At 41.9% G+C, this 57,671-nt stretch carries 64 protein-coding genes and 1 other annotated feature (1 of these 65 running past the window's edge); of the genes, 9 read left to right on the top strand and 55 right to left on the bottom strand.

What is annotated here, in order from left to right; genetic code table 11:
• The 10 genes from H605_RS0113285 to gpr form a co-directional block, all read right to left on the bottom strand.
• Nucleotides 1-291: the start of a 16S rRNA (uracil(1498)-N(3))-methyltransferase gene (locus tag H605_RS0113285; RefSeq protein ID WP_029054677.1), read on the bottom strand. The gene continues 450 nt to the left of window position 1, outside the view; 291 of the gene's 741 nt are visible here — the first part of the coding sequence; its start codon is at nt 289-291; the stop codon falls past the left edge of the window.
• Nucleotides 292-293: 2 nt separating this feature from the next.
• Nucleotides 294-1,238, bottom strand: coding sequence for a 50S ribosomal protein L11 methyltransferase (prmA, locus tag H605_RS0113280; RefSeq protein ID WP_029054676.1), 945 nt, complete (start codon nt 1,236-1,238; stop codon nt 294-296).
• A 15-nt stretch (nt 1,239-1,253) separates the two neighbouring features.
• Entirely contained in the window at nt 1,254-2,375 is a 1,122-nt protein-coding gene (gene dnaJ / locus H605_RS0113275; protein ID WP_029054675.1) for a molecular chaperone DnaJ, read from the bottom strand.
• A 136-nt stretch (nt 2,376-2,511) separates the two neighbouring features.
• The gene (gene dnaK / locus H605_RS0113270; protein WP_029054674.1) at nt 2,512-4,347 is read right to left on the bottom strand and encodes a molecular chaperone DnaK; all 1,836 of its coding nucleotides are present in this window, start codon (nt 4,345-4,347) and stop codon (nt 2,512-2,514) included.
• Between the two features lie 38 nt (nt 4,348-4,385).
• A complete protein-coding gene (gene grpE / locus H605_RS0113265; RefSeq protein ID WP_029054673.1) occupies nt 4,386-4,964 on the bottom strand; it encodes a nucleotide exchange factor GrpE in 579 nt (192 codons plus the stop codon).
• Entirely contained in the window at nt 4,961-6,016 is a 1,056-nt protein-coding gene (hrcA, locus tag H605_RS17915) for a heat-inducible transcriptional repressor HrcA (protein ID WP_051210589.1), read from the bottom strand. The genes grpE and hrcA overlap by 4 nt, the downstream gene beginning before the upstream one ends.
• A gap of 90 nt (nt 6,017-6,106) precedes the next feature.
• Nucleotides 6,107-7,246, bottom strand: a complete 1,140-nt coding sequence (gene hemW / locus H605_RS0113255; RefSeq protein ID WP_029054672.1) for a radical SAM family heme chaperone HemW — start codon at nt 7,244-7,246, stop codon at nt 6,107-6,109.
• 72 nt (nt 7,247-7,318) lie between these two features.
• Nucleotides 7,319-9,145, bottom strand: coding sequence for a translation elongation factor 4 (lepA, locus tag H605_RS0113250; protein ID WP_029054671.1), 1,827 nt, complete (start codon nt 9,143-9,145; stop codon nt 7,319-7,321).
• An 80-nt stretch (nt 9,146-9,225) separates the two neighbouring features.
• On the bottom strand, nt 9,226-10,026 hold the full coding sequence (gene spoIIP, locus H605_RS17910) for a stage II sporulation protein P (protein ID WP_051210588.1): 801 nt from the start codon (nt 10,024-10,026) through the stop codon (nt 9,226-9,228).
• A 53-nt stretch (nt 10,027-10,079) separates the two neighbouring features.
• On the bottom strand, nt 10,080-11,117 hold the full coding sequence (gene gpr, locus H605_RS0113240) for a GPR endopeptidase (protein WP_029054670.1): 1,038 nt from the start codon (nt 11,115-11,117) through the stop codon (nt 10,080-10,082).
• A gap of 194 nt (nt 11,118-11,311) precedes the next feature.
• Between gpr and rpsT the strand changes: the two genes are divergently transcribed.
• Nucleotides 11,312-11,563, top strand: a complete 252-nt coding sequence (rpsT, locus tag H605_RS0113235; protein WP_029054669.1) for a 30S ribosomal protein S20 — start codon at nt 11,312-11,314, stop codon at nt 11,561-11,563.
• A gap of 49 nt (nt 11,564-11,612) precedes the next feature.
• Here the strand turns inward: rpsT and holA are convergent, their stop codons facing one another.
• Nucleotides 11,613-12,620, bottom strand: a complete 1,008-nt coding sequence (holA, locus tag H605_RS0113230; RefSeq protein WP_029054668.1) for a DNA polymerase III subunit delta — start codon at nt 12,618-12,620, stop codon at nt 11,613-11,615.
• Between the two features lie 103 nt (nt 12,621-12,723).
• On the opposite strand from holA, the gene H605_RS19005 reads away from it, so the two are divergent.
• On the top strand, nt 12,724-12,888 hold the full coding sequence (locus H605_RS19005; protein WP_155979536.1) for a hypothetical protein: 165 nt from the start codon (nt 12,724-12,726) through the stop codon (nt 12,886-12,888).
• 173 nt (nt 12,889-13,061) lie between these two features.
• Nucleotides 13,062-13,196, top strand: coding sequence for a YqzM family protein (locus H605_RS18720; protein WP_029054667.1), 135 nt, complete (start codon nt 13,062-13,064; stop codon nt 13,194-13,196).
• A gap of 59 nt (nt 13,197-13,255) precedes the next feature.
• On the opposite strand, the gene H605_RS0113215 is transcribed toward H605_RS18720, so the two are convergent.
• The 11 genes from H605_RS0113215 to H605_RS0113165 all read right to left on the bottom strand — a co-directional run bounded on the left by H605_RS0113215 (nt 13,256) and on the right by H605_RS0113165 (nt 21,825).
• Entirely contained in the window at nt 13,256-15,517 is a 2,262-nt protein-coding gene (locus H605_RS0113215; RefSeq protein ID WP_081657942.1) for a DNA internalization-related competence protein ComEC/Rec2, read from the bottom strand.
• 17 nt (nt 15,518-15,534) lie between these two features.
• A complete protein-coding gene (locus H605_RS0113210) occupies nt 15,535-16,098 on the bottom strand; it encodes a ComE operon protein 2 (protein WP_029054665.1) in 564 nt (187 codons plus the stop codon).
• Between the two features lie 13 nt (nt 16,099-16,111).
• A complete protein-coding gene (locus H605_RS0113205) occupies nt 16,112-16,738 on the bottom strand; it encodes a helix-hairpin-helix domain-containing protein (protein WP_037562083.1) in 627 nt (208 codons plus the stop codon).
• A 107-nt stretch (nt 16,739-16,845) separates the two neighbouring features.
• Nucleotides 16,846-17,586 carry a class I SAM-dependent DNA methyltransferase gene (locus H605_RS0113200; RefSeq protein ID WP_029054663.1) on the bottom strand — a complete coding sequence of 247 codons (741 nt, stop codon included), beginning with the start codon at nt 17,584-17,586 and terminating at the stop codon, nt 16,846-16,848.
• Nucleotides 17,583-17,927 (bottom strand): ribosome silencing factor, encoded by a 345-nt coding sequence (rsfS, locus tag H605_RS0113195; RefSeq protein ID WP_029054662.1) that lies wholly within the window; start codon nt 17,925-17,927, stop codon nt 17,583-17,585. The genes H605_RS0113200 and rsfS overlap by 4 nt, the downstream gene beginning before the upstream one ends.
• Nucleotides 17,928-17,930: 3 nt before the next feature.
• Complete coding sequence (yqeK, locus tag H605_RS0113190) at nt 17,931-18,503, bottom strand: bis(5'-nucleosyl)-tetraphosphatase (symmetrical) YqeK (protein ID WP_029054661.1); 573 nt, start codon at nt 18,501-18,503, stop codon at nt 17,931-17,933.
• A complete protein-coding gene (locus tag H605_RS0113185) occupies nt 18,484-19,062 on the bottom strand; it encodes a nicotinate-nucleotide adenylyltransferase (protein ID WP_029054660.1) in 579 nt (192 codons plus the stop codon). Before H605_RS0113185 ends, yqeK begins: the two co-directional genes overlap by 20 nt.
• A gap of 10 nt (nt 19,063-19,072) precedes the next feature.
• Complete coding sequence (yhbY, locus tag H605_RS0113180; protein ID WP_029054659.1) at nt 19,073-19,363, bottom strand: ribosome assembly RNA-binding protein YhbY; 291 nt, start codon at nt 19,361-19,363, stop codon at nt 19,073-19,075.
• 2 nt (nt 19,364-19,365) lie between these two features.
• The gene (aroE, locus tag H605_RS0113175; RefSeq protein ID WP_029054658.1) at nt 19,366-20,187 is read right to left on the bottom strand and encodes a shikimate dehydrogenase; all 822 of its coding nucleotides are present in this window, start codon (nt 20,185-20,187) and stop codon (nt 19,366-19,368) included.
• A 22-nt stretch (nt 20,188-20,209) separates the two neighbouring features.
• Nucleotides 20,210-21,310 (bottom strand): ribosome biogenesis GTPase YqeH, encoded by a 1,101-nt coding sequence (gene yqeH / locus H605_RS0113170; RefSeq protein WP_029054657.1) that lies wholly within the window; start codon nt 21,308-21,310, stop codon nt 20,210-20,212.
• Between the two features lie 2 nt (nt 21,311-21,312).
• Nucleotides 21,313-21,825, bottom strand: a complete 513-nt coding sequence (locus tag H605_RS0113165) for a YqeG family HAD IIIA-type phosphatase (RefSeq protein ID WP_099690572.1) — start codon at nt 21,823-21,825, stop codon at nt 21,313-21,315.
• A gap of 158 nt (nt 21,826-21,983) precedes the next feature.
• Between H605_RS0113165 and sigK the strand changes: the two genes are divergently transcribed.
• Nucleotides 21,984-22,682 carry an RNA polymerase sporulation sigma factor SigK gene (gene sigK / locus H605_RS0113160; RefSeq protein ID WP_029054655.1) on the top strand — a complete coding sequence of 233 codons (699 nt, stop codon included), beginning with the start codon at nt 21,984-21,986 and terminating at the stop codon, nt 22,680-22,682.
• 220 nt (nt 22,683-22,902) lie between these two features.
• Here sigK and mtnN read toward each other — a convergent pair whose 3' ends face one another.
• From mtnN to cymR, 15 genes are all read right to left on the bottom strand, one after another.
• Nucleotides 22,903-23,595 (bottom strand): 5'-methylthioadenosine/S-adenosylhomocysteine nucleosidase, encoded by a 693-nt coding sequence (gene mtnN, locus H605_RS0113150; RefSeq protein WP_029054654.1) that lies wholly within the window; start codon nt 23,593-23,595, stop codon nt 22,903-22,905.
• Nucleotides 23,596-23,667: 72 nt separating this feature from the next.
• A complete protein-coding gene (locus H605_RS18450) occupies nt 23,668-24,390 on the bottom strand; it encodes a DUF1510 family protein (protein WP_029054653.1) in 723 nt (240 codons plus the stop codon).
• Nucleotides 24,391-24,491: 101 nt separating this feature from the next.
• Nucleotides 24,492-24,968, bottom strand: coding sequence for a transcription elongation factor GreA (greA, locus tag H605_RS0113140; protein WP_029054652.1), 477 nt, complete (start codon nt 24,966-24,968; stop codon nt 24,492-24,494).
• A 219-nt stretch (nt 24,969-25,187) separates the two neighbouring features.
• Nucleotides 25,188-25,823, bottom strand: a complete 636-nt coding sequence (gene udk, locus H605_RS0113135) for a uridine kinase (RefSeq protein WP_029054651.1) — start codon at nt 25,821-25,823, stop codon at nt 25,188-25,190.
• A 26-nt stretch (nt 25,824-25,849) separates the two neighbouring features.
• A complete protein-coding gene (locus H605_RS0113130; RefSeq protein ID WP_029054650.1) occupies nt 25,850-26,488 on the bottom strand; it encodes an O-methyltransferase in 639 nt (212 codons plus the stop codon).
• A 23-nt stretch (nt 26,489-26,511) separates the two neighbouring features.
• On the bottom strand, nt 26,512-27,690 hold the full coding sequence (gene mltG, locus H605_RS0113125) for an endolytic transglycosylase MltG (RefSeq protein WP_051210591.1): 1,179 nt from the start codon (nt 27,688-27,690) through the stop codon (nt 26,512-26,514).
• Between the two features lie 52 nt (nt 27,691-27,742).
• Entirely contained in the window at nt 27,743-28,030 is a 288-nt protein-coding gene (locus tag H605_RS0113120; protein WP_029054648.1) for a DUF1292 domain-containing protein, read from the bottom strand.
• A gap of 13 nt (nt 28,031-28,043) precedes the next feature.
• On the bottom strand, nt 28,044-28,463 hold the full coding sequence (gene ruvX / locus H605_RS0113115; RefSeq protein ID WP_029054647.1) for a Holliday junction resolvase RuvX: 420 nt from the start codon (nt 28,461-28,463) through the stop codon (nt 28,044-28,046).
• Complete coding sequence (locus H605_RS0113110; RefSeq protein ID WP_029054646.1) at nt 28,460-28,732, bottom strand: IreB family regulatory phosphoprotein; 273 nt, start codon at nt 28,730-28,732, stop codon at nt 28,460-28,462. Before H605_RS0113110 ends, ruvX begins: the two co-directional genes overlap by 4 nt.
• A gap of 205 nt (nt 28,733-28,937) precedes the next feature.
• Nucleotides 28,938-31,571 (bottom strand): alanine--tRNA ligase, encoded by a 2,634-nt coding sequence (gene alaS, locus H605_RS0113105; protein WP_029054645.1) that lies wholly within the window; start codon nt 31,569-31,571, stop codon nt 28,938-28,940.
• Nucleotides 31,572-31,613: 42 nt separating this feature from the next.
• Nucleotides 31,614-31,820: a binding site (T-box leader), on the bottom strand.
• 39 nt (nt 31,821-31,859) lie between these two features.
• Nucleotides 31,860-34,286, bottom strand: a complete 2,427-nt coding sequence (gene recD2 / locus H605_RS0113100) for an SF1B family DNA helicase RecD2 (RefSeq protein WP_029054644.1) — start codon at nt 34,284-34,286, stop codon at nt 31,860-31,862.
• A 32-nt stretch (nt 34,287-34,318) separates the two neighbouring features.
• On the bottom strand, nt 34,319-34,984 hold the full coding sequence (locus H605_RS0113095) for a tetratricopeptide repeat protein (protein ID WP_029054643.1): 666 nt from the start codon (nt 34,982-34,984) through the stop codon (nt 34,319-34,321).
• Nucleotides 34,985-34,996: 12 nt separating this feature from the next.
• Nucleotides 34,997-36,115: a tRNA 2-thiouridine(34) synthase MnmA gene (gene mnmA / locus H605_RS0113090; protein ID WP_029054642.1), complete on the bottom strand. Its 1,119-nt coding sequence runs from the start codon at nt 36,113-36,115 to the stop codon at nt 34,997-34,999.
• A gap of 21 nt (nt 36,116-36,136) precedes the next feature.
• Nucleotides 36,137-37,285 carry a cysteine desulfurase family protein gene (locus H605_RS0113085; RefSeq protein WP_029054641.1) on the bottom strand — a complete coding sequence of 383 codons (1,149 nt, stop codon included), beginning with the start codon at nt 37,283-37,285 and terminating at the stop codon, nt 36,137-36,139.
• Between the two features lie 12 nt (nt 37,286-37,297).
• Nucleotides 37,298-37,717: a cysteine metabolism transcriptional regulator CymR gene (gene cymR / locus H605_RS0113080; protein ID WP_029054640.1), complete on the bottom strand. Its 420-nt coding sequence runs from the start codon at nt 37,715-37,717 to the stop codon at nt 37,298-37,300.
• 126 nt (nt 37,718-37,843) lie between these two features.
• Between cymR and H605_RS0113075 the strand changes: the two genes are divergently transcribed.
• On the top strand, nt 37,844-39,139 hold the full coding sequence (locus H605_RS0113075) for a replication-associated recombination protein A (protein ID WP_029054639.1): 1,296 nt from the start codon (nt 37,844-37,846) through the stop codon (nt 39,137-39,139).
• A gap of 66 nt (nt 39,140-39,205) precedes the next feature.
• On the opposite strand, the gene H605_RS0113070 is transcribed toward H605_RS0113075, so the two are convergent.
• The 7 genes from H605_RS0113070 to nadC form a co-directional block, all read right to left on the bottom strand.
• Nucleotides 39,206-40,006 carry a DUF6612 family protein gene (locus H605_RS0113070; protein ID WP_029054638.1) on the bottom strand — a complete coding sequence of 267 codons (801 nt, stop codon included), beginning with the start codon at nt 40,004-40,006 and terminating at the stop codon, nt 39,206-39,208.
• A 90-nt stretch (nt 40,007-40,096) separates the two neighbouring features.
• The gene (locus H605_RS0113065; protein WP_029054637.1) at nt 40,097-41,176 is read right to left on the bottom strand and encodes a branched-chain amino acid aminotransferase; all 1,080 of its coding nucleotides are present in this window, start codon (nt 41,174-41,176) and stop codon (nt 40,097-40,099) included.
• A gap of 19 nt (nt 41,177-41,195) precedes the next feature.
• A complete protein-coding gene (locus H605_RS0113060; RefSeq protein WP_029054636.1) occupies nt 41,196-42,440 on the bottom strand; it encodes a glutamate-5-semialdehyde dehydrogenase in 1,245 nt (414 codons plus the stop codon).
• A gap of 19 nt (nt 42,441-42,459) precedes the next feature.
• Nucleotides 42,460-43,551 carry a glutamate 5-kinase gene (gene proB, locus H605_RS0113055; RefSeq protein ID WP_029054635.1) on the bottom strand — a complete coding sequence of 364 codons (1,092 nt, stop codon included), beginning with the start codon at nt 43,549-43,551 and terminating at the stop codon, nt 42,460-42,462.
• Nucleotides 43,552-43,587: 36 nt separating this feature from the next.
• Entirely contained in the window at nt 43,588-43,839 is a 252-nt protein-coding gene (locus H605_RS0113050) for a hypothetical protein (RefSeq protein WP_143560733.1), read from the bottom strand.
• 46 nt (nt 43,840-43,885) lie between these two features.
• Entirely contained in the window at nt 43,886-44,995 is a 1,110-nt protein-coding gene (gene nadA, locus H605_RS0113045) for a quinolinate synthase NadA (RefSeq protein WP_029054633.1), read from the bottom strand.
• 5 nt (nt 44,996-45,000) lie between these two features.
• On the bottom strand, nt 45,001-45,849 hold the full coding sequence (nadC, locus tag H605_RS0113040; protein ID WP_029054632.1) for a carboxylating nicotinate-nucleotide diphosphorylase: 849 nt from the start codon (nt 45,847-45,849) through the stop codon (nt 45,001-45,003).
• A 108-nt stretch (nt 45,850-45,957) separates the two neighbouring features.
• On the opposite strand from nadC, the gene H605_RS0113035 reads away from it, so the two are divergent.
• A complete protein-coding gene (locus H605_RS0113035; RefSeq protein ID WP_029054631.1) occupies nt 45,958-47,109 on the top strand; it encodes an IscS subfamily cysteine desulfurase in 1,152 nt (383 codons plus the stop codon).
• 16 nt (nt 47,110-47,125) lie between these two features.
• On the top strand, nt 47,126-47,665 hold the full coding sequence (locus H605_RS0113030; RefSeq protein ID WP_029054630.1) for a transcription repressor NadR: 540 nt from the start codon (nt 47,126-47,128) through the stop codon (nt 47,663-47,665).
• A gap of 13 nt (nt 47,666-47,678) precedes the next feature.
• On the opposite strand, the gene H605_RS0113025 is transcribed toward H605_RS0113030, so the two are convergent.
• Together H605_RS0113025 and H605_RS0113020 are read right to left on the bottom strand one after the other, a co-directional pair.
• Nucleotides 47,679-48,371, bottom strand: coding sequence for an LrgB family protein (locus H605_RS0113025; protein ID WP_029054629.1), 693 nt, complete (start codon nt 48,369-48,371; stop codon nt 47,679-47,681).
• Nucleotides 48,368-48,745: a CidA/LrgA family protein gene (locus H605_RS0113020; protein ID WP_029054628.1), complete on the bottom strand. Its 378-nt coding sequence runs from the start codon at nt 48,743-48,745 to the stop codon at nt 48,368-48,370. The genes H605_RS0113025 and H605_RS0113020 overlap by 4 nt, the downstream gene beginning before the upstream one ends.
• Nucleotides 48,746-48,991: 246 nt before the next feature.
• On the opposite strand from H605_RS0113020, the gene H605_RS0113015 reads away from it, so the two are divergent.
• The gene (locus H605_RS0113015; RefSeq protein WP_029054627.1) at nt 48,992-49,204 is read left to right on the top strand and encodes a cold-shock protein; all 213 of its coding nucleotides are present in this window, start codon (nt 48,992-48,994) and stop codon (nt 49,202-49,204) included.
• Between the two features lie 77 nt (nt 49,205-49,281).
• Here H605_RS0113015 and H605_RS0113010 read toward each other — a convergent pair whose 3' ends face one another.
• Nucleotides 49,282-49,479, bottom strand: coding sequence for a zinc-finger domain-containing protein (locus H605_RS0113010; protein ID WP_029054626.1), 198 nt, complete (start codon nt 49,477-49,479; stop codon nt 49,282-49,284).
• A gap of 109 nt (nt 49,480-49,588) precedes the next feature.
• On the opposite strand from H605_RS0113010, the gene H605_RS0113005 reads away from it, so the two are divergent.
• On the top strand, nt 49,589-49,990 hold the full coding sequence (locus H605_RS0113005; protein ID WP_029054625.1) for a reverse transcriptase-like protein: 402 nt from the start codon (nt 49,589-49,591) through the stop codon (nt 49,988-49,990).
• A gap of 708 nt (nt 49,991-50,698) precedes the next feature.
• Here the strand turns inward: H605_RS0113005 and H605_RS0113000 are convergent.
• The 8 genes from H605_RS0113000 to H605_RS19475 all read right to left on the bottom strand — a co-directional run bounded on the left by H605_RS0113000 (nt 50,699) and on the right by H605_RS19475 (nt 57,088).
• Nucleotides 50,699-52,036 carry an MATE family efflux transporter gene (locus tag H605_RS0113000; RefSeq protein ID WP_029054624.1) on the bottom strand — a complete coding sequence of 446 codons (1,338 nt, stop codon included), beginning with the start codon at nt 52,034-52,036 and terminating at the stop codon, nt 50,699-50,701.
• A gap of 307 nt (nt 52,037-52,343) precedes the next feature.
• On the bottom strand, nt 52,344-52,922 hold the full coding sequence (locus tag H605_RS17900; RefSeq protein WP_051210587.1) for a Fic/DOC family protein: 579 nt from the start codon (nt 52,920-52,922) through the stop codon (nt 52,344-52,346).
• The gene (locus tag H605_RS0112990; protein ID WP_051210586.1) at nt 52,909-53,082 is read right to left on the bottom strand and encodes a hypothetical protein; all 174 of its coding nucleotides are present in this window, start codon (nt 53,080-53,082) and stop codon (nt 52,909-52,911) included. The genes H605_RS17900 and H605_RS0112990 overlap by 14 nt, the downstream gene beginning before the upstream one ends.
• A gap of 421 nt (nt 53,083-53,503) precedes the next feature.
• Nucleotides 53,504-54,292: a glutathione-dependent disulfide-bond oxidoreductase gene (gene yghU / locus H605_RS0112980; RefSeq protein ID WP_029054622.1), complete on the bottom strand. Its 789-nt coding sequence runs from the start codon at nt 54,290-54,292 to the stop codon at nt 53,504-53,506.
• Nucleotides 54,293-54,891: 599 nt separating this feature from the next.
• Nucleotides 54,892-55,407 (bottom strand): hypothetical protein, encoded by a 516-nt coding sequence (locus H605_RS0112970; protein ID WP_155979532.1) that lies wholly within the window; start codon nt 55,405-55,407, stop codon nt 54,892-54,894.
• 445 nt (nt 55,408-55,852) lie between these two features.
• Entirely contained in the window at nt 55,853-56,161 is a 309-nt protein-coding gene (locus H605_RS0112965; RefSeq protein WP_029054620.1) for a hypothetical protein, read from the bottom strand.
• Between the two features lie 144 nt (nt 56,162-56,305).
• Complete coding sequence (locus H605_RS0112960; protein ID WP_029054619.1) at nt 56,306-56,869, bottom strand: DUF6434 domain-containing protein; 564 nt, start codon at nt 56,867-56,869, stop codon at nt 56,306-56,308.
• Between the two features lie 81 nt (nt 56,870-56,950).
• Complete coding sequence (locus H605_RS19475) at nt 56,951-57,088, bottom strand: DUF3953 domain-containing protein (protein WP_257788272.1); 138 nt, start codon at nt 57,086-57,088, stop codon at nt 56,951-56,953.
• Nucleotides 57,089-57,671 lie beyond the last annotated feature (583 nt).

Here is a 57,671-nt window from a genome sequence, read left to right as displayed (position 1 = left end):
GGTACTTTTTTGTGTAATCAAATCGAGTTTGTCGCCTTTAGGTAATCCGCAGGCAATCGTGACGGAAATGGGCAACTCATGATCTTTGTCCAGTTGTTTCTGCTCTGAAACGATAACAAAGTCTTCAGAAATACTGTCAATCACCGCTACCGATGCAACGCCATCATAAACTGTCAGTATTTCCTGACCCGGTGTCATACGCATCACTTTGACAATATGTTTATAATCATCTCCACTGATTGCTACTTGACGCTGTTCATTAAATGGTTGATTCAGGAAATAACGTTGCATGATTATTCACTACCCTTACGCGCAATGATCGCTACCCAATCTTCCATAAGAACCGTTTCCACAATATCAAAACCTTGTGCCATCAGGTCGTTACGCACTTCGTCCCGTTTCGCCCCGATGATACCTGATGTAATGAATAGTCCGCCTGGTTTAACGAGTTGGTAAGCATCTTGGGAAAACGACATAATGACTTCGGCCAATATATTCGCAATGATCATATCAGGTGGTTCTTCAATTGAATCAAGAAGATTACCTTTCAAAACAGTAATGCGATCATCTGCATGGTTATACGTCACATTTTCCTGTGCAGCGCGTACAGCTACTTCATCCAGGTCAAGTGCGGTAATGTGTTTGGCACCAAGTAAGGCTGCTCCTATTGCTAGTACGCCTGAACCTGTTCCAACATCGACAATCGTCTGACCAGGTTCGAGGTACTTCTCCAGTGCTTGTAAACAGAGGACTGTCGTAGGGTGTGTACCCGTACCGAAGGCCATTCCCGGATCTAGTTCGATGATCAATTCATCAGATTCCACTGGCGTATACTCTTCCCATGTAGGAACAATCGTAAAACGCTTCGATATTTTCACCGGATGGAAGTATTGTTTCCATGAGTTAGCCCAGTCTTCTTCATCCACTTCTGTGATGCCTATCGTAAAGCGTCCAGGATTTAATGAAAACTGACGAAGGCCTTCGATTGCCAATTCAAGATTTTCAACTGTTTCGTTGATAAAACTAGTGACAGGCAAATACGCTTTGATAATGACTCCATCACTCGGGAAGTCTTCTTTATCTAGTGCATATATTTCGCCATACTGGTCCACTCGTTCTTTACCAGGTTCTTCTGAGTCTTCAATAACGACTCCGCTCGCGCCTGCTTCATGCAAGATGTTCGCTACTGCCTCAGTTGCTTCATGTGTCGTGTGCACGGAAACTTCAGACCATTTCACAGTTAGTCAATCCTTTCATTCACCTTTAAAAGTGCGTTTGATTTTATCAAAGAATGAGCTCGAATACTCATCAGGTGATTCTCCTTCTATTGATGCAAACTCACGCAGTAATTCCTTTTGTCGCTCGGTCATCTTTTTCGGTGTAAGCACTTTGACGATGACATGTTGATCACCTGTTCCGTGACCGTGTACGTTTGGAACCCCTTTGCCACGAAGGCGGAATGTTGTGCCATTTTGTGTACCAGCCGGAATCTTCAACTTCACTTTTCCATGCACTGTTTGGACTTCGAGTTCGTCTCCAAGTGATGCTTGTGGGAACGTCAAGTTTAATTCCAATATAATATCGTCTTCTTCACGAATGAAACGTTTATGTGGACGCACATTAAAGACGATGTACAAGTCTCCAGGAGGTCCTCCATTAATTCCTGCTTCGCCTTGACCGCCTACACGTAGACGTTGTCCTTGGTCTACTCCAGCAGGAATTGTTATTTTGATAACTTTGTTTTTAGTTACGCGACCTTTGCCTCGACATGTTTCACATTTTTCAGGAATAATTTTACCTGTACCCTGACATGTAGGACATGTTCTGCGATTCACAACTTGACCGAATGGTGTGTTTTGAGCGAAAGAAATCTCACCCGAACCATTACATTCCGTACATGTTTTGACGCTTGTACCCTTTTTGGCACCTGTACCGTCACATGTATCACATTCTTCCTCACGAGGGATATCAATTTCAGTTTCTTTACCGAAAATAGCATCCATGAAGTCGACTGTCATCGTGTATTGCAAGTCGTTACCTTTTTGCGGAGCATTGGGATCTCTTCTTCTTGCGCTACCACCGAAGAACGTGCTGAAGATATCTTCGAAACCGAAGCCATCTGCACCGCCGCCTCCAAATCCACCAAAGCCTGCGCCCGGACCGTTGTGACCATATTGGTCATATTCTGCTCTCTTATTCTCATCGCTTAGCACTTCAAATGCTTCTGTTACTTCTTTAAATTTCACTTCTGCATCCGCTTCTTTGTTTAAGTCCGGATGGTACTTTTTAGAAAGTGTACGGTATGCTTTGCGGATCTCTTCCTTTGTAGCAGATTTAGATACGCCTAGCACCTCATAGTAATCTCGTTTACTCATCATTGCACCCCTCATCGCATTTTACCTGTTGTCCATTGTAACACGTTGATATCAAATTTTGTTGAGTTAACAAACGAAAAAGTCAAAGCCGGAATTTCGGACTTTGACTTTTCCGTCAATAGCTATTTCGATTTACTTATTTTTTATCTTTATCGTCTTCTACTTCTTCGAAATCTGCATCTACTACACTGTCGTCTTCTTGACCAGGTTGTGCATCGCCTTGTGCAGCTTGTGCTTCTGCAGCAGCTTGCTCATATAGTTTTACAGATAGAGCTTGGACTAATTCGTCAAGTTTTTCTTTCTTCGTACGAATTTCCTCAAGGTCTCCAGATTCATTAGCAGCTTTCAATTCTTCCAATGCCGCTTCAGCATCTTTCACTTCCGCTTCATCCACTTTGCCTTCTATATCTTTAAGTGTCTTTTCAGCCATGAATACTAACTGATCTGCTTCGTTGCGAAGTTCTGCTTCTTCTTTACGCTTTGCATCTTCTTCAGCGTGTGCTTCTGCATCTTTAACCATTTGATCGATCTCTTCATCCGAAAGACCTGAACTAGATTGGATCGTGATGTTCTGTTCTTTCTGTGTACCCATATCTTTCGCTTTAACATTAACGATACCGTTTTTGTCGATGTCGAATGTTACTTCGATTTGTGGAACGCCACGTGGTGCTGGTGGAATATCCGTCAATTGGAAACGGCCTAATGTTTTATTGTCAGTCGCCATCGGACGCTCACCTTGCAATACGTGGATATCTACTGCCGGCTGGTTGTCAGCTGCTGTAGAGAACACTTGCGACTTGCTTGTAGGGATTGTCGTGTTGCGGTCGATTAGTTTTGTGAAAACAGAGCCCATTGTTTCAATACCTAGTGATAGAGGTGTTACGTCAAGAAGTACAACGTCTTTTACATCTCCAGTTAGGATTGAACCTTGAACTGCTGCACCCATTGCTACTACTTCGTCTGGGTTTACGCCTTTGAACGGCTCTTTGCCCGTTACATTTTTGATTGCTTCTTGTACTGCTGGAATACGTGTAGAACCACCAACTAAGATGACACGGTCGATTTCAGATGCCGTAAGATCTGCGTCTTTTAGTGCTTGACGCGTTGGGATCATAGAACGTTCAACTAGGTTCGCTGTCAATTCATCGAATTTACCGCGAGTCAATGTGATTTCCATGTGTAATGGTCCTGCTTCTCCAGCCGTGATGAACGGAAGAGAGATTGAAGTGGATGTTACACCAGACAAGTCTTTCTTCGCTTTTTCAGCTGCATCTTTTAGACGTTGCATAGCCATTTTGTCTTTAGAAAGATCAATGGAGTTTTCTTTACGGAATTCCTGTACTAAGTAATCCATAATGATATCATCAAAGTCGTCTCCACCAAGTTTATTGTCACCTGCTGTTGAACGTACTTGGAATACTCCGTCACCTAGCTCAAGAATAGATACGTCAAACGTACCGCCACCTAGGTCATATACTAGAATAGTTTGATCTTCATCTGTTTTATCCAAACCATAAGCAAGTGCTGCCGCTGTTGGCTCGTTAATGATACGCTCTACTTCAAGACCAGCGATTTTACCAGCATCTTTTGTTGCTTGGCGCTGTGCATCGTTAAAGTACGCAGGAACTGTAACAACAGCCTTCGTTACTTTTTCGCCTAAGTATTCTTCAGCATAGCCTTTCATGTATTGAAGGATCATAGCAGAAACTTCTTGTGGAGAATATTCTTTGCCATCCACTTCTACTTTATAGTCCGTACCCATATGTCTTTTAACAGACATAATCGTGTTAGGGTTTGTAATCGATTGACGTTTTGCTACTTCCCCTACTTGTCGTTCGCCGTTTTTGAATGCTACAACGGATGGTGATGTTCTATTACCTTCAGGGTTCGGAATTACTTTCGCTTCTCCGCCTTCATATACTGCTACTACTGAGTTTGTTGTTCCTAAGTCAATACCGATAATTTTACTCATGAGTGATTTTCCTCCTAAAATGTGAATGCTTTAATTTTTTATTCGTTTACTTTTACCATAGATGGTCGTAGTACACGTTCTTTTAGTTTATATCCTTTTTGCAGTTCTTCCAAAACAATTCCAGAATCTTTATCTTCTTCATTGCCTGTCATTACTGCCTGGTGGAAGTTCGGATCAAATTCTTGATCAAGTGCTTCGATTTCTTCCAGTCCGTCAGATTTTAAAGCTTCTACTAATGAACGGTAAACCATGTCCATTCCTGTTAAGAGGGCCTTTGTCTCTTCCTCTTTCGCTTCGACAGCAAGTGCACGTTCGAAGTTATCAAGTACAGGTAAAATATTCACCATCACGTTTTGTGCGCGATATGTTTGCAACGTTTGATAGTCGAGTGATGCTCGTCTCTTGACGTTTTCCATATCTGCCATTACGCGTAATTTCTTGCCCTCTTCTTCTTCAAGAGCTTTCGTTAATTCATCTATTTTTTTCTCGAGTTCTTGTTCTGTAGTGAGCTCTTCGACGACTTCAACATCTAGCTGATCTGTCGCTTCTATTGGCTCTTGCTCGTTTTCGGAAAGATTTTCATCTAGTTGCTCTTCGAACTCTTGGTTTTCTTTCACGTGTCTTGCCTCCCGTTCCCGTCTTTTCCGATGGTTAACCGATGAAGTGCAGAAGATAAATCACTGCTTAGTATATCCAGCAATGTTATGACTCTTCCGTAATCCATCCGCTTCGGACCGATAATTGCAATGGAACCTTCCATATTCTCTCCTGCCGAGTACGTGGAAGTAATCACGCTGTAGTCTTCCATATCAATCACATTGTTTTCAGAGCCGATACGAACTTGAATCCCTTGTTCGTTTTTTTTGAAAAGACCCATGGCAGGATTGCCTTTCTCTATCAGTTCAAAAAATGATTGCATCTTCTGGAAGTCGTGAAATTCCGGTTGTTTCCACATATTCAATTTGCCGCCAAAATATAACCGTTCTTCTGGCTCCACCGCCATCGCTTGCTGCAAGGAGCTGAATAGTTGTTCAGCTTGGTGAATATGCTGTTCAAATACATACTTCGCTTCGAGTTGCAATTTTTGCTGCAACTGCACAAGCGATGTGCCGATTAGGCGTTCATTTAAAATATTTACCGTCTTCTCAATTTCCGAAGCAGTGAGTCCAGGTGGCACATCGAAAATTCGGTTTTCCACATGTCCGTTATCCGTTACGATAATCGCCACTGCCCGTTGTTGATCCAAAGGAACAATAGAGAATTTCTTGACGGCATGCGTAGATGTGTCAGGTCCGAGAAGAATCGACGTGTAATTCGTCAAGTCGGAAAGAATGGTTGCGGATTTCCGAATTAATTCTTCAGACTCTCCTACTCTTTCCTGAAACATCGTACGCAACTGCAAGCTGTCTTCCAGGCCTAGAGCTTGTGGCTGCAATAAATGATCCACAAAGAACCGATAGCCTTTTTCGGAAGGCACTCTTCCAGATGATGTGTGAGTCTTTTCTAAATAACCCATATCCTCCAGATCTGCCATGTCATTCCGAATGGTTGCCGAACTAAATGGCGCTTCCGGTTTTTTCGACAGTTGTCTGGAACCAACCGGTTGAGCAGACTCGATGAAATCTTTCACTGTCAATTGTAGTATGAGCAATTGTCTGTTTGTCAACATGATCATCACTCCTGTTAGCACTCTTTAACCTCGAGTGCTAATACTACTCATAATTTATCAAATTCTATTTTATATGTCAACGAATCAAACTCAATCTCCTAATAAAAATTCCTGAAATACGGTGTTCCCTTGAAAAATACCTTTTCTAGTCAAACGGAGATGGTCTCCATCGATTTTCAGAAGCCCCTGTTGCTGTAATTTTTCTATCGGTTTACCAAATACTTTATGAATCGGGCGTTGGAATTTCTGCTCGAATCCTTTCATCGAAACTCCTTCAATGATTCGTAAACCGAGAAACATTTCTTCTTCCATCGATTCAGCAAGACTTACTTCATGTACTTCTTTATGGGGTAACTTTCCTTCATCCAATAGGTTAATGTAGTGTGTCAACGGTCCGACGTTTGCATAGCGGTCTTGGCCGATATAACCATGCGCACCTGCACCAATGCCTGCATAGTGGGAGTTTTCCCAATAAATCAGGTTATGAAACGAAGGATGATCTGGTTTTGCAAAATTACTGATTTCATATTGATCGCGGCCTGCTGCATTCATGCGATCGATCACCATCGCAAACATTTCTGCTTCAATGTCTTCACCTGGCAAGGGTAACTTCCCTTTGACCATTCGGTTATAAAAGATCGTTTTCGGTTCCACGATCAATGAATAGGCTGAGTAATGAGGCAGATCAAGCGCTAATGCACGATCAAGTGTATCTTCCCACTCTTTCACTGTCTGAGTAGGTAAGCTGTACATCAAATCGATGCTAATGTTTTCGAAGCCAACTTTACGCGCAGCCTTGATCACGTTCTCCACGTCTTCATTGGAATGCGTACGCCCAATTTGTTTCAGTAGTCGCTCATTGAAAGTCTGTACGCCAATCGACAAGCGATTTACCCCTTTTTCCTTCAATATAGAAAGCTGCCCTTCCGATAAATCATCAGGGTTCGCTTCTGTTGTGAATTCCTTCAGTGCCGTGACGTCGATATACTGTGAAACAATCGTCAGTAACCGATCGAGCTGAGGAACATTGAGTGCTGTCGGTGTACCACCGCCTAAAAAGACCGTTTCTACTTCTTCAAATGAATAGCCGGCTTCTTTCATATAAGAAAACTCTTGGCCAATTGATTCGATGTATTGATCAACCGGTTGGTTTTTAAGAAATACTTTATTAAAATCGCAATAATGACAAATTTGCTGGCAAAACGGTATGTGGATATATACTCCCCGCATGCTGTCACATCCTTTATGTAAATATGTAAACGGCAAAAAGAGGGCGGTTTGCCCCCTTTTCACTAAGTTTAATTAATCTTCATCCATCTTCAGAACAGCCATGAACGCTTCTTGTGGCACTTCCACCGAGCCAACTTGCTTCATCTTTTTCTTACCTTCTTTTTGTTTCTCAAGCAATTTACGCTTACGGGAAATATCTCCACCGTAACATTTCGCTAAAACGTTTTTCCCCATAGATTTAATAGTTGAACGTGCAACGATTTTTTGGCCGATTGCTGCTTGGACAGGAACTTCAAACTGTTGTCTTGGAATTAATGATTTCAGTTTTTCGACAATTGCCTTCCCGCGTTCGTAGCTAAAGTCATTGTGCACGATAAAGCTCAACGCATCAACAGTTTCACCGTTTAACAAAATGTCCATCTTAACTAGTTTCGACTGCTTATAACCAATTAATTCATAATCCAGTGACGCGTACCCTTTTGTACTGGATTTTAATTGGTCAAAGAAGTCAAAGACGATTTCAGCTAATGGCAGTTCATAAATGATATTGACACGCGATGCGTCCATATAATCCATTGTCATGAAGTCTCCACGTTTACGCTGACAGAGCTCCATGACAGCTCCAACGTAATCATTCGGTACCATGATGGATGCTTTAACATATGGCTCTTCAACATAGTCTACTTTTTGTGCACTAGGCATCATCGATGGGTTATCTACGCTCATCGTCGAGCCGTCCGTTAAGTTTACTTTATAAATAACACTTGGTGCTGTCGTGATCAAGTCGATGTTGAATTCACGTTCAATTCGTTCCTGAATGATTTCCATGTGTAACAAACCGAGGAAACCACAACGGTAACCGAACCCTAATGCCTGAGATGTCTCTGGCTCGTATTCAAGTGCAGAGTCATTCAGCTCCAACTTTTCTAGCGCTTCACGCAAATCGTTGTATTTAGATGTATCGATTGGATACAGACCGCAGAATACCATCGGATTCATACGACGATAACCTGGCAATGCTTCCTCTGCAGGATCATTGACAAGCGTTATTGTATCCCCTACTCGTGTATCGCCTACCGTTTTAATGGATGCAGATAAGAATCCTACATCGCCTACAGTTAATTCGTCACGCGGAGAAATACCCGGAGTGAAGACTCCTAGTTCCAATACTTCAAATTCTTTACCCGTAGCCATCATGCGAATCCTATCGCCTGGTTTTACCTTTCCTTCTACGATACGGATATTGACGATAACCCCTTTATATTGATCATAATGAGAGTCAAAGATCAGTGCTTTTAATGGCGCTTCTGGATCTCCTTGAGGAGCTGGCACTTTTTCTACGATTTGTTCTAAGATTTCATCAATCCCAATTCCAGCTTTCGCAGAAGCTAAAACTGCCTCAGATGCATCTAATCCGATGACATCTTCAATTTCTTTTTTCACACGATCCGGATCAGCTGCCGGAAGGTCGATTTTATTAATAACAGGTAATATTTCCAAATCATTGTCCAGCGCCAGATAAACGTTCGCTAATGTTTGCGCCTCGATACCTTGCGCAGAATCCACTACAAGGATAGCGCCTTCACAAGCCGCTAGACTTCTCGATACTTCATATGTGAAATCGACGTGTCCTGGTGTATCGATCAAGTGTAACGTATAGTCTTCGCCATTCTTTGCCGTATAGACTAACTGAACGGCATTCAATTTAATGGTGATACCGCGTTCACGTTCTAGGTCCATTGAATCCAATGATTGTGATTTCATATTACGTGTTTTCACTATTTCTGTTTTTTCCAAAATTCGATCAGCCAGTGTGGATTTCCCGTGGTCGATATGGGCTATGATAGAAAAATTTCGGATGTTTTTTTGACGTGCTGTTCTCTTCTCTTGATTCATCACTGTTCACTCCTACATGTACGTACCTATTTAAGCTACTTGAATTATAGCAGTGAACGGTTCAGACTTCAATATTTGAAAGATTATTGCACGATCATCATAGCTGACACAGATTCACCAACGATAGATACCGTTTGATTGATCTCCGCTTCCGTATTACCTACGCCACCCATTTCGATTAAAATGATGCTTGTATTTAGATCTTGATTGTATTTACCGTCTACTCCACGGCCACCTTTGATAATGATCTCGCGCGTAATACCCGGCACTATTTTTTCCATTTCATTTTTCAATTGTTTCGCTTTAGCCAGGTTCCGTTCATAATACGGATGGTCTCTTCCTATTACAAACGCCACTTTTGCATAGCGTTGCCCGGCGTGTGTAATCGTTGTTTTAGAAGGTCCAAGAGAATCTCTGTGCATGTCGATGACTAAATCATAAGACCCCTCGTTAACTTTCTTTTCCACATACGGCCGAATCGCAGCATACGAGCGATGATACGGTATTTTCTTTTGTTGCATGATTTTTACAATGTCAATATCGAGCTGTTCTGCCGCAAGACCATGTGTAATTAAATTCTCTTTCAGGCGCGCGCCTACTTTTAAAATATTCTCGGAATGATGAGATACGGCTACTTTTCCGTTCGCTGCTTTCGTAATAGGTTCATACGCTTCATGTGCGTGAGTCGAATAAATCAACACATTCCCTTGTGCTTTCGGTTTAATATCCTCTTCCAACACATTGGATGCGTAGACAATCGCGCTCGGTTCCTTTAACGAGAGGGCAGCAGGAATGGTCGGCTGTTTGGGAATGTACTGCAGTACGACAGGAAAGATGAACAATACAAAAATAACGCTCATCCAGATTTGCAAAGTTTTTTTCATAGTAATCCCTCCATCTCCCACACTATGCGGAAGAAAAAAGGTCAATGACTAGATCATGAATTTACTTTGTGAATCCAAGTGATTAATGAAGAAGATAATGCAGTTGCGTAGTTTGCTACCCATGAATCAATTTCTTTCGGAGAAATAAATGTCGATAATGCCTGATTAGTCAGCACTTCTTCAAATAATTGGATTCGCTCTTCATGCGTCCATGATGACCAATCACCGAATATAGGGCCTAGCGCTGTGCGATCTGCATCTTTGGTTACGCGTTGTGGAAATCGGCCAGTGGAAAGTTTGGATGAAGGCAGACCATCTTCTTCTATTTTCGCTGCAATATAACCAAACATCGTGTCAATTGCATCCGCCACTAGCACAGGTCCGTCCACAACGGTTGGCACGCCTAATGCAATGACAGGGATGCCGAGACTTTTTTCCGACAACTCTTTGCGGCTGTTCCCTACACCTGAGCCTGGATGAATGCCTGTATCCGTCAGCTGGATTGTGCGGCAAAGCCTTGCGCTACTCCTTGCAGCAAGCGCATCGACGACGAGCAACAGATCGGGCTTACTTTGATCCACGATCGCTTTAACGAATGAAGCAGTTTCCAAACCAGTCTGAATGGTTACGCCCGGTGCATACACCATCACACCACTCTCGTCCGTTTCGTAATAATCGGGTATTACTTCCTTCACATAATCCATAACAGCAGGCCCAACAGCGTCTGGCGTAATCTCTCGGTTGCCGAGACCGACACACAATACTTTTTTTACTTCGCCCGGTATCTTTTCCTTAATTAATGCATCCATTTTTTCCACCACAAGTTCACATAGCGCTTGAAGCTCATCGGTTTCGTGAACAGCAAGTGTCGGAATCGTCAGCGTAATATACGTACCTTTCGCTTTTCCGATTTCTTCTTCACCTTCCGCTGTCACTTTTACAGTTGTTGCCTTAATTCGACCGATGGTTTGTTCCTCGACACGTATACCGGACATTTCCTTCAATTTCTTTTCTTCTGACTCTGTCTGATGTCTGACAAACTCGTCACTTTCGTCAATTAAATCCGTGCGGTAGTAGTTGATTTCGCTCATTTTCTTCACCTCTACTAGCAAGTTTGTGCAGTTTATCGGCATTTATTCTGGAATAGATTGCTGTAAAGATGAATCACTTTACTTTTTTTCTTGCAATCTGTCGGTAGCTTTGATAAAATAATGCTTGTTGTAAAGAGATGTCCGGATGATTGTGGAAACACTCTTGCCTTACCTGAAAGCTGGAGGTGAATGAAATGCCAAACATTAAAGGTGCTATCAAACGCGTGAAACAAAGTGCTGCTGCGAACGAGCAAAACTCTAACGTAAAAGCTTCTATGCGTACTGCAATCCGTAAAGCGGATGCGGCTCTTATGAATAAAGAAGAGAACGCTGAAGAACTTTTGAGAGACGCTGTGAAACAATTGGATACTGCTGCCCGTAAAGGTCTTATCCCAAGAAACACTGCTGCTCGTCAAAAATCACGTCTAACTAAAAAAGCTCAATAATGATAAGTTAAAAGACTGCCTCCTTGTGACGGCAGTCTTTTTTGTGTTCTTATAAACCATTCATTAAAAATAATTCCAGTTTACGCTGACGATTACCACTTGTAGTTTTAAGTTGTAGATCGATCGTCGCCAAATCATCCAATGCTTTAAGCAGCACTTGCAAAGGTGGCAACTTCCGTTGCATCATCAATTTAACGCGATATGGGTGGATTCGAAGCGTTGTGGCGATTTGTTGTTGCTGATAGCCTTTTTTTCGTAAATTTGTCACATGAATCATTAAACGTACCTGACTCGCAATGAGTGACGCGAGCATGATGGGTTCTTCTCCATTACGCAATAAATCATGATAGACAGCAATTGATTCCGCCCTTTTATTATTGACGAATGAATCCGTTAGGCGAAATACATCCATTTCTGGCGTCCTAGCCACAAGTTGCTCAATCATATCAATGTCCACTGCGCCCTTAAACGCCAAGTAGCCAGCGAGCTTGTCCACTTCTGTCGCCAATGTCAGTAAGTCAGTTCCTGACATCTCCATAAGAAATTCAGCTGTCTTTTTATCGAATTCAATTCCTTTATCCTTACCTTGCTGCATAATCCACGTAGATATATCTTGCCCTTGCAAAGCAACGGCTTCTACGACAACTGCATGCTTCTTTATTTTTTTCGTGATTTTCTTACGTGCATCTAATTTTTCATAGGGCGCCACAAATACTACAGTTGCAGTAGGAGATGGATTTTCCAACCACTTTTCCAACAGGTCTAGTTGATGGTTCTGCTTTTCTTTCGATTGATCTGTCGCTTTCAAGAATGAACAGTTTTTTGCGACGATCAATTTATGGTCAACCAAAAATGGAAATTCATTCGCCACTTCGAGCACAGCCTGGATTGGAATCTCTTCTAAATCAAAACGATTCACTTCAGAAGACGTCATACCTGGGACTGCCTTGATTAATTTCTTAATTGTTTCGTCTAATAAGTGTTGCTCTGTGCCTGTCAGCAGATAAACTGGCTGGACATCACCTTTTTCAATTTGACTCCAAATTTTTGTAACCATTTTCTTCACCTCAATTACCGATTGCTTGCTAATAAAAACCTGTGATAACTATACATGAAAATCCATCATTTCTCCATACTAGCGAGTAAAGGAGGTTTTTTTGATGAAAAAGTCTAACCGTTCACAAATGAATTCCCGTGAGAAATTGAAGACTGAAGGGAAAGAAGAAATATCACTAGAGTTAGCAGAGTTCGAACACTTAGCACCAAAGCAGGAGCCAATGACTCCGAACCACCGGGAGACAGCTGAGAAAGACAAATATTATTAATTCGAAAAGACGAAGCGGAATTGGCTATGAGCAATTCCGCTCTTTGAACTTATAACGCACTTACTCTATGAACAAATTGTGTCAACGTTCGTTGCAACTCCTAAAAACTGCGATTTTAATGGATTTTTCTTTCACTTTCATCTATACTTAGTATGGAATTAGGAGGTGTAGCAATGAATGAATTTGAACATGATGTCCAATCCAAACGTAATGATGCGATTGACAGCGGCATCGGCTTTATAGTAGCGTTTATCGGTTTTTCTGCAATTTTTGTTGTTGCTACGATCATCGATATCGTCGCTCTCTAATCAACTGTTGTATAAAATAGACACATCCACCACATTGGCGGATGTGTCTATTTGTTTTTCTAACGACTCGAAGTGGCGGTATACACTCCGTCTTTTACGCGCAATTCAATTGTTCCCTGTTCAGCTGTCGACCAAAACGGAATACTGTGCGCATGGAAACGGTCAATTACTTCTGCGTGTGGATGCCCGTAACGACTATTCCTCCCTGCAGACACAATAATAAACTCAGGTTGGAGAAAACTGATAAATGGCTCCGTACTCGACGTCTTACTCCCGTGATGGCCTGCTTTTAGTATGACACGTTGAAAATCAGCAGAAATATATCGTTGCAAAAACCGCTGCTCCCCCTCTTTTTCGAGATCTCCAGGAAACACGAAATGAAGATCTTCTTTCTTCATCATAAGTACTAGCGAACTGTCATTACCGTCATATATACGCTCTTCAGGCGCTACATATTGGAATTGATAGTCTCCTACTTTCCAATTAACTCCTTCCTTAACTAGTTGCACAGGAATATTCTGCTCCTTTGCCAACCCCAACACTCCATCCATCGCTTTCTCTTGTTCACTTCCAGGGGACAGCTGAATTTCTTTTACTTTTAACTCTTCCAATACTTCATCGGCACCTTCCATGTGATCCATATCGGCATGAGATATAATTAGCCGATCAATTTTCGTGATTCCTTTTGCTTTTAAGTATGGCACAACAATATTTCGGCCGATTTCAAACGGCTGCTCAGGCGTTTTCCAATCGTTTTCGCCGAAGTGGACAACTCCACCCGTATCTATCACATACACCGCTTTCCGGTAAGGCATTTCGATCATCGTACTGTCCCCTTGCCCGACATCTAGATAGGAAATGATCACGTCACGATGAAGTATCGGTTTAATTTCCAAATAGAGCGCGGGGAGCAGCAAGCAGATAAGACCGAACACGATCAACTTCTTTCTTTCCAGACAGACGAGGAAGATCAGAATACCAATAACAGCCAACGCTGAACCCACCCCATCCGGTTGTCCCGGCGTCCACATTTGATAGGGAAAGGAAGCAAACCAAGTCGTCATATTACCAATCCATTGCCTTACAGGCTCATAGATAAAAAAGAGGTTGTCTGCCAGTGGTGGCACTACGCACGTGCAGATCAGCAACAGTAAATTAGCAGGCAATATAACTATAGAATACAACGGAACATAGAATAAATTGGCAATAAAAGAGGAGATAGACAACTCGTAGAAGTGGTACAGCAAAATAGGATAGAGAGCGACTTGTGTAATGACAGTGACAAAAAACGAAACGACCACTCCATTTTTTGACTGGCTAAGAATAGCTGACGAATACAATAAAGAACACGCAGCTAAATAGGATAGTTGAAATCCCGGTTGGAACACGATATAAGGTTGCATCAAGATAAAAAATAATGCGCTTAAAGCAAGAGCATCATCTAGGCGCAATTTAAAATTGCCTGAAACAGCAAGCAAAACAATCATCGTTACTGTCGCTGCACGCCAGACAGACGGTGCGCCGCCAGCAATACATGCGTAGATTGGCAAAAAGATGAGTAATCCGTATATCACCCACTCTTTGCGAAAGCCAATACGCAACAAGATCGCTCGAATGAAAAACGTCAACAGACCGACATGCAATCCAGAAATTGCAAATAAATGCGTAATACCTAGTGTCTGGTACTCTTTTTGCAAAATGCGATCCATTCCCGAACGGTCACCGATTAATAATGCTTCAGCTTCTGTAACTAGTGAAGGTGGAAACTGATCGTGAATATGTTGTTTAATTGCAGAACGATAGTGAGAGAGTCGTGAACGCGGTGTAGTGAGTGGTTCGCTCGATGTGATACGAGTAGCTTCTAGAATTCCTGCCGCTCCATTCATTCGTAAATAGCGCGCCATATCGAATGAATAATTATGGGCTGCTGGTTCCAATTCTTTCGGCTCCACTTCCGCCGTGAACTGATACGTCGATAATCGCGCAGACTGAAATCGATTTTTTTCTTGTTCGGAATGTAATGGATACATCATATACACAACGGTCCCGTCAGATAGGGTAGCGAAACCTTTCACTTTCGCCCCATCGATCTTCACTTGATCTTTCCAATGAAATGTCACGACTGAGTCGTCAGGAAGAGTTGTAGAATGACTGGAGAAATAGAAAAAAGAGAGACTTGCAAGAAGTGTACAAAGAAAAAGGTGTTGATAATCTTTGCGTAAAAAGTAGAATGGCATGAGGAATATTGCATTCAAAAATAAAAGCGATCCTGAAAGCTCAGCTGCAAACGCAGAAATCGCAACAGGAATCGCTATATACATCCATCGTATCGATCGGATTAATTGCCAAATAAATGATTCACCCTTTGCAAAAGGGTATCCAGTTCTTCAGGTTCAGCGCCAAGTTCCTGCATTTTCGTCAACATCTCGTTGAATAATGAAAATTTCTCTTCACTGGCGAAGTCAATTGAACGCTCGTCAAACGGCACTTTTTCAATCTCCACACCTGCTTGCGCAAATAGCCCGAGTGCATACTCACTGTTTCGATAATCTTCCGCATATTTAACGTGTTTAATACCTGCCTGAATCAATGCTTTACTACACTGTAAACACGGGAAGTGAGTGACATAAATGGTCGCTTTTGCAACCGGTATGCCGTATTTGGCACATTGCAGTAGTGCATTCATTTCTGAGTGTATCGTTCGAACGCAATGATTATCCACGACATAACAGCCGTGTTCAATACAATGGTCTCCACCCGATATCGAACCATTGTAGCCGCCAGCAATAATGCGTTGATCGCGTACTAAAATGGAACCTACCGAGAGTCGCGTGCATGTGCTGCGCATCGCCAGTAAATGACTTTGCGCCATGAAGAACTGATCCCAAGTAATTCGCTCCATACGGTTGCCTCCATCAGTTAAGAATAATATGTGGTTCTAATTTTTCAAATGTCTTGTCACCAATTCCTGACACATTCTTTATTCCATCCAATTGCGAAAAAGCTCCATGCTCTTCACGGTATTGGACAATCGCCATAGCTTTTGACGGGCCGATGCCAGGAAGCGTCTGAAAGTCGCTTTCATTCGCTGTATTAATATTTACTTTTGAAGTGGAACTGTCAGATGAAGAAGATGCCGCTGTAGCCGGTTGCTCGTACACCGGTGGTTCTTCTCCTGCGACCGGTACATAGACGACATATTCATCCTGCAGTCTTTGCGCATGATTCAACAACCTCGTGTCAGCGGCCTCTGTGTAGCCTCCTGCTTTGTCGACCGCATCAAGCAATCGGTCGCCATCTTGCATCGAATAAAGTCCAGGATGTTTCACAGCACCTTTAACGTCCACCAAAATTGCAACAGTAACAGCTTCTGCGATCAATTCGACGGGTGCTTCCACTTCTATATTTTGTTCAGCAGTTTCAATAGATTCGATTGGTTCAAATAGGGATTGTCCACGTTCTTCGGAAAGTTGATCCGGTTGTTCTCGGGGAAAGAACAAGACAGTGGAAAGTACAGCGAACGCTGCAATAGGAATGATCAATGTACGCCATTTTTCGGTGAGGAATGAACGGATAATCAACAATCCTTTCTATCAGCACCGTATGGAGTCTCATTAACTATACCCGATTCCGAAAAACTATGGTAGCCCTATTTTCGAACTTGGAAGAATATTCTTTCACTCTCTTCTTCAGGTGCTTCATCTTCCCAGTCTGCAAAAATCCGTTCAATATGAAATCCAACTTCTTCGAGCATTTGAACATATTCCGGTACTGCAAACGATCGTTGCATATGTACTTCGTCAAAACGTTGATAGGAATCATCTTGTTGTTTTACGAAAAACGCTAGCTCAGAATAAATCGAGTGATTCTCTTCTCCAGGGGCAGTTTGCCAAATATAAGCAATACGTCGATTATCAAAAACAAAAGGTCCTTCAAGGAAGATCTCATCCATTTTACATAATGAATGCACATCAAAGAGCAATACGCCGCCTGTAGCAAGCGCTCCATAAATCCGGCGGAACGTTTCCACGACATCTTGCTGCTTTATTACATAATTCAATGAATCGATTGAGATAACGGCAGCGTCAAATGTATCTTCTACATCCAGTCGTTGCATAGGTTGCTCGATAAACCGAATATCTAAAGAAAGTGACTGCGCACGACGCGAAGCAACCTCGAGCATATCAGCGGAAAGATCAATGCCGGTGACGTGTGCTCCTTTTTTCGCCAGCATGGCAGAAAGCAAGCCGGTTCCGCAACCTATATCCAATACTTTTTTCCCTAAAACGCCAGCAGACGCCAAATCGAGTAACTCGACATAGGCGTCATACGGGATATCATTCATTAGTTCGTCATAAATGGATGCGAACGCTGAATAGGAAGAACTCATATTTCATCCTCAACGTTTAGTAACTGTGCGTCTCCCCATAGCTTTTCTAAGTTATAAAATCCACGTTCGTCTCTGTGGAATACGTGAACGACTACATCGAGAAGATCGATTAAAATCCAACGGCCCGCGTCGAATCCTTCCAAACGCTTCACAGTGTAGCCTTCTTTAGAAGCAACATCTGCTACTTCACGTGCGATGGCCTGCACTTGTCTTTCAGAGTTCGCATGACAAATGATGAATTGATCAGCAATTAGTGAGATGCCCTCCATGTTTAATACTACGATGTCTTCTGCTTTCTTACTATCTACTGCTTCATAAGCTAATTCCAATAATGTTGGCATATTTCACTGTTCCTTTCTTCTACGTACATGTTCATTATAGCAGTCAAATGAATGTGGGAAAATGACTGCATATCGTTGAACTAAAAATTTAAATGTATGCTGGATGCATTCTGTCATTTGATCTTCCAGCGGTTCACCGTCAATACGTTGGCGCAATTCTTCGATACCTGGAAACTTTCTTCCTGGTTCGATTAAGTCAGCGATATAGATCACTTTCTCTAGCTCACTCATTTCTGCACGTCCCGTCGTATGAAAACGGATCGCCTGCAAGATGTCGTGATCTTCTACTCCATAACGTTCTTTCGCAAGCATAGCTCCAACTGGCGCATGCCATAATTCGGCATGATACTGTGCATAGAGCTCATACTCTTCGTCACGTTTTAGTAATTCGAGTAATTCATCTTTATCCATAAACTTGGCGTAATCATGAAATAGGCCAGCAATTTCAGCCTTTTCTACTGAAACACCCACTTCTTCAGCTAATTTCTTTGCCGTGTCCGTGACACGCAGTACGTGTTCATACCGTGCCTTAGGTAAGCGTTGTTCTAGGTCATTTTTAACTTGTTGTAGATCCATATAATCTCTCCTCTCGAATGTAAGCCTCGACAGCCGGGGGAATCAAAAGTTGCACGGTTCCACCTTCTACAAAACGTTGGCGGATCAATGTGGATGACAAATCAAGTTGTGGTGTTTCTACCAATTGTACCGGGATTGCAGAAGCGTTATCAGCACCTGGGCGTTTTACACCGATAAATGTAACGATATCGAGTAAATCCTCAATCCGGTACCATGTCGGTAACTGATCGATCATATCTCCACCAATAATGAAATGAAAGTGAACATCAGCTTCGTCTTGTACGAGTTGTGACATTGTATCATATGTAAAAGATACACCGCCGCGCTCCATCTCAAACGACGACGCACGCAAGCCATCCACTTCATCTACCGCCAGTTTCACCATTTGTAGGCGTTGCTCGGCTGTCGCGTCGCCTACCGCCACCTTATGTGGCGGGACTGCAGTAGGCATCAACCATACCTCATCTAGCTGCAGTGCATAACGCACTTCATTGGCGATCAATAAATGTCCAGTGTGTGGCGGATTGAAAGTTCCGCCCAAAATGCCGATTCGTTTCATCTAATTCTCCTTACGGTAATTGTATGCGTTTTTTCTCTGTCGATTCCCTGTATAAAACAATGGTGTTACCGATGACTTGGACTACGTGAATACCTTTATACGCACCCATTTTTTCAGCAATTTCATTTTTATCTTCTTCGCAATTTTGAAGTACGCTCACTTTAAGTAGTTCACGTGCTTCGAGCGCCTCGTCGATTTGCACGAGAATCGCATCAGTCAAACCACTTTTCCCAATTTGGAATAATGAATCCAAATGATGTGCTTCGCTACGTAAAAATCTTTTTTGTTTACCTGTTAACATGTTTACCCGCCAACTTTCATTGTAATCATATCGATCATTTTTTTCGTGTCAGGATAGACTCCTGTCCACTTTTCAAAAGCGAGGGCCCCTTGATGAACGAACATTCCTACACCGTTCATCGTCTTGGCTCCTGCTTGTTTTGCTTGTCGTAAAAATTCAGTTTCGAGCGGATTGTAAATAATGTCCGCTACCACTGCACCGTTTGCGACTTTCTTTGGATCAAGCGGTATTCCTTCTTGTGCAAAGTTCATACCGACCGATGTCGTTTGCACTACAAGTCCAAACTCACCGAGACGATCTTCCGCGTCTCCAATAGAGATCGCATGCCCGTCCTTCATATCCGCCGCTAATTCTGCAGATCTCGAAGCGGTGCGATTCGTGAAGTAGAGAGGACCGTAGCCAGCCGATTGCAGTGCAAAGGCGATGCCTCTAGCTGCACCGCCAGCTCCAATTAGTAATACAGAACCTTTAACTAAGTCCGTAAACTCTTCCAACGACTTCACGAATCCGGCCCCATCCGTATTGGCACCGATTAGTTTACCCTCATCTGTTTGATACACTGTGTTGACCGCATTCATCACCGCTGCCGATTCGTCCACTTCGTCGAGGAAAGGAAGAATCGCTTGCTTGTGGGGTACCGTCACATTAAAACCACTACATCCGAGTGAACGTAAACTATTTATCGTCTGTTCCAAACTTCCGGCTGTTGCATGAATCGGTATATACGTTGCATCCAATGCATTTTCTTTAAACCACTGATCATGCATGACCGGTGACATCGATTGCGCAATGGGGTCGCCTACTACCGCATACCATTTTTTCATCTGGTATTCCCTCCTGTCCCTCTTAAATCAATGAAGGTCTGACTTCGACATTCACACCTTTTGGTGCATGTACAGCTACTTTTACATTAGCGTGCTGAAGTGTAATCCAGCCAAGGCCTGAAATCACTAAGTCCGTCTTTGCTTCTTTAATCGAAAATTCATGACGCACAAGTGACGGCAACTTCTCAATTGATGCAGGTCCTGGCGGAGATAGCATGTCACCAAGATGATTTTTGTACAATTCATCCGCATTTTCTAACTTCGTCCGATGAACTGGCAAACCATTGGCTGCATAGATGTTGAAGGAGGAGCGTCCACCTTGAATGAAGTCAAAACGTGCTAGTCCGCCGATAAATAATGTTTGTTCAGCATTCAGCTGATAGACTTTCGGCTTCAGTTCTTTCTTCGGTGTAATCAACTTCAAATCATGAGGATCCAAGTGATGGGCCATTTGATGATCGTTGATAATCCCTGGTGTATCCATCAGCATTTTTCCGTCGTCCAATGGAATTTCCACTACATCGAGGGTTGTCCCCGGGAAATAAGATGTCGTAATGACATCTTGCATACCGGTCGCATCTTTAACAATCCGATTAATGAACGTAGATTTTCCTACATTTGTACAACCGACTACGTAAACGTCCTTGCCCTTACGGTACTTCTCAATCGCGTCGAGCGCTTCACTCATACCATTGCCTTTTACAGCTGATACGAGCAACACATCGATTGGTTTCAGTCCTAGCTTTGCAGCTTCTGCCTTCATCCAATTTTTCACTCGCTGCGGATTAATCGCTTTCGGTAGGATATCTGCCTTGTTACCAATTAGTAAAATATCTTTCTTGCCCACAAAGCGATGCAAGCCGTTGATCCAACTACCGTTGAAATCAAAAATATCTACCACTTTCACGATCAAGCCTTGTTTTTCACCAATTCCATTTAAAATCGCTAAAAAGTCGTCTCCTGATAAAGACACTGGCTGCAATTCGTTATAATTTCGTAATTTAAAGCAACGTTGGCATATGACATCTTCTTTTTCTAATGAAGCTGGAGGTGCATAGCCTTCCATTTTCTTATCCGTCGTTTGGATCGTAATACCGCATCCAATACACTTGATCAATTCCAAATTTAGTCCTCCCACGTGAGTAGTCCTTTTCTTTTAAACCTTGCCATAATCCGTCGTTCAATCGCACGGTTGAACTTCGTAATCGTCGCATCGGAACTTGCTACAGGGACGACCAATATCGACTGCAGCCCTACCCGATTCGCACCTAAGACATCCGTTAGCAATTGATCGCCAATCATGACGACTTCATTTTTCGGCAAGCCTAATGTAGCAAGTGCCTGATGAAATGATTTTTTCATCGGCTTCCGTGCTTCACAAATATACGGGATGCCTAATGGATCACAAAAGTGACTGACGCGTTCTATATGGTTATTGGATACAACTGTAATTTGCAAACCGGCATCGCGCATAGACTTAAACCACGCCATTATATCTTGCGTAGCATCCGCACGATCCCATTCAACGAGTGTGTTATCTAAATCTGTAATGATGCCCTTAAAACCATTTTCAAGAAGGTCTTCTGGTTTGATCAATAATACGGATTTTACATAAGCACTCGGTAAAAAATGATTCAACACATTATCCTCTCCGCCCTACAACAAATTCTTGTCTGATTATAACATAGTTGTGTGACATGCACGCACAACTATGTCTGATTTTATCGCTTTTCTTGTCAGTGGTAGACCATCTGTATTTTGCATAGAGTAAACTACTACTAATCGGAGGTGGTCATATGAGCGGGTTTTTCCTGGCCGTCATGCAATTATGGTTAGAGATCCCCGCGCTAATCGGTTATATCAGAGGGCAAGCTTTCCTTCGTCCGTTATCTAAGAAAGAAGAAGAAGAGTGCCTGAGACGATTAGCTGAAGGCGATGTAAGTGCACGTGATGAACTTATTGAACACAATATGCGTTTGGTCGCCCATATCGTCAAGAAGTTCCAGCCAAAGCACGAACTACTTGATGATTATATTTCCATAGGGGCGATTGGTCTGATGAAAGCCGTCAACAGCTTTACGCCAGATCGTAAAACCAAGCTCGCGACGTATGCTGCACGCTGTATTGAAAATGAAATTCTTATGTATTTACGAACACAGAAAAAAGTACAAAAAGATGTGTCCCTCTACGAACCAATTGGCATGGATAAAGATGGCCAATCCCTGGAAATCGCAGACCTCCTTCAAACAAACGACATACCTCCACAAACAACCGTAGAACAAAATGAACAAAAAGAGCGGCTCTACCGTCATTTGGATAAGCTCGATTCACGCGAGTTGGAAATCATTCAAAGACGCTACGGCTTGCTAGATGACCAGCCAATGACACAAAAAGAAATTGCCGAGCAACTAAATATTTCTAGGAGCTATGTTTCACGTATCGAGAAACGAGCGATCGTCAAATTGTACCAATCATTTAAGCATGAATATCAATAATGCAAAAAGCGTTTCCGATTATGCGTCAGAGGGCCACAGCCCCCGCATATCGGAAACGCTTTGTTTCTTTTCTCAGTCAGCTTTAACCTCGCGTAAAATAATTGCTGCCAATAGTGCCGTGACGATAAATACTCCACCCATTAAGAATTCCACTACATGTCCCTCCTCTCAACCAAACGAACTGCTAGTCTGTCTACTTAGACATTTTATCATAGAACGATCAAAGTTTCGAGATGACGCGCAAAACAATCTGTGACGAGTGTTTGGCAGCCAGAGGTAAAAATTCATCAAAGCTGACGGTCGATTCTTTCCCAGCAATATCAGATAGCGCACGAATGACAACACATCGCGTATTGAACTGGTAACAGACTTGCGCAACAGCAGCCGCTTCCATTTCTACAGCGATTACGCGTGGGAAACGATCTTTAACTTGTAAGACTTTTTCAGGGTCAGCCATGAAAGTATCAGCTGAAGCGATAGTTCCTACAGCATGTTGATATGTATCTAACTCAATTACAGCTTCTCTAGCAAAATCGATCAGTTCAGAATCTGAAGGAAAGCTCGCAGGAAGTTGTGGCACTTGGCCTAGCTCGTAGCCGAATGCAGTGACATCGACATCATGATGCAGGACATAGTCAGATATTACAATCGTTCCAACCTCGAGTTCAGCATGAGTTCCGCCAGCAGAACCTGTATTCAAGACTACGTCAGGTTTGTAGTTTTGCAACAGAACCGTTGTGGCCATGGCAGCATTTACTTTCCCGATGCCACTCTTCGTCACGATCACTTGATGCTTGCCTACTTTTCCTTCGATAAACTCACAGTTACCAATGGTTGTGATTTTTCCAATTCCAATCTCTCTGCGTAATATTTCAACTTCTTCCTCCATTGCACCCACGATTGCTATTTTCATTTATGCCCTCTCCTCTTTTTCACTTACTAGAATGTGCTGCACGATAGGCAGCACATCGGTAGGTTGATTCACTTACTTCAATACATCCATTTTCACAGGTTTCCAGCCTTGGCCGTCCACCCACTCAAGGTATACTTTGAATTTTTTGGAATTGTCTTTACTTCTCACAATACCTTCTGACTTTTGAGGACTGCCGCCATTTTGAATACGTTCAAAGTACAATTGATCTTCAGACATGCCGGTTGCATAGGAAATAGCTTTCTTTTTCTCATACCAATCATCGGACTGACCATCGTACTTCGAGACGTGCTCTCCAGTTTGCTTTGTTCCAATAGGTTTCCAGTCAGGATTTACCACAACTTTCTTGCCGGAATCCGGTGAAGCTTCTTTCTTCGGCTTGTCCGGTTTAGGTTGTTCATTTTTTGGCGCTTCTACCACTGGCGCTTCCGGTTCTTCAACCACTTCATTTACCACTTCGTTATTTTCTTCAGGAGCCTGAACTTCTGGTTCATCCACTTCTTCCGACTCTGCATCTTCAGCTTCAGGCTTGTCCGCCTCGTCTTCATCGTCTAAAACGATAGGTTCAATTGGAGCTGCATCGGACTGCGTGGATTGCTCCGGCTTGTCAATTGCCACTTCATTCTGATCGTCATCACCTGTGAGAAAGATTATTGCAACAACCGCAATGAGAAATACCACTACACCAATTGATATATTCAATGCTCTATTTACTTTGCTCGCTTTACTGCCTTTTTTTCTAGACGTTCTCGAATACTTCGGATTTTGATCTGCCATTTCAGACATCTCCTTTACTATGAAATGAAATGCGTATACAACGGTGGAAAGAATTAAAAACGACAATACCGTCTTCTGCTAGTGAGAAGACGGTACGTGTGTCACTTTATCTCGAGTATTTCTACTGACATTTCACCGCCGGGAGTCTGGATCTTTACTTTATCATCTTTTTTCCGACCAATTAATGCTTTCGCAATTGGCGAGTCGTTCGAGATCATACCTTCCATAGGATTGGCTTCAGCGGAACCAACAATCGTATACGTCTCTTCTTCACCATCAGGAATTTCTTTAAAAGTAACTGTCTTGCCTAATTGCACTTCATCCGTATTCAATTCATCTTCAGTAATAATGACCGCATTACGAATCATTCCTTCAATAGAAGAAATCTTTCCTTCAACAAATGCCTGATCCTCTTTCGCTGAATCGTACTCGGAGTTTTCCGATAAGTCACCGTAGCTACGTGCGATTTTAATGCGTTCTACTACTTCCACACGTTTAACCGTTTTCAATTGCTCTAGCTCTTCTTCTAACTTCGCTTTACCTGCAGCCGTCATTGGAAATTTCTTTTCTGAAACCATGTAATAACACTCCTCAAATGTCTGTTCATAAAAAATACTATGTCACACTAACTTCAATTATGTGACATAGCAGAACTATTTTAGTTTTGACTATACTCTTTTCCGTTCATTATTGTAATCTGAACGAAAAAAAGCCCTTGCTTATCTTGCGTGCATCCTAGTTTTTCTATAGAAAGACCGGCGAATGCTAAATTAATTTAAAATTATGTCATCATCATATTATACTTCGTCGACAGAAGCAAGAATTGTTTTTATCTTCGTGACCATCAAATCGATGGCGACCGCATTCTCGCCGCCTTCTGGAATGATTATATCAGCATACTTTTTTGTCGGTTCAATAAATTGGTTATGCATCGGGCGCACAACCGTTACGTATTGCTCGACAACAGAATCTACTGTACGTCCACGATCATGAATATCTCGTAAAATTCGACGAATTATACGAATATCAGAATCCGTATCAACAAACAGCTTGATATCCATAAGATCTCGCAATCGTTCATCTTCCAACACGAGAATTCCTTCAAGAATGATGACATCTTGTGAATCTACAGTTACTTTTTCAGCTGAACGTGTATGCAATGTGTAATCGTATGTTGGCTTTTCGATTGACTGTCTGTTGATCAGCTGCCGGATATGTTGAATCAGTAGGTCGGTATCGAATGCTAATGGATGATCATAATTCGTTTTTAATCTTTCTTCAAACACTAAATGTGATTGGTCTTTATAGTAATCGTCTTGTTCAATGACTACGACCGAATGACCTTGGAATACCTCGTGTATCTTTTTTGTGACACTTGTCTTACCGGAGCCTGAACCACCAGTAATACCTATTACGACAGGTTTTTTCTTCACAGCGATTCCCCTTTGTAGCCTACTGTTTAGTACTTTTTCACAGCTATTAAAATGCCGTCACCTATTGGTACAAGGGACGTTTCATAGTGATCATTCTGCATCGCCCAGCTCGTGAATTGTTGCAAGTTTCGGATCATTGTCCGGTTGCGTTTTGGTATGTCTGCATCTTCCAACAGCACCATACCATGCATAAACATATTATCACAATAGATTACACCTGAAGAACCGACAAGCGGGCTATATTTGTCGAAAAACTTTCGATATTGCCCTTTGGCTGCATCGATGAACAGTGTATCAAATGGTTCTTGTGGTAACTTGGTTTCGTCTAACTCGAGTGCGTCATCATGAATGATACTAATACGCTCTTGCAGTCCACTGCGCTCAATATATTCGACTGCTTTTTCAAACCGTTCTGCGTCACGCTCGACTGTATAAATGACGGCTTTAGGAAAAGCTCTCGCTAATCGAATAGCTGAATAGCCAATTGCGCTTCCTATTTCAAGAATACGTTTCGGCTGCTGAATTTGCAGCAGCCCGATCAACGTATACAAGCCTGTATCGTCCATGATGGGCACACGATGCTCTGCAGCGTAGTGCTCCATCTCCACGATGAGTGGCTCTTTTTCTTCTACAAAGCGGCTAATGTACGTATTGTAGTCCGTCATATTTACTTCCCCTTTACGACGTATTATTTATGTTGACTGTCGATATACTTTGCTTTGTTTTTCAAATGTTCTTCATATGTTTTAGCAAAGTGATTAACGCCATCTTTATCTGCCAGGAAGAACAAGTATCCAGTATTGGATGGTTCTACTGTTGCCTGGAGAGAAGCAGTTCCAGCATTCGCAATGGGACCTGGCGGTAATCCTTTATTCTTGTACGTATTATAGACATTTTCCACTTTCAAATCCTCATTCATGACGCGGGCTTTATGTTCCCCTAGTGCATATAAAACGGTTGGATCTGTCTGTAATGGCATATCTTGTTCAATACGGTTATTGAAGACGCTCGCAATCGTTTCGCGATCCGATTGGCCAGTTGCTTCTTTTTCTAACAAGGAAGCAAATGTCAGCATTTTATGAACTGAACGATTTTTGTCTTTCTCTGCCCAATACGCTTTATACGGTATGACGTTTTGCACAGTGGCATCCACCATCGTATCGACCACTTCTTTAACTGTAGGTTTTTCTTCAAAGAATGGATAAGTAGCAGGGAATAAATAACCTTCTAGTGCATAACGTATATTCTCATTAAGAATTTCTTTTGTTATGACTTCTGGGTACTTGGCTATATATTCTTGAATGACTTGTTCATTCGTCACGTATTCCATAAACTGTTCTTTCGTAATCGTCGTCTTTTCACTTGTTCTTTCTGCAATCTGATCTATCGTTAACCCTTCCGGAATCGTAAGTGTAAATGCCGGTGTGCGATAGACTACACCTGTTTTCAGGCTCTTAATCAATTCATCTGGTGTCATAGACTGCGTTAATCCATACGTTCCAGCCTGAAAATCTGCTTCATTGTTTACTTTTGCATAGTATTTGAAAATCCGCGCATTTTTGATAATACCCGACTCTTGCAGTTTTTCCGAAATCATATCCAAACCTGAACCGATCGGAATTTCTACTTCTATAATTTTTTCCGAGTCCGGATCAACAGGCTCTAACGCACTTTTTATGTATGTATAGACCGAAAAACCTCCTACTATCCCTACAACCAACACGACCGCCACAATCCAAAACACTATTTTTCTAACGGTTCTCACTTCTTCCTTCTGTTCTAACATACGTTCAAACATGACATCTTTTTTTCTCTGGGGCTCTTTTGCCACAAGCCTCACCTCTTCTTCCGCTATAGATAACTCCATTAAAAAAGACGGAACGGTCAGCACCATTCCGCCCGTCACATGATATTATCGCTTACTCTTCTTCTTCAAGGAATGTGTTCAATACTTCTTCGATCATATCCCATTCTTCATCAGATTCGATTTCAAGAAGTGATCCGCCATCTTGTCCTTCTTCAGTCGGAATGAATGCAGATGCATGGATTTCAACTTCCTCGTCATCGTCTCTCTCTTCGCCATCTAAAATATGGTAAAGTACATATGATCTTTCATATTCTTTTGAATCAAATGTTAAAATTACCTCACATACGTGCTCTTCGCCGTTCTCATCTACGATTGTCATTGTTTCTTGTCCGTGTTCCATTGTTTAATCACCTCTAGTTTTTTTGTGAATCCAAATAGCCTTGTAAAATCATAACAGCTGCCATTTTATCTATGACGGATTTGCGTTTTTTACGGCTGACATCCGCTTCAATCAAAACGCGTTCAGCAGCCATAGTAGTTAATCGCTCATCCCATAATACGACAGGCAAACCGAACTTTTCGCGTAATTTCTCTGCGTACTGTTCGGATGCTTCTCCACGGGGACCAATCGTATTATTCATATTCTTAGGGTACCCGACGACAAACTCCGTCACGTCGTATTCTTCTGTCAGCTGTTTAACTCGTTTCATCCCGAAAGAACCTACCGCTTCATCAATTTTGATCGTTTCAATTCCTTGGGCTGTCCAACCGAGACTATCGCTGATCGCGATGCCTACGGTTTTCGTGCCAACATCCAATCCCATAATTCTCATTCTGTCTTCCCTCTGTTTTCTCGGATATAGAACTTAACTAATTCTTCTAGAATTTCGTCTCGCTCCAATTTCCGGATCAGACTGCGTGCGTCTTCGTGTCGTGGAATGTAGGCTGGATCTCCAGATAATAAATAGCCGACCATCTGGTTAATTGGATTGTAACCTTTTTCTTCTAATGATTTGTAAACGTGGAGCATGACTGTTTTGACTTCTTCCTCCATTGACTCTTCAGGAAAGTTAAACTTCATCGTTTCATCGGACGAATTCATACTCGACACCCCGCTTTCCGATTTCCATTTATGTCTATAACGATCTACCGTCATGATATACATAGTACATAGATTGGTGGATCAACCGCCGTTCATATTCGCTTCTAGTCTGACTCTTACATCTGGGCATATACTTTAGGCATCCAAATGAAAACTAACTAGTTACATGTATCTATATTTTATGATTCATCGCTCTACATAATGGTTAAACAGATTTTACATAATCATACACGGATTGAAGCGCATCATCAAGTTTTGACGCATCTTTCGCTCCTGCCATCGCCATGTCAGGGCGTCCACCGCCTTTTCCGCCACAAAGTGACGCAACATGGTTGACGATTTTACCTGCGTGGTAGTTGCCACCTTTTAAGTCATCGGTAACACCAGCCGCCAGCATTACTTTCCCATCCGTTACTGTACCAAGTACAATGACGCCTTTGGAAGTTTTTTGTTTCATTTCATCAATCAATTGACGTAAACCGTTATTGTCTTTCACTTCTACAGTTGCAGAAATAACTGTAACGTCTTCGATCTGCTGAGCCGTTTCCATGACACTTGCCAATTGGCTGTTGCCCATCTTCGCTTGCAGTGATTCATTTTCGCGTTGAAGTTCTTTAAAGTCAGCGAGAATCGATTCGACTTTCGTCACGACTGTTTTTGGAGTCGCTTTTGCAGTTGCTGCTATTTCATCGATGATCGCTTGATCTTCTTTAAATGAACGGAATGCTTGTCCACCCGTGAAGGCCTCAATACGTCGTGTGCCCGCTCCAATGCCGCCTTCTGAAACGATTTTGAATACGTTGATGTCAGACGTGTTGCGTACGTGACAACCTCCACAAAGCTCTACAGAGTAGTCACCGACTTTGACCACGCGAACAATATCGCCGTATTTTTCACCGAACAATGCCATCGCACCCATTTCTTTTGCTTCTGCAATGGGTGAAATGATCGTATTGACAGGAGTGCCTGCCCAAATTTGTTCATTGACCTGGAATTCGATACGCTCGAGCTCTTCTTTTGTAACTTGTCCAAAATGAGAGAAGTCAAAGCGAAGACGATCCGGTCCAACATATGAACCTGCTTGATTGACATGTTCACCAAGAACATCTTTCAACGCTTTGTGCAACAAGTGTGTAGCTGTGTGATTTTTTACTGTCAAATTGCGTGAGAACTCGTCCACTTTTACGTTAACTGATACGCCTTCATTCAATTCACCTGAACTGATGAAGACCGTATGCAAGTTCTGTCCATTAGGCGCTTTTTTGACGTCGCGAACTTCCGCTGTGAACGATTCATTGAAGATCGTTCCTTTATCCGCTACTTGACCGCCACTTTCTGCATAGAACGGAGTCTGATCCAACATAAGTTGTACCGTTTCTCCTTCAGATGCATGCGCGATACGTTCACCGTCTTGAACAAGGACATTGACGATTGCAGTTGTTTCTAGTTGACCATACCCAATGAATTCACTTGCTTCATGAATTTCACCAAGAACACCCGATTGCACATGCATGGAGTCGGATGTGGCACGCGCAGCACGTGCACGGTTTCGTTGCGCAGCCATTTCTTCGTCAAACCCGATACGATCGACTGCCACGTTTTCTTCAAGAGCAAATTCCTCTGTCAGTTCAAACGGGAAGCCGTATGTATCATAAAGCTTGAACGCGTCACTGCCTGAAACGATTGGCAAGTCTGAAGCTTTTGCCTTTTCAATGATTGTCGTTAGAATCGCCATACCGTCATGCAATGTTTCGTGGAAACGATCTTCCTCGTTTTTCACAACTTTCATAATGAATGCCTGTTTGTCATGAACTTCAGGGTAGAAGTCTTTCATGATATCTCCAACAATTGGCACCAGCATGTACATAAACGGCTTATCAATGCCTAATTGCTTCGCGAAACGAACTGCTCTTCTTAATAGACGGCGTAGAACATAGCCCCGGCCTTCATTGGAAGGAAGTGCCCCGTCTCCAATAGCGAATGCTACCGTGCGGATGTGATCCGAAATTACTTTAAACGCCGTGTCTGCTTGCGTAGTTTCACCGTATTTTCTGCCTGACACGTTTTCAACTGCTTCAATGATCGGTAAGAACAAGTCTGTATCGAAGTTCGTAGGCACATCCTGGATAACGGATGCCATGCGCTCAAGACCCATTCCTGTATCGATGTTTTTCTTCGGTAGCGGTGTGTACGTGTGATCAGGATTATGATTGAACTCAGAGAATACTAAGTTCCAAATTTCCAAATAGCGTTCGTTTTCTCCACCTGGATATAATTCAGGATCTGAGAAATTGTCACCGTAAGTTGGTCCACGATCGTAGAAGATTTCGGAGTTCGGACCACTTGGACCTTCACCGATATCCCAGAAGTTTCCTTCAAGACGAATGATACGCTCTTCCGGAATACCGATCTGATCTTTCCAGATTGCGTACGCCTCTTCATCTTCCGGATGGATCGTAATGGACAAGCGTTCTGGATCAAAACCAATCCATTGTTCATTTGTCAGGAAATCCCACGCACGAATAATGGCTTCTTCTTTGAAATAATCACCAATAGAAAAGTTGCCGAGCATTTCAAAGAACGTATGGTGACGCGCTGTATAGCCGACATTTTCAATATCGTTTGTGCGGATCGATTTTTGTGCATTCGCAATCCGCGGGTTTTCAGGAATCACTCGTCCATCAAAATATTTCTTCAGTGTAGCGACTCCACTGTTGATCCATAGTAGTGATGCGTCATCAACTGGTACTAATGCAGCTGATGGTTCTACAGTATGCCCGTACTCTTTAAAATAGTCTAAAAACATTTGGCGAATTTCAGATGCCGTAAGTTTTCTCATCGTTTTGCTCCTCCTAAAATTAAAAAAACTCCACCCCTTGTATAAAGGGGCGAAGGTTTTATTGATCGCGGTACCACCCTAATTACCGCATGACGCGGTATCTCGAGTTGCCTTAACGCGGCAAGACGGCAGGGATTAGCCTGCAACTTCGGAATAGCGTTCGCTGTAGATCTGAGAGAGCTTTTTCAGCCAAGAAGCTCTTTTCTATGACACAGAATAAACAGGTACTTGTTCCTTCAACGTTTTTCATTATTTCTAAACGAATTATAGGAAAGTTCTTTCGCTTTGTCAATCAGTCAATTCAAGAAAGTCGAATGGTGACACGTTGTTCATGCCAACGAGCGGATCAATTCCAGTAAAATTGTCCATCGTTAACTTTGCCGGAGACGTATCTCGTGGTTCAACCGTCACTTTTGCAGGTGCTGTATTGCGCGTAATCGTTTCCTCAAGTTGTGTTGTCTGAACTTCTTGTGCTTCTCCCGTTATGCGTTCTTGTAGCGTCGTCTGTCGCTCTGTTTCGTCAGTGCGTGCAATCCCCGCTTTAAATTCTTCCGCTTCACCGCACAGTATTAAGAAGTTCTTCGCTCGTGTAATCCCTGTGTACAGTAGATTACGACGCAACATTTTCCGCTGACTTCTGACGATCGGCATGACGACAATCGGAAATTCACTACCTTGGGATTTATGGATAGAACAACAATACGCAAGTGTCAGCTGATTCAAATCGCTTCGCTCATACTGCACTTCATTGCCGTCGTATGAAACCACCATGATCGCTTTTTTGTCTGTAGTTTCTTTCGCTAACATGATCGCGACGACTTCTCCCATATCCCCGTTAAAGACATTGCTTTCCGGTTGATTGACGAGTTGTAGCACTTTATCTCCAATGCGATATATCGTTTCACCGAAGACCATTTCTTTTCTTCCCTCAGCAGGCGGATTCGTCACTTCTTGAATCATTTTATTCAAGCCATCTATGCCTGCTGGACCTTTATACATCGGTGCCAGCACTTGGATGTCTTTAATTGAATGTCCTTTTGACGTTGCATTTTGAACAATTTGTTTAACCACAGGCAAAATTTGATCACTCGATGCTTTAATAAATGAGCGATCAGACGTCTTCCTCGTGACATCCATCGTCCATTCTTTTTGCTTGATCATATGTGCCATTTCAATGATTGTGGAGCCTTCACTTTGTCGGAAAATATCGGTCAGTTCAACAACTGGGATTTTTCCCGACTGCATGAAGTCATGCAACACTTGTCCGGGTCCAACGGAAGGTAGTTGATCTTGGTCTCCAACGAATAATAACTGTGCGTCGTTGCGGACAGCTTTTAACAGCTGATGCATGAGCCAAGTATCTACCATGGATGTTTCATCAATGATAATGAGATTGCCATCCACTTCGCGTTCCGTCTCTTCTTCGGTTTCCTGACCTGTAAATCCGAGTAGACGATGAATCGTCATGGCGGGTAGTCCAGTCGATTCGGACATCCGCTTCGCTGCGCGCCCGGTAGGTGCTGCCAAAATAATCGGGAAGGGTTCTTTTTTGCGTGCATATTCTTCAAGGTCTAGTGAAATGCCATGCAGTTCTGCATACGCCTCAACTAAGCCTCTAATCACAGTTGTTTTCCCTGTTCCTGGTCCACCTGTTAGCACAAGCAATGAAGAATGAAGAGCACGTTCGATGGCCTCTACTTGCGTTTCAGCATATTGCACTTCCAAACGCTCCTCAATTTCACCGATAGCTTTTCTAATTTCAGAAGCAGGAAATTGTTCAGCGACTTCATTTTCGAGAATTTTATTCACTTTAGCGGCAATACCGATTTCCGAGAAATAAAGAGAGGGCAAGTAGAGACGCTGCATTTCGGCAGACAGTGTGCCTTCTTCGACGAGTTCAATCACTGCTTGTGTGATCGATTCGTACGAGATGATATGTGCCTGACTTGATTCAAGTAACTGTTTTGCTTGCGGCAAGATTACCTCTGACTCCACGTAGACATGCCCTGCTGACTGTACTTCATTATGTACGCTGTAATAAACAGCTGCCTTTATACGCGCGGGATGATCTCCTACGAGCCCGAGTTGCTTTGCCAGATCATCTGCACGTTGAAAGCCGATTCCTTCGATTTCCTTGATTAAACGGTATGGATTTTCCGTCAGAATCGTGATGGCGTCATCTTGATAGGCTTGATATATTCGCATAGCCACTTGCGGACCAAAGCCCCATTCATTCAGTTGCACCATTGTACGCTCAAGACCTAGATTCTCCTGCAAGACCGAAACAAGCGTATCTTTTCGTTCGTCACTCAAACGCGGAATTTGGTCCAGTACGCTGCGGTCTTCGAGAACTTTCTGGATGACGTTATTGCCGAGTGTCTTGACAATGTCAGTTGCTGTTTTCTTCCCTATTCCAGGAAACAAATCACCGGATAAGTAATGAATCAGACCCGCTTCTGTCGCAGGTAACTCTTTCGAGAACGTCTGCACATCGAACTGCTGTCCATGTACCGGATGGTTGACTAGTCGACCCGTAAATTTGTAATCTTCTTCCGCAACTAAAGGAGGGAATGACCCTTTGATCACTATTTCACTGTCGCGGTAATCGGTATTGGTGGAAGTGACTTTTAGCTTGACTATGGAAAATAGATTCGTCGTATTATGAAAAATCGTCACGACCGGTCTGCCGATTATATATGGTGCTGTTTCACTCATCGCTAGGGCTCCCTCCTTTTTTAGCTGATGTATTACTCGCCTTGTTCACCAAGCTTGATCATATCGAATAAATAACGTGCCTGTGTATGGTCAGGTTCTGCAGTGAATGCTTGTTCTAAGTGTGACAGTGCACTTGCTTTGTCTTCCGTTGATACTGCATATAAAACCCCCAAATTATAATGGCTATCCGCATGATCCGGAGCTACCGCCAAGATCGATTCAAATACAGGCTTCGCCTCTTTAAATAGCTCGAGCTTCGCTAGTAAAATTCCATAGGACAATGCAATTTCTTGATCGTCAGAATTTATTTCAACGGCACGCTGCAAATATGGCAATGCTAAACGGTCATTACCTGCTTGTTCCATACTTTTACCGAGCATGAAATATGCATCGGCAGAGTCCAATCCTGTATGGATCGCTTTTTCATATAACTTCGCTGCTTCTTCAAAGCGTTCTTGATTGTAATACAGATTTGCCAGTCCGTAAAAAGCGGTTCCTGCATTTTCGTCAAGCGTCAACGCTTTTTGGAAAAATGGTTCCGCCTGCTCCGCATCTCCAAGTGACGCAAAAATATTTCCAATATTAATATACCCTGTAGGCTCTTCCGGGTTTTCTTCTACTGCTTTCATGAAAAGCTCAATTGCTTTTTCATAATTGCCTTCTTGCATTTCTTTAATCGCATCTTGATGAATCGACATGCTGTTGCCTCCTTATCCTACGTATGTCAGTTTCTTGCCGTCTTTAAATACTTCATTGATTGTTCCGCCACCTAGGCACTCATCACCGTCATACAGCACGACAGCTTGTCCTGGCGTAACTGCACGAACAGGTTCATCAAACGTCACAATTGCTTCGTCACCAGATAACTGCACAGTTACTTTAGTATCGGGCTGACGATAACGGAATTTAGCTGTACACGTAAACGTCTCCGGTAATTCTTTCGGTGAACAAATATTCATATCCGTTGCTTGTAAACTCGTTGAGAACAGTGTGTCATGATAGAAGCCTTGTTCAACTAGTAACACATTGCGCTCTAAGTCTTTACCGACCGCAAACCAAGGTTCTCCTGCTCCACCAATCCCTAGACCATGACGTTGCCCAATTGTGTGGTACATGAGTCCGTCATGCTTGCCCATCTTCACTCCGGCCATCGTCTGCATCTCGCCTGGACGCGCAGGTAAGTACTCCCCAAGGAATTCTTTGAAATTGCGCTCACCGATGAAACAGATCCCTGTTGAATCTTTTTTCTTCGCTGTTGCCAGTCCCGCTTGTTCCGCGACTTCTCGAACTTCGCTTTTCTCCATATGACCTAGAGGGAACATCACTTGCTGAAGTTGTTCTTGTGTCAATTGATTCAAGAAATACGTTTGATCTTTATTATTGTCTACACCACGGAGCATCGCTACACCATTTTCACGCTCTACGACTTGCGCATAATGTCCGGTCGCCAAATAATCGGCACCTAGACTTTTGGCGTGCTCGAGAAATGCTTTGAATTTGATTTCTTTATTACACATTACATCTGGATTCGGTGTGCGACCTTTTTTGTATTCATCCAAGAAATACGTGAATACTTTATCCCAATATTGTTTTTCAAAATTAACTGAGTAATAAGGGATGCCGATCTGATCACATACGCTGCGTACGTCTTCAAAATCTTCTGTCGCAGTACAATGTCCGGATTCGTCCGTGTCATCCCAGTTTTTCATAAAGATTCCAATCACTTCATAGCCTTGCTGTTTTAAGAGTAATGCCGCAACCGAAGAGTCCACTCCGCCTGACATTCCAATGACTACACGTGTATCAGCAGGTGCTTTTTTTGTTGTCATATTGTTCATCCTTTACTTAATTCATTTCACTAGTCGTTTGACTACATTCGCAATTCGATTAGCTGCTTCTTCTATAATAGATTCATCCAAGTCATAGCCGAAACTGATACGGATCGAGTTTCTAGCTTTATCTGATTCTGTACCAAACATGGCCGTTACGACATGTGACGGTTCAAATGATCCTGCCGTACAAGCAGAACCACTAGATACGGCTACCCCTTCTAAATCTAAACTCATCAAAAATGTCTCCACATCGGTGCCGGGAAACGATACATGATAAATATGCGGTAAAGATGCTACTGTATCGGGAATGGTAGGCAGGAAATCGATTTGATGTTTTTCAAAGACTTCCACCATTTTTTGTTTATACGTAGAATAGGCTGTTTTCTTTTCTTGTTTGGATTGCTCGGCAATAGAGACCGCTTCTGCAAACGCAACTATTGCTGGCACATTTTCAGTACCTGCACGTCGCTGTTTCTCTTGTGAACCTCCGAGTACTTGGCTCGACAGTAACTTGCCATTTCGCTGATAAAGGAAGCCAATTCCTTTAGGACCATTCAGTTTATGCGCCGAAACTGACAGTAAATCGACTTGCAGTTCTTCAACGTCAAGTGAACAACTACCGTAAGCTTGCACAGCGTCTGTGTGGAAGGCGCACGGATGTGTAGAGAGCAACCGACCGATTTCTGCAATCGGTTGGATGGTTCCTACTTCATTATTGCCGTACATGATGGATACTAAAATAGTTTCATCCGTTAACGCAGCTTGAACTTGTTCTGCTGTAATGACCCCATGCTTGTTAGGGGAAAGATATGTCACTTTATAGCCTTGTGACTCCAGTTGTTTACACGGGTTTAACACCGCATGATGTTCGATTTTCGTTGTAATAATGTGTTTTCCTTCTGTTTTCAACGACTGTACGTACCCAAAAATCGCCAAATTATCCGCTTCTGTCCCTCCAGAAGTAACAATGATTTCATTGGGTGACGCATTGATTGAGGATGCTAGCGTTTTGCGGGCATCTTCCAGCACTTTTTTTGCGTGGCGACCAAATTGATGCGTACTTGAAGGATTACCATATGTATCTTGCAGCGCAGTGGTGAATCGCTCCAGTACAGCTGGATTCATCGGTGTCGTAGCGGCATAATCTAAATATATAGCTGGTTTCATCACTAAACTCCTTTAAATATAGAACATGTATTCATCAGCAGTGGACGTATCTTCAAATTCAATTAAATCTTTGATCGTCGTATGATCTAATACCCCTCGGATGGCGTCTCCGATTCGTTTCCATAGTTCGCGTTGCGGGATATCATCGTCATCAAGTCCTTCGACTAATTGGATCGGCCCTTCAAGCAAACGGATTACGTCTCCTGCCATAATTTCAGAAGGATCTTTTGCGAGTTTATAGCCACCGTAGGCCCCGCGAACACTCTTCACCATTCCGCTGTTGCGTAGAGGTGGGATGAGTTGTTCCAGATATGCTTCAGAGAGGTTTTGCTCTTCTGCGATTTTACGCAAAGGTACAGGACCCTCTCCATATTTTCGTCCTAATTCTACTATTACTGTCAGTCCGTATCGTCCTTTAGTGGATATTTTCATTGGGCATCGTCCTTTACTAAAATTGCTGAAATCAGTATAGCATAATTGTATCACTGGTTCTTGCAAATGACTTCACTAATGTTTTACGGTATAATGAAGGAACAAACGTACGCTAGGAGGATGTACATGCATAATGAACCTTTGGCCTTTCGCATGCGGCCCGAGACGATTGATGAAGTGATCGGACAAGAGCACGTCATCGGCAATAATACTCCCTTATATCGGATGATCAAGAACGGGCATGTCCCGTCTCTTTTATTATATGGTGAACCAGGAATCGGAAAAACGTCTCTAGCATACGCAATTGCGGGTACATCAAAACTACCTTTCATTGCGCTAAATGCTACTGTGGCAGGCAAGAAAGATGTAGAAGATGTAGTAAAGGAAGCACGGATGACAGGTAAAGTGTTGCTATTTTTAGATGAAATCCATCGTTTCAATAAATTGCAACAGGATACGCTGCTTCCTCACGTAGAAAGCGGTTCGATCGTTTTGATCGGCGCGACAACGGAAAATCCATTCCACGACGTCAATCCCGCTATTCGTTCACGTTGTGGGGAAATTGTCCAATTGAAACGATTGCAACCAAAAGATTTACTGGAATTACTCGAGCGCACGTTGAAAGACGAGAAAAAAGGACTTGGTAAGGAAACGATCGAAATCACTACTGAGCAACTGGAGAAAATTTCAGAAGGCGTCAATGGGGATGCGCGAAAAGCTTTAACGTTCCTCGAATCATTACTTGCTGCAAGTGATGAAGAGGACGGCAAGATTATTGTTGAAGATGCATTGCTCACTCAATTATTAACTAGGATTAGTTTACTAGGTGATAAAAAGGGCTCGCATCATTTTAATCTATTATCCGCTTTACAAAAAAGTGTCCGCGGAAGTGATGTCGATGCGGCGCTTTATTATTTGGCCCAATTACTCGAAATTGGGGATTTAACTGCAGTTACAAGACGCATGCTCGTCATGAGTTATGAAGATATTGGACTGGCAGCGCCAGATGTCGGAAGCCGTGTTCTCGCAGCCACGGATGCCGCACAGCGTCTCGGTATGCCAGAGGCACGTATTCCACTTGCCACGGCTATTATCGAGATGTGTCTGGCTTCCAAATCAAACTCCGCTTATAAAGCGATCGATGCGGCCACCAAAACATTGCATGAAAAGCCAACTGGCGAAATCCCGATGCATTTACGTGACACACACTACAGCGGATCCGCTGCCCTCGGTCATGGGGGCTACGTCTACCCACACGCAACACCCGTTGGCACATTCGGCGGTTGGACAGACCAACAATACTTGCCTGACAGCCTAGTACACTCTAAGTTCTACACCCCTGTAGAAGCAGGTGAAGAAACAAGAATGGCTGCCATTCACCAACGGCTTCAATCATTCAAAGGGAAAAAGAATCCACGTTAGAAATGTAGCTAGATATCCAAAAAAACCCACGCCAACCTGTAGTAGGTCAGCGTGGATTTTTTCCTATTACTCGAACATCTCCGCATCTTTCGGTGTGGAAATCGCATCGATATCATTAAAATAACTATACTTTGCATCGAGCTTCTGTTTATAACGGATATAATCCCGTCCAAAATAACTCGTAACATTTGCTGACATCTTCATGCCCGTCACAAACATCGTCTTCTCATTTACCGTCAGCTCTACATCTAGCTTCTCCACTACTGGAAATCCACCATGCGTATGAACAAATTTTTCTGGTTGTGGGCTATTCACTGAAACCACTTCCATCAATTGACGATAATCAGCAGGTGATAAAGAAAACTGTATGGCATAGCCGTAATCAATCTTTTCTATTTCTGCATCATGCACGAAAGGTTCTAACAGCGACAAGTCCATAACAGGAGAGACGAACGGCACCCACACGTCAAGTAATTCCGCGCGTTGCTCTTCTGTCAGCTTTTGCCATTCGCTCTTTTCTTCTTCGAATGTCTCTTGCATAGCCAATTGGTTACCTTGGCGTAATAGCTGAATATTTTTCGCGCCTTGTTTTGGAATTTTCCAGACGACCTCCTCTGAAACCTTCAGTGGATTCTGTTCAATATCCGCCTGAACTTGTACATTTTTACTTGTACGTTTTGCAGGATCGGATGTGACGCTACTTTCGTCGTACGCGATATTGGCATGGACAGATTCCAATTCATTCATCGCTTGTTCCGCTTTCTTCAATAAATCTTCCGCACTCGACGGGGCAGAAGACGTTTTTCCGCATCCTGTCACTGTAAATAGCAGTACTGCCAGGAATAGAACGATCAAACTTTTGTTCATCAGGAAACTCCCCTTCAATCAAAACTATTAACAGTGTACTTCACAGCAACGCAGTTGTCACGAACCATTCCACCTGATTTATGAGGGAAATTAGTCTACCGGCACGACCCAGTTATATGGATCTTCCACTTTACCTGTTTGGATGCCTGTGATTGTCTCATATAACTTCAATGACAGCTCACCGATTTCATTATGATTGATCTCGCATTTCTCGCCATCATAGAATAGTTCACCTATTGGAGAAATAACAGCGGCCGTACCTGTGCCGAATGCTTCTTCCAATGTACCTGCCCGGTTAGCTTCCATAATTTCATCGATGGAAACTTTACGTTCAGTAATTGGAATATCCCAATCTATTAATAATTCGATCACCGACTTACGGGTGATGCCTTCCAAAATACTACCATTGAGGCTTGGGGTAATAATTTCTCCATTGATTTTGAAGAATACATTCATCGCTCCCACTTCTTCGATATAGCGATGTTCTTTTGCATCCAGCCATAGAACTTGCGAATACCCTTCCGCTTCCGCCACTTCTTGAGCTTTCATTGCGCCTGCATAGTTACCGGCTGTTTTCGCAGAGCCTGTACCACCTACTGCGGCACGGACATACTGTGATTCAACTGCAATTTTAACAGGATTGACTCCTTCTTTATAATACGGACCTACCGGAGACAAAATGATCATGAGTCGGTACGTTTTAGAAGGGGCGACACCTAAATAAGGCTGTGTCGCGAAAATGAATGGACGAACGTAAAGGGAAGTCCCCTCTCTATCCGGAATCCAGTCTTTATCTAGAGAAATCAATTCTTTTAGCGCACTTAATACGAATTTTTCATCGAACATCGGCATGCATAATCTATCATTTGAACGATTTAAACGTTTCATGTTTTCCTCTGGTCGGAATAAAACAACTTCCTTGTCTTCATTTAAATAAGCTTTTAATCCTTCGAAAACAGTTTGTCCATAATGTAACACGATAGCGGCTGGATCCAGAAGAAACGGCTTGTACGGCTCAATACGAGGATCATGCCATCCAGTTCCATCTGTATAATCCATCACAAACATGTGATCAGTAAAAATTGTCCCGAAAGCGAGTGGATCATCCGCTGCCGGCTTGTCTTTTGGTGCGGAAGTTTCATAGTGTAAAATATGTTTTTCAGTTGACATAAGTAAACCCTCCTGCATATTATCTGATTTGTCCGGTTCCTCGAATCACAAATTTTGAAGAAGTCAGTGCTTCTAATCCCATCGGACCTCTTGCGTGAAGCTTTTGTGTACTAATACCAATTTCTGCACCATACCCGAATTCGAAACCATCCGTAAAGCGAGTGGAGGCATTCACGTAAACAGCCGCCGCATCTACGCTATTCAAAAATTGCTCAGCATGTGCGTCCGTCTGTGTAATAATGCTCTCCGAATGCTTCGTACTGTATGTAGCAATATGCTCTAGTGCTTGCTGTACATTTTCCACGCTCTTTACGCGTAATGTCAAGTCCAAGTATTCACTTGACCAATCATTTTGTTCAACAGCTGCGATATTCGAATCAAATGCCTGTAGCGTATCGTCACCTTGTAATTGAACATCTTGTTCTTGTAAAGCTTTGATCAAATTCTTCCCATGTTGCGCTAACCAGTTGGAATCAATCAAAACTGTTTCGATGGCATTACAAACTGATGGACGTTGTGTTTTGGCATTCACAACTATATCAATTGCCATCTTCTCGTCAGCAGATTCATCGATAAATATATGGCAATTCCCTGCACCCGTTTCAATGACGGGTACTGTAGATTCACGGATCACAGTCTGAATTAGCTTCGCACCGCCACGTGGAATTAAGACATCTAAATAGTCATTAAGTGTGAACAATTCTTTCGCTGTTTCTCGACTTGTGTCTTCTATTAATTGAACAGAATCCACTGGCAATGAACTTTTTTCAAGCCCTCGTTGAATGACACGCCATAGGGCCAAATTGGAAAATTTAGCAGAAGAACTTCCGCGCAACACGACCGCATTGCCTGTTTTCAATGCTAAAGACGCCGCGTCAATCGTAACATTTGGACGTGCTTCATAAATCATAGCGATGACACCGATTGGCACGCGCTTCTTGACAATATGTAATCCATTTTCCTTGTGAATTTCTTCCAGTGTTTCTCCAATTGGATCGTGTAAATCAATGAGTAGACGAACACCTTCCGCCATGGCTTCGATTCTTTCGGGCGTTAATAAAATACGGTCTAGAACCGCCGAATCGATGCCTTTTTCACGACCTTCTTCAATATCTTTTTTATTTTCAATGAGCAATTGATCTTGTTCTTCTATTAATTGCTCTGCAATCAATTGCAATGCGTGGTTTTTCTCTTCAGTTGTCGCCACGTTCAATACAATACTCGCTTCTTTTGCGGCCTTTCCTTTATCTCTAATCTCACTCATAATCCATTCTCCCCTTTGATTATACTTGTACCCAGCGGTCACGGTGAATGACTTCTAGCATGGGTTTGAATTCTTCCAGTTTATCCTTATTAGAAATCGTTTGTTTTAATTGCTCAGACGAATAAGTAACTTCACCTTTACCGATCAATCCATCTAAACCGAACACTTCCACTACTTCCCCAATCCCAAATTCACCCTGGACTTTAAAGACGCCGGCTGGTAATAAACTGCGTCCATTATGTACAATCGCTTCTTCAGCGCCTTTATCGACGTATAGACGTCCAGTCGATTCGGAATGAAGTGCAATCCATTGGCGGTTCGTATTGATCGTATTGGCAGCAGGACTGGAAATATACGTGCCGTCTCCATAACCTTTTAAAATATCTAGCAATTTTGATGGACCGCGTCCTGTTCCGATGAAGACCGGAACGGCTAACGTGTGAGCGGTTCTTGCAGCTAGTAACTTCGAACGCATACCGCCAGTACCGACTTTCGAACCGATATCATCAGCGCCACCAAGCAGTTCATCTGAAATTTCATCCAACTTCGTCAATCGTACAGCGTCTGGATCTGTTCGTGGATTACTTGTGTAGATGCCGTTGACATCGGTTAATATAATCAACTGATCAGCGTGCAGAAAGCCACTGACTAATGCGGATAGCATATCATTATCACCAAAAGTTAACTCGTCAATGGATACCGTATCGTTTTCATTAATAATCGGCATGATACCACGGTCAAGCAATTCGGACATTGCCGCAAAAGCGTTGCGGTATCGATCACGGTCGGCAAAGTCATGACGCGTCAATAAGATCTGTGCCGGTATGACTTTATGTGCGCTGAATCTTTCGATATAGGATTGTATCAACAAGCTCTGACCTACTGCCGCTGCGGCTTGTTTACCTTTAATCGTCTGTGGACGGGAGGAATAGCCGAGACGCGCAAAGCCTGCCGCCACCGCTCCTGACGAGACGACAATGACTTCATGCCCAACGTTTTTTAACATCGCCAAGGCATCGACATGATCATTGAATTTTACCTGATCGATTTCTCCATTATCATTCGTTAACGAGCTGCTACCAATTTTCACAACGATTCGTTGTCTTTTCATATGAATTCTCCTGCCATTTCTACATAACATCTACTTTTATACAATAAAAAAGCCCAATCGTCCCGATACAATCAGGACGAAAGGACGTAACTTCCGCGGTGCCACCATCATTGGATTCATCTTCACGAATCCCACTTTCCTTTTAACGCCAAGGTGCGCGCCTGTGTTTACACAGGACTCAAAAGGCAGGTTCGACAAGGCATTGCGACGGAAACTTCCAGCCGATGGTTTCCGCTCTCTAACACATGCTATTTTATCTACTGGTCCTTCTTCAACGTTCCATATCATTTCCCCAATCATACAATATTCAGAGTAATTGTCAAGCACTGCTGCGTCACTTTCGTTGTAGCATCCGGTCTAACGCATCGATCGCATCTGCAGAAGTAACTGCATCCACTTGTATAATGTTTTGCTCCGTGCCTTCCATAATACTTTCAAGACTCCATAGTAAATGTGGTAAATCGATACGGTTCATTGTCAAACAAGGACACATTAAAGGATTTAATGAAATGATATCTAAGTCAGGGTGATTTTCTATCAAACGATTAACTAAATTCATTTCTGTGCCAATCGCCCATTTTGTACCAGGTGCGGCTGCTTCAATTTGATCAATAATATACTTTGTTGAACCGTCATCATCAGACTTCATCACAACTTCATGTGAGCATTCGGGATGAACGATAATTCGACGCTCGGGATCATTTTCACGTAACTGACGTATATTTTCCACCGTGAAATTTTCATGAACGGAGCAATGTCCTTTCCATAAAATCACTTGACACTCTTCGCTTTCTCCATCGTATTCAAGACTATCGTGAATAGGATTCCATACCGCCATATGATCGAGAGGCACACCGAGTCCATACGCTGTGTTACGCCCCAAATGCTGATCCGGTAAGAATAAAATTCGTTTCTTCTGTGTGAACGCCCATTGAACGATTTCTTTGGCGTTTGACGAAGTGACTGTCGCGCCCCCATTGCGTCCGACGAATGCCTTAATTGCTGCCGTCGAATTCACGTAAGTCAATGGAAGAATTGTATCTCCAAAACGTTCTTGCAAGTCTTTCCACGCTCGTTCCGTCTGGTAGATATCTGCCATATCTGCCATCGAACAACCGGCACGCATGTCAGGTAAATAGACTTGTTGTTTTTCCGTTGTTAAGATATCTGCCGTTTCTGCCATGAAGTGCACACCACAAAACACGATATGTTCGGCTTGTTCATTCGCTGCGCAGATTTGCGCTAATTGCAATGAATCTCCTGTAGCATCCGCAAATTGAATCACTTCATTCTTCTGGTAGTGATGGCCTGGAATAAATAATTTGTCACCTAGTGTTTGTTTAATCGCCCGAATTTTATCCTCCATTTCACTAACCGTATAGTGTTTGTACCTTTCGGGCAACATTGCATTTGCTTGCTCTTTTACAAGATCCAACATCGACATATTCTTCAGTCCTCCTGCGTAGTGAGTTGTATAGTCGCACTAATATCAGCGGCAATTACCGAATGCGTTAGAGCGCCGACCGATATGTAATCAATTCCTGTCTTGCCGTAAGAAACGATCGTATCTTCTGTAATCATGCCTGAAGCTTCGGTTATGATATGCGGAGGTTCGAGCGGTAACCAGTCCATAATTTGTTCCGGCGTCCGGTTATCGAACATAATAATATCCACGTTTGCTTCAACAGCTTCTTGCAGTTGCGCTAGCGATTCGATTTCTACTTCTATTTTTACCGTATGACCTAATCGTGATCTTACGAGTTGCACGGCATTCGTTATAGAACCCGCATATGCCAAGTGATTATCTTTTAGCATCACTGCGTCGTATAAGCCGTTACGATGATTAAATCCGCCACCCGCTCGAACTGCATATTTATCTAGCATACGAAGTCCAGGGGCCGTCTTGCGTGTATCACAAACTCTTGTCTTTGTTGCGGATAAGCGTGCGGTTAACTCAGCAGTTTTCGTCGCAATCGCACTCATGCGCTGGATACAATTTAGTACTACTCGTTCTGCAGACAATAGACTTCTGACAGGACCTTTCGCAATAGCAAGTACTTGTTTGTCTGTTATTCTTTCCCCATCTTCTACGAGACACGTGACTTCTATAGATGGATTCATCACGTGAAAACCTGTCGTGATGACATCTTCCCCGCAAAACACTCCTGAAAATTTAGAAATAATTTGCATTTCACCTTTCGCATGAGCAGGAAATAATGAATTAGCCGATAGATCACCATCTCCTACATCTTCTATGAAAAACTGTTCAAGCATTGAGACCAATTTGATTCTATTCATCTGCGTTCCTACGACCTTTCTTTCAACCTAGTGTCTTTGCATCTATCTTTACATATATACAGTTATATGACAAGATGAATATATTATTTATTGCAGGAGGTCATTCATTTGCATTACTTTGATTACGCTGCCACGACGCCTCTTCGTGAAGAAGCCGCCTCAGTTTATGTGTCGGTCTCACAACAACATTTTGGCAACACAACGAGTCTACATGATACTGGAGGGGCTGCACAAAATGTATTGGCCCATAGCAGACAACAACTATCTGTCCTTCTTGGCGTGCGTTCTGAAGGGGTATACTTCACTTCAGGCGGTACGGAAAGTAACACACTCGCACTAGTATCTTTGGCTGAATCTGCAAAGAACAAAGGACAACATATTATTCTTTCTGCTGCCGAACACCCTTCCCTCCATTCAGCTGCAGCGTACCTTGAAGGACAAGGCTTCCACACTACGTTGATTCCTTTTACTACGAAAGGCATCATCGATTTACAAGCACTTGAAGAGGCCATTACAGAACAAACGACTGTCGTATCGGTGCAGCACTGCAATCCGGAAATTGGTACGATTCAACCAATTCGATCCATATCGGAATTAGTAAAACCGAAAGGAATTTATTTGCATAGTGACTGTGTACAATCATTCGGTAAATTATCTGTGCGTGACATCGCTCCTTATATAGACAGCTTGTCGGTATCCAGCCATAAAGTGCACGGTCCAAAAGGCGTCGGGGCAGTTTATCTAGATCCACGTATTCGCGCAGTTCCATTATTTCCAGGGGCTACACAAGAGAAAGGATTCAGAGGTGGAACGGTGAACGTACCAGGAATTGCTGCATTCGTGACGGCAGCTGAAATGGCAAATACGAATGAAGCAAAGTATCTCGCATTACGCTCTCTGTTCATGAATATACTTTCTACACATCAAGATTTGTTCACTTTCTATACTAGTCCCCGGCCATCTGAACAACTTCCGCAAATTATCGGACTATGCGCCAAACACTCAGAAGGACAGCTCATTATGTTAGAATTAAATAGAAGAGGATTTGCGGTGTCGACAGGCAGTGCTTGTCAAGTCGGTCAGCAACAGTCATCTATGACGATGAGCGCGATGAATATACCCGCCCACTTGGCGAAAGGATTTGTTCGGATTTCATTTGGCGAGACATCGACTAGTGAAAACGTCACCCAATTAGCAAAAGCGTTGCTCGAAGTGGCGGTATTAGCACATACTGCACAAACCCCGATAGATATTTTATAGATAGCAGGTGAGAGTTTTGCGTAAAAAAGCAAAAGTGGCAGGAGAACAGCGCCGTGATTTAATTCTCCAGACATTGAAAGAAGCAAATCATCCCGTAACGGGTGCAGTACTAGGTGATTTGACAAAAGTCAGCAGACAAGTAATCGTCAGTGATATTAATTTATTGAAGGCAAAAAATGAACCTATCATGGCGACAAATCAAGGATACTTATATACACAGTCAACTAAAAAAGTAAAAGACGTGGAAAAAATTATTGTCTGCAAACATACACCTAATCAAACGGAAGAAGAGTTGCATATTTTAGTCGACCACGGCGTAACCGTGAGAGATGTCCGTGTAGAACATCCTGTGTATGGCGATGTGCGTGCATCCATCATGGTATCGAATCGGCAAGAAGTGAAGATATTCATTGAACAGATTCAACAGGCACAAGCTCCTTATCTATTGAATTTGGACGAGAGTGGCATTCATTTACACGCTATTTCCGCTCCACGAGCAGAACAACTACATGATGCAGAAGAAGCATTAAAAAAAGCGGGATTCCTAATTGAATAGGAATTCCGCTTTTCTATGGAAATAACCATATACCGAATAAAGGCCCCGCAAGTGCGCCGATAATGGCTGATAATGTCATGGCGACCGAGCTCATGGAAGCCGTTTGTTCTCCGTATTCTAGCGCTTTAGAAGTTCCGATTGCATGCGCACCGACCCCGAGACCAATGCCTTGACCAATCGCTGTATCAATTTTGAACCAGCGATTGATCCAAGGTCCCATAAGGATTCCAGCGAGTCCGGCGATTATGACCAATACCGTCGCTAACGAAGGAATACCACCGAGTTCTTCTGCTATTTGCATTGCGATTGGCGACGTAATGGATTTCGGTAAAATACTCGCTAAAAGTTCAGTTGAAAACCCAACGAATCTTGCTGCTAGGACACCTGTCAACATCCCGACAATTCCTCCTACAACGACTCCACCGAAGATCGGCAACAAATTTTTCTTGATGAGATCCCTCTGCTTATATAGCGGGATACAAAGTGAAACAATGGCAGGGCCAAGCAATGCATCGATCCACTTGCCTCCTACCATATACGTTTCATATGACGCATTGAATAACAATAATACGATTATAACTACGATAGTCGTTGTCAGAATAGGGACTAGAAAAGGGGAACGTAACCTGACGTAGACGGCGTTCATCACAAAATAAAGAATAACTGTTAACAATATCATTGTCAGGGCAAGTACTACTGTATTCATGAAAGCGTCCCCTCCTCTTTCACATGACGCTTGGCAATAGATTGACTGACAAGACTTGCGACGACCATTGTGATCAATGTACTGCCGATTGTGATCAAGATTAGTAGACTTCCTTTGCCGGCAAAAACATGGCCATAATCCATCACACCAACCGTAGCCGGAATTAGATAAAGCGGCAAAGTCGATAGGAATACATACGCGCCTTTTTCCACCCAGCGAAGTGGAATGATTTGGATCGATAACAGTCCCCATAATACGAGCAAACCGATAATGCTTCCTGGCAATGGAATGGATAGTTTCGCCCGTAAAAACTCTCCTGCTAGAAATAGTATGTATAAAAATCCTACTTGCAATAGTGTGATGATAATTTTCACTCTAACACTTCCTTACCTAATTCTTATATGTCGATAAAAAGGAATACTTCTTCATTATAGGGAATAGTCAGATAAAAACCAATACTTTCCTTGTTATTACTGAATGGTAATCAGAATATTCTTCCTAGCGTTGACACTTTTATCCTACTCATGTATAGTGTAAGAAGCCGTATTGGGCAAGTTGTCAATAATAGGCTTGTACGTTACGCGTGGAGATGGATTTCTAATTGCCGAGGAGGAATTATTATGCACCAAGGTAAAGTGAAGTGGTTCAGCAGTGACAAAGGATATGGATTTATCGAAGCGGATGACGGGGAAGACATTTTTGTACATTTTACCGGAATTACTACCGATGGATTCAAGACACTGGCTGAAGGTCAAACAGTTTCTTTTGAAGTAATTGAAGGAAATCGTGGTCCACAGGCGGCTAACGTATTGACTCTTGAGGATGAAGTGTAACCTCATCTCGGCGCAAACAGCTGAGTTTCTAACATAAACAAAGCATCCACGCAGTTGCGGGATGCTTTTTTCATTATTTATTTGGAGGCCGTACTGATCTTGTTGATTTCTCTTCCAAGGAATTGCAGCTGGTCTCCTACAGTACAGTCGGAAATACAAAATTGGTGAGCGCCTGTTTTGCCTCGTTCGTTTGTTAGTTGTTTTTTGACGTAACAACCTTCACAATATATATCAAGCAATTGATTAATTTCTTTCATAACAACTACTTTATCCATTAGAAAAGAACTCCCACCTTTCTTCCTTCTATTGTAAGTTGGCTGACGGGATGTTGCAAGTGTTTCTAAGTTATTTACAATTGATTGCCAGATTGGAGCGGAAAATTTCATGTTAGAAGTGTACATAGATGGTGCTAGCGCAGGTAATCCTGGGTTGAGCGGAATTGGTGTGTATATTAAAGGAGAAGGTCAGGATGTGCGGATTAGTGAACCGATTGAGCCAACGAACAATCACCACGCGGAGTTTCAAGCGCTAGTAAGAGGTCTTGAGGAGGCGTCTAAACTGACAACCGGTATGGTGTCTGTAAGGTCGGATTCGACGGTGGTCGTGCAATCGATGGAAAAGGAATTTGTGAAGAATGAGCAGTATGCACCTCATTTGAAAGAGGCATTGAGTCTCGCAGCAACATTTGATTTTTTCTTTATAAAGTGGATTGCGGACAGTACAAACAAGACGGCAGATACGCTTGCCCGGCAGGCGATATTGATGCAGAAGAAGCAAAAGGAATGAAGTGAGTGAAATATTTAGTTGTCTATTATAACCGTCATTAAAAGAGTGTACTGCTACTGCGTTATTTTTATTCGGAAAGCTCGTGCTTCATGACGACCTTTCTTGCAAGGCTTAAGTGGTTGCGACCCGTCGCTGCAGCCGGACGTGTATCTTACGGGCGGAGAACACCGTCCTTCTTTTAGATCAACTACGTGAGTGCGTCAAACACTATTCAGTAAACACCTCACGAGTGCGTTATGGTGTATGCCAAAATAAATACACGACTACGAAGAACAATAAGTAGATGACTAAGGTTATTGGGAAAGCGTAAAGTGATACTCTCCCGAATTTGTCTTTTCTGCTGAACAAGGATAAAACGAATGAGAATACAAGAAGGATAAATCCAAGTGGCATTGTAATGAATAGTCTACCCGAAAAAATAAAAAGGCTTAGAAAAGTCAGTCCTATAAGTAGACTAATAAAAGAAATCATTCCTAATCTCCGTGTACTTTGCAAGAGTATGACCTCCTAATTATCGACAAGACGATAGCCCGTTACATGTTTTTTATTCCACATATCAACCTCATTAAAAACGGCATTTCGTGAACTAATTTTACATAGCCCTGCTGTTTTGGCAATATATATATTTCATTGCCGATGTTTTAATTAAGTTCAATAAACGGTCTTTACACTTTCGATATCCATTACTTTCCACTCTAGTCGACTGATTCATTTCCCGAAAGTTTCGGCTTCTTGCCATTTTCCATATCGGTAATACATAAAGGCCGCGATACTACTACTAACAAAACTGACGCCCATCCCGAGTGCAATTCCTTTCTCACCCATTATGCCTGACAATATATACGTAATTGGAAAACGAAGAATCCAAAAAGAAATGATGTTTAGCACAAGCACTTGGAACATGGCTCCCGCTGCACGGACAGCCCCATTTAAAACAAAATTAATGCCTAGAAAAGGATAAAATAATGCAATTGCCTTTAAATAGTTTATACCAAAATCAGCAGCTTCCGGTTCTGTTATGAACAGCTTAATCCCATAATCTGCAAATAGGATGATTAGAATTGCGATTGCAAACATGACTATCAAATTATATATAAACCCGTACAACGTAATTTTGTGAACCCGGTCCCATTTGCCTGCCCCGATATTTTGACCCGCCATACTATTGACCGCAGTTCCGAGTGCTTGGGCCGGCAGCATAATTAAACTATCCAATCTTTGTGCCGCCCCGTATCCCGCGACAACTGCTGGCCCGAATGATGCGACTACACTCATAATTGCCATCACACCAGCCGAAATGACGCTCATCTGTAAACCCGCAGGAATTCCCAACTTCAATATATCGAGTACTTCTCGGCGCGCTGGAATATGTGGTTTTGAAAATGGTACCAAGCTTTTACGCACTGAATAAATAGCGCCAGCGGCAAATGCGATTCCCTGTGATAATATCGTTGCATAAGCAGCGCCTTGAACTCCCCATCCAAAGACGTAAATAAATAAAGGATCAAGTACTGTGTTTAAAATAACTGCGGCTAACACAAAATAAAGCGGTGTCTTCGAGTCGCCTACCGACCTGAACACGGTACCAATAAAATTATAGCCGAATAAGAAAAGGATCCCGATGAAATTAATTCGCAAATACGAAACGCCCATCGCCAACATCTCTTCGGGAGTTCCAAGTAAAAGCAAGAGTGGTTCCACAAATATAAATCCTGCAATACCGAGCACGATTGACATGCCGGAAATCAGAACGACAAATGCATTCAAATAACGCCGAAGTCCTGACTCGCTACCTCTGCCTTTTTGTTGGGATAAAATCGTTAGTGCGGCATTGTTCAAGCCGATGACGAATGACAAAACCGTAAAGATAATCGTCCCGGAAATAGCCACAGCACCAAGTGCATCCGCACCAATTAAATTCCCAACCCACAAGCTATCGATCAATTGATAGGATGCTTGTAGTAAATTTGTTATCATAATGGGTCCTGAAAAAAGCATGAGTTGTTTTATTATATTTCCTTCTGTGAAATCCTGCTGCCTTACCATCCTTTTCCTCCCCGCATTTAATAAAAACTTACCACTTGTTCTTTTTAAAATTTCAGCGATCTATTTCGGAAAAGCTGTTTAATGTCTTATGTAAAAATTATGCCTGGTTATATACTTCTTACAACAACTCCAACGTTAATGTCTTTCTAGTTTGCATAGCTATAACATCTATTACATTTTATCCTGAACTATCCATTGCCATGTCCGAAGATTTCTTTCAAAAGGCACTACAAATAGGTTGATTAATAGTAAACTTCTACTATGAAATATGGGCACTAATCTGTGTGAAAGATCAGTGCCCGTTATATTATTCAACGTATTGAATCGTTTCCAAGAATACTTCTCTTAGTGACTTTAAATCGGTGACAGACTGAATCATAGCATGCAGATACTTTTCACTCTCGAGCGTTTCATACGACCACTCAATTCCTCTACTCATTGCGTAAGCATGTAGAAAAATCCGGATAGTTCTCCCATTCCCCTCACGAAAAGGATGCAACATATTTAATTCTGCTTTAAAGTAAGCTAAACGATCCGCAGCTTCATTCAGTGAATTCCAAAGAGGTTCCTCATTTAACCCCATAAACAAGTCACTTGCATAGCTATTCAAGAATTGAACTTGACAGAAACGAGTAGCACCTTTCATGAGTTGAACATCTCTAAAGTCTCCTGCAAACGGGTAGATATCTTGAAATAGATAATGATGCAACTCTTGAAACTTTTTCAAGGTAAATGATTCGAATATGAAATCGTTTTGTTCTAGTGCCATCGCACGAAGAGAAAACGCCAATGCCTCTGCTCTTTCGAGTTCTTTATGAGAATGAATCTCCAATAAATTGTGTTTTATTAGGTAATCATCATTTTCTTCATCATTATATTTTCCCATGCCGCAATATATCCTTAATTAAAGTAGGGGTAATTGAAGTCTTTGTATTTATGAGTTCTAAGACTTTTTCCTGCATATCAGAAGAAATATTTAAATTTTCGAGATGAAGATTATGCATCACTCGTTTAAATTCTTTTGAATCAAGATCTAATGCCTTCATATAAACAACCCCCTTATCAGTATAACCTTACCTTATATTATACAGTTCTAATTGGGTAATTACTAATTAGACGTATGACCAAATCCTTCTTACGGGATCGTATCCGATTGCTGGTTGAACAACCCATTATCTAGAAAATATTATCAATCTTCAGTAAGTTCCAAACTTCCTTTATTTGTTTCCCATCGAAAATAACTTTTCGAAGTAAATCCTCGCTGTCTTCTCTTATAATTTCACTTGCAGAATCATAAAACTTCCAAAACATAAATCTACCTGTTCCAACACCAATATAGTAATTTTCATTTCTATAAATAAAATGAATCTCTCTTCCTATTCAAGATACCGTTGTCCTGAATATGTCTATATAAGGTTTCAATTCTAATCTAAGGAAGAAAAACATCCATATATTGTTTTTTTGAAACTACTCCCCAAGCGACTGATACTCTGCTGCAAGACCTTTTTGAACGCCTGGTCGTTTCGCAATGCGATGAGACCATTCCAAGAGATGAGTATATTCATCCATGTTTAAAAATTCATAAGAGCCTTCATACAATTTCCCCAAAGCTAAACGTCCGTACCAAGACCAGATCGCAATATCTGCAATAGTATAAGTGTCGCCAGCAATATAAGAACGCTGAGCTAATATTTTATCTAGTAAGTCTACTTGACGTTTCGTTTCCATAGTAAAACGATCAATTGGGTATTTCATAGGCTCTGGCGCATAAGCAAAAAAGTGACCAAACCCTCCACCAACATAAGGGCCCGACCCAATTTGCCAGAATAGCCAATTAAGGGTTTCTGTTCGTCCATGAATATCTGTCGGGATCAGTTGATTAAATTTCTCAGCCAAGTAAAGCAAAATCGATCCTGATTCAAAAATTTCCACGCGTGGACTTTGACTTTGATCGACTAAGGCTGGGATCTTAGAATTAGGATTGATCTTGACGAAATCCGAACCAAATTGTTCCTCAGCTCCAATATTGATTTCATACAAATCATAATCTGCACCATCGACATCCAACTCTTTTAATTCTTCCAGCATAATCGTCACTTTAATTCCGTTCGGTGTTCCGAGTGAATAGAGTTGGAACGGTGCCTCTCCGATTGGTAGTTTTTGTTCAAAACGTTCACCAGCTGTCGGACGATTCCCCCATCTATTTGAATTCTCTTCTTCCCACTTCCACACGTTTGATAATTCATATTTTGTCATTTGAACACTCCTCCTACTATCTATTTATTAACTCCATCATACTAACAGTCTGAAATTATTCCCATAGTTTGCTAACTATTTATATTACAGCATATCGTTATTAATCTTAAACTAAACTGTCCTCTAAAAAAGGTAACTGGGTAAACTTCCTCAACAATCTTAATGAAAAGTTGACTATTTTCTAACTATGGAATTGCCAATGATGTAAAATATTGTAGTAACGATAGCGCTAATAGTGGTATAACTTCTATAAACTGCCGGACTCGTATGTTCAACTAAAGCGACTTCTCCCCATTCAAGCCATAAACGCCAACCCATTCCAAAGCCGTTGAAAATGAAGCTAATCGTAAAAACAAACCATATTCTATCTATAAATAAGCCTACAAATATGTTTGCCACAATGAAATATATCGGTAATGTCAAAACCACAAAAAACAAACTAAACCCTCTCAGTCCTGGAATTACAAAAGTACATGATTTTCCTACTTGGTTATAGAACTGTTCTCCTAAAAAGGGCTTACCTCCAATCTCTTCATTTCGTTTTATTGTAGTGAACACTATGTTTGCAGACTATTTAACAAACGTACCGATTGAAGAGTTTATTCACCTGAAGATAATTCTTTAGAAAGTCCGTTGTCTTCACCATAATCAAACTGGCCGATTCCCCCCTTTTCCTTAGTAGAGAACAGAACCAATCCCGATACATCCGCTGTCTTTTCTTTCTCACCATCTTTTAAATAGCCGACAGTTGCAGTGAAGGTATATCTGTTGGAATCCTTTTCAGTTTGTTTAACGACAGTGTCTTTCAAATTTAATTCGTAACCAGAAAATTCTGCCGCAGTCGGATAAATTAGCCCTGACGTTTGAAAAAATGGGACTAGATAGTCTTCTGTAAAATAATCTCCGTATACTTCTGTGACATACTTATCGAACTCTTCATTGACTTCCTTACCATCTACGACCTTTGTGTACTCAGGATTTTGAAGCAAATCCATAATCTTTTCGTCAGGACCGTTGAACTGAAGCATTAGGACTTTTTCGACAATACTTACATTTGGATCCCCTGCCTCGGTATTTGAACAGGCAGCGAACAGTACCCCAGTAAGTAGCAACATAAAACTAACTAATGACACTTTGAACACTTTGACATTTTTATTTGATATGACATTTCCCTCCATTTGTTTTATTTTCGCAATTCGTTTCTATAATGATTCAATTATCATTACAATTCATCTTCTTTTACTCATCAATTTGGCCCGTTTGAAGGTCAAACCTAATTCATTAATTGCGCCCGGTTGCAGTTTATTATATTTAAGTGGATTTATTTCTTTTTGAATTAAATATGATACTGGCTATACCTACACCAGTAACAGGAAGAATAATTAATAAAGTGCTTAATAAATGGGCTTGTATGTAATTATTGAAGAGCAGAAAGCTTAAAAATGCTACTACAAAATAAACTGGTATAAATTTTTTTGACCACAAAACAGAATTTCCCACTCTGATCATTCCCTTCTTTGCCCCTTTAACGGTACAATCCTTATTACAGAATCGCCCCTGTTAACGGATAACGGGAGCAATAATTAACATTATTATAGAGCTTGAAATTAGAATGGTGCTCATTCTTCTTGATAGTTTTACATTTTCTTCGCCTTTGTAAAATCCAGAGAACTGCAGCTTGTTTCTATACAAAACAAAAAGAATAATTAGAATGGATACCCCTACTAGCCAAGCGCCATTAGTATCATCTACGTTTATTCCAAAACCTGTATAGATTAATTTCACAAGGGCACTTAATAGACCTCCAATAATTAATAATATAAATGCGATACGAATCATTTCCAAGCCTGCTCCCAATGTTTGTTTCATTTTTCACCTCTTAAAATAAATAATTCCTTTTAAGTATCATAATTCTTAAAATGGTACTTTAGCGGCACAATCTTTATTTCAGAATTGCCCCCGTTTTTGGAATAGCATTTCCTTGTGATAATGAGAAATGGCATGCGAAAATAGTTATCTTTTATACTTATTGCTCCCAGGTAATGCTTTAATATTATTCCAAGCTTCAATTGCATCTTCTCTGTTTTTATTCTTATTGTTTGGATCTGCAAAATAATCCCTTGTAAATTGATTGTATTCAAATTGTGAACCTAGTTGTCTTTTATATAATGAGTCTTTTTTTCTTTCTTCTTCCTCGTACCATGCATCAACCACATCCCGATATGTTTTCCCTACATTTCCCTTAAGATAATTTTGAATATGTGTAGAGAAATGAAATTTCGGAATTACTGATTTAAAAAAAGCTCTAACTACCTGACTACAACGATGGTTTTCTGAAATAACCGTATCTAAACGTAACTCTTCCAGTTTTGATTCTTGCGAGGAAGAAATTCTCTTCCTTATTGGCTTTTGTATTTCCCCTGTTTCAAGAAATATAGCAATTCTGTCTGTAATCTCAACTTTAGATCCAGATGCACTCATTCCATGTTCTCTGCAAAAAGTTTGTAATTCCTCTTTCAACCAATAAAAGTCTCGAAACGCATCTGCTTTTAATTCTTTTTCTAATTTAGGTCTCACTTTATAACTTACTCCTAATTCATATTCTATTTTGTAAACTGGCCCTTTAACGGCACAATCCTTAATACAAAATCGCACCCATTAACCTAATAAGAACCCTTGAACTGTAACGAACAAAGCTAATAGAGACGCTGCCAAACATAGCCAACCAAAACCTTTTCGTTTTTCTTTAAATTCCCGAATACTCATCACTAAAAACACTAGACCTAAGCACAACATCATATAACTTTGGAATTGAAAATCTTTTGTAATAAGTCCATATGCTGCAAAAGCAATGCCTAATGCAGTAAATATAAAATGTAGAATCTTAGCAACAGATCGCCCCTTCTAATTCACCAAATTGGTCAGATCGCTATACAATCCTAATTCTTTTAACGCACCCGATTGAAGAGGTTACGAACTTGGCTGATATGATTGTAAAAGAGATAAAAACTTCTCTTTTCTGTATGTATATACAATTGGAATGGAAGTATTTGTAAACGTTAAACTAGATTCAACAGCTTTCAACAAATAAGAATCAACAGTTTTCCACAAAAAAATCTACTTTCTATATACTGAAGCTAGTCTATAGAAAGAGAGGTATAGGAAGTGGAAAAGTGGATGGTTTACAATGAAATACATAGATTGCGTAAAGAAGGATTCTCTAACAGTGCAATCTCCAGAAAGCTCAAAATTTCTAGAAATAGGGTGATTGATTATGGGAAAATGAAACCAGATGAATTCTTCAAATTCACATTGTCTTTACAGACTAGAAGTAAGAAGTTAGATCCCTATCGAGATCAAATACTTGAATGGTTAAAGG

It is taken from the genome of Sporosarcina ureae DSM 2281, from assembly GCF_000425545.1.
Lineage (GTDB): Bacteria > Bacillota > Bacilli > Bacillales_A > Planococcaceae > Sporosarcina > Sporosarcina ureae.
This window is presented reverse-complemented; position numbering and strand designations above follow the sequence as displayed.

Bases quoted from the DNA above. Each gene is read 5' to 3' on its own strand.
- dnaJ (WP_029054675.1), bottom strand. From the start codon at position 2,375: ATGAGTAAACGAGATTACTATGAGGTGCTAGGCGTATCTAAATCTGCT.
- dnaK (WP_029054674.1), bottom strand. From the start codon at position 4,347: ATGAGTAAAATTATCGGTATTGACTTAGGAACAACAAACTCAGTAGTA.
- hrcA (WP_051210589.1), bottom strand. From the start codon at position 6,016: ATGTTGACAAACAGACAATTGCTCATACTACAATTGACAGTGAAAGAT.
- hemW (WP_029054672.1), bottom strand. From the start codon at position 7,246: ATGCGGGGAGTATATATCCACATACCGTTTTGCCAGCAAATTTGTCAT.
- spoIIP (WP_051210588.1), bottom strand. From the start codon at position 10,026: ATGAAAAAAACTTTGCAAATCTGGATGAGCGTTATTTTTGTATTGTTC.
- gpr (WP_029054670.1), bottom strand. From the start codon at position 11,117: ATGAGCGAAATCAACTACTACCGCACGGATTTAATTGACGAAAGTGAC.
- rpsT (WP_029054669.1), top strand. From the start codon at position 11,312: ATGCCAAACATTAAAGGTGCTATCAAACGCGTGAAACAAAGTGCTGCT.
- holA (WP_029054668.1), bottom strand. From the start codon at position 12,620: ATGGTTACAAAAATTTGGAGTCAAATTGAAAAAGGTGATGTCCAGCCA.
- H605_RS19005 (WP_155979536.1), top strand. From the start codon at position 12,724: ATGAAAAAGTCTAACCGTTCACAAATGAATTCCCGTGAGAAATTGAAG.
- H605_RS18720 (WP_029054667.1), top strand. From the start codon at position 13,062: ATGAATGAATTTGAACATGATGTCCAATCCAAACGTAATGATGCGATT.
- H605_RS0113215 (WP_081657942.1), bottom strand. From the start codon at position 15,517: ATGTATATAGCGATTCCTGTTGCGATTTCTGCGTTTGCAGCTGAGCTT.
- H605_RS0113210 (WP_029054665.1), bottom strand. From the start codon at position 16,098: ATGGAGCGAATTACTTGGGATCAGTTCTTCATGGCGCAAAGTCATTTA.
- H605_RS0113200 (WP_029054663.1), bottom strand. From the start codon at position 17,586: ATGAGTTCTTCCTATTCAGCGTTCGCATCCATTTATGACGAACTAATG.
- rsfS (WP_029054662.1), bottom strand. From the start codon at position 17,927: ATGCCAACATTATTGGAATTAGCTTATGAAGCAGTAGATAGTAAGAAA.
- yqeK (WP_029054661.1), bottom strand. From the start codon at position 18,503: ATGGATCTACAACAAGTTAAAAATGACCTAGAACAACGCTTACCTAAG.
- H605_RS0113185 (WP_029054660.1), bottom strand. From the start codon at position 19,062: ATGAAACGAATCGGCATTTTGGGCGGAACTTTCAATCCGCCACACACT.
- yhbY (WP_029054659.1), bottom strand. From the start codon at position 19,363: ATGTTAACAGGTAAACAAAAAAGATTTTTACGTAGCGAAGCACATCAT.
- aroE (WP_029054658.1), bottom strand. From the start codon at position 20,187: ATGAAAAAATGGTATGCGGTAGTAGGCGACCCCATTGCGCAATCGATG.
- sigK (WP_029054655.1), top strand. From the start codon at position 21,984: ATGAGCGGGTTTTTCCTGGCCGTCATGCAATTATGGTTAGAGATCCCC.
- mtnN (WP_029054654.1), bottom strand. From the start codon at position 23,595: ATGAAAATAGCAATCGTGGGTGCAATGGAGGAAGAAGTTGAAATATTA.
- H605_RS18450 (WP_029054653.1), bottom strand. From the start codon at position 24,390: ATGGCAGATCAAAATCCGAAGTATTCGAGAACGTCTAGAAAAAAAGGC.
- greA (WP_029054652.1), bottom strand. From the start codon at position 24,968: ATGGTTTCAGAAAAGAAATTTCCAATGACGGCTGCAGGTAAAGCGAAG.
- H605_RS0113130 (WP_029054650.1), bottom strand. From the start codon at position 26,488: ATGACGGACTACAATACGTACATTAGCCGCTTTGTAGAAGAAAAAGAG.
- mltG (WP_051210591.1), bottom strand. From the start codon at position 27,690: ATGGAGTTATCTATAGCGGAAGAAGAGGTGAGGCTTGTGGCAAAAGAG.
- H605_RS0113120 (WP_029054648.1), bottom strand. From the start codon at position 28,030: ATGGAACACGGACAAGAAACAATGACAATCGTAGATGAGAACGGCGAA.
- ruvX (WP_029054647.1), bottom strand. From the start codon at position 28,463: ATGAGAATTATGGGATTGGATGTTGGCACGAAAACCGTAGGCATCGCG.
- H605_RS0113110 (WP_029054646.1), bottom strand. From the start codon at position 28,732: ATGAATTCGTCCGATGAAACGATGAAGTTTAACTTTCCTGAAGAGTCA.
- alaS (WP_029054645.1), bottom strand. From the start codon at position 31,571: ATGAGAAAACTTACGGCATCTGAAATTCGCCAAATGTTTTTAGACTAT.
- recD2 (WP_029054644.1), bottom strand. From the start codon at position 34,286: ATGAGTGAAACAGCACCATATATAATCGGCAGACCGGTCGTGACGATT.
- H605_RS0113095 (WP_029054643.1), bottom strand. From the start codon at position 34,984: ATGTCGATTCATCAAGATGCGATTAAAGAAATGCAAGAAGGCAATTAT.
- mnmA (WP_029054642.1), bottom strand. From the start codon at position 36,115: ATGACAACAAAAAAAGCACCTGCTGATACACGTGTAGTCATTGGAATG.
- H605_RS0113085 (WP_029054641.1), bottom strand. From the start codon at position 37,285: ATGAAACCAGCTATATATTTAGATTATGCCGCTACGACACCGATGAAT.
- cymR (WP_029054640.1), bottom strand. From the start codon at position 37,717: ATGAAAATATCCACTAAAGGACGATACGGACTGACAGTAATAGTAGAA.
- H605_RS0113075 (WP_029054639.1), top strand. From the start codon at position 37,844: ATGCATAATGAACCTTTGGCCTTTCGCATGCGGCCCGAGACGATTGAT.
- H605_RS0113070 (WP_029054638.1), bottom strand. From the start codon at position 40,006: ATGAACAAAAGTTTGATCGTTCTATTCCTGGCAGTACTGCTATTTACA.
- H605_RS0113065 (WP_029054637.1), bottom strand. From the start codon at position 41,176: ATGTCAACTGAAAAACATATTTTACACTATGAAACTTCCGCACCAAAA.
- H605_RS0113060 (WP_029054636.1), bottom strand. From the start codon at position 42,440: ATGAGTGAGATTAGAGATAAAGGAAAGGCCGCAAAAGAAGCGAGTATT.
- proB (WP_029054635.1), bottom strand. From the start codon at position 43,551: ATGAAAAGACAACGAATCGTTGTGAAAATTGGTAGCAGCTCGTTAACG.
- H605_RS0113050 (WP_143560733.1), bottom strand. From the start codon at position 43,839: ATGATATGGAACGTTGAAGAAGGACCAGTAGATAAAATAGCATGTGTT.
- nadA (WP_029054633.1), bottom strand. From the start codon at position 44,995: ATGTCGATGTTGGATCTTGTAAAAGAGCAAGCAAATGCAATGTTGCCC.
- nadC (WP_029054632.1), bottom strand. From the start codon at position 45,849: ATGAATAGAATCAAATTGGTCTCAATGCTTGAACAGTTTTTCATAGAA.
- H605_RS0113025 (WP_029054629.1), bottom strand. From the start codon at position 48,371: ATGAATACAGTAGTACTTGCCCTGACAATGATATTGTTAACAGTTATT.
- H605_RS0113015 (WP_029054627.1), top strand. From the start codon at position 48,992: ATGCACCAAGGTAAAGTGAAGTGGTTCAGCAGTGACAAAGGATATGGA.
- H605_RS0113010 (WP_029054626.1), bottom strand. From the start codon at position 49,479: ATGGATAAAGTAGTTGTTATGAAAGAAATTAATCAATTGCTTGATATA.
- H605_RS0113005 (WP_029054625.1), top strand. From the start codon at position 49,589: ATGTTAGAAGTGTACATAGATGGTGCTAGCGCAGGTAATCCTGGGTTG.
- H605_RS0113000 (WP_029054624.1), bottom strand. From the start codon at position 52,036: ATGGTAAGGCAGCAGGATTTCACAGAAGGAAATATAATAAAACAACTC.
- H605_RS17900 (WP_051210587.1), bottom strand. From the start codon at position 52,922: ATGGGAAAATATAATGATGAAGAAAATGATGATTACCTAATAAAACAC.
- H605_RS0112990 (WP_051210586.1), bottom strand. From the start codon at position 53,082: ATGAAGGCATTAGATCTTGATTCAAAAGAATTTAAACGAGTGATGCAT.
- yghU (WP_029054622.1), bottom strand. From the start codon at position 54,292: ATGACAAAATATGAATTATCAAACGTGTGGAAGTGGGAAGAAGAGAAT.
- H605_RS0112970 (WP_155979532.1), bottom strand. From the start codon at position 55,407: ATGTTGCTACTTACTGGGGTACTGTTCGCTGCCTGTTCAAATACCGAG.
- H605_RS0112965 (WP_029054620.1), bottom strand. From the start codon at position 56,161: ATGAAACAAACATTGGGAGCAGGCTTGGAAATGATTCGTATCGCATTT.
- H605_RS19475 (WP_257788272.1), bottom strand. From the start codon at position 57,088: ATGTTGTGCTTAGGTCTAGTGTTTTTAGTGATGAGTATTCGGGAATTT.